General features: G+C 35.8%; 44 protein-coding genes (2 of these 44 running past the window's edge). 11 read left to right on the top strand and 33 right to left on the bottom strand.

The features are described 5' to 3' along the window. Positions 1-2,244 carry the 3' portion of a glycoside hydrolase family 31 protein gene (locus D612_RS0104055; protein ID WP_017754209.1) on the top strand. Its footprint begins 138 nt before the window's first position, so the window shows 2,244 of its 2,382 coding nt (coding positions 139-2,382); the start codon falls outside the window, past its left edge; its stop codon occupies positions 2,242-2,244. A 248-nt stretch (positions 2,245-2,492) separates the two neighbouring features. Continuing rightward, a complete protein-coding gene (locus D612_RS0104045) occupies positions 2,493-3,512 on the top strand; it encodes a 4Fe-4S binding protein (RefSeq protein WP_017754207.1) in 1,020 nt (339 codons plus the stop codon). Between the two features lie 106 nt (positions 3,513-3,618). Here the strand turns inward: D612_RS0104045 and D612_RS17835 are convergent, their stop codons facing one another. The 7 genes from D612_RS17835 to D612_RS0104010 all read right to left on the bottom strand — a co-directional run bounded on the left by D612_RS17835 (position 3,619) and on the right by D612_RS0104010 (position 13,631). Next, positions 3,619-4,827: a GAF domain-containing SpoIIE family protein phosphatase gene (locus D612_RS17835; protein ID WP_017754206.1), complete on the bottom strand. Its 1,209-nt coding sequence runs from the start codon at positions 4,825-4,827 to the stop codon at positions 3,619-3,621. Between the two features lie 379 nt (positions 4,828-5,206). Then, positions 5,207-7,408 (bottom strand): sensor domain-containing protein, encoded by a 2,202-nt coding sequence (locus tag D612_RS17830; RefSeq protein ID WP_017754205.1) that lies wholly within the window; start codon positions 7,406-7,408, stop codon positions 5,207-5,209. A gap of 119 nt (positions 7,409-7,527) precedes the next feature. After that, positions 7,528-8,793 carry a GntP family permease gene (locus D612_RS0104030; RefSeq protein ID WP_017754204.1) on the bottom strand — a complete coding sequence of 422 codons (1,266 nt, stop codon included), beginning with the start codon at positions 8,791-8,793 and terminating at the stop codon, positions 7,528-7,530. 212 nt (positions 8,794-9,005) lie between these two features. Further along, complete coding sequence (locus D612_RS0104025; protein WP_017754203.1) at positions 9,006-10,178, bottom strand: tetracycline resistance MFS efflux pump; 1,173 nt, start codon at positions 10,176-10,178, stop codon at positions 9,006-9,008. Between the two features lie 218 nt (positions 10,179-10,396). Beyond that, complete coding sequence (locus D612_RS0104020) at positions 10,397-11,140, bottom strand: sensor histidine kinase (protein ID WP_017754202.1); 744 nt, start codon at positions 11,138-11,140, stop codon at positions 10,397-10,399. A gap of 321 nt (positions 11,141-11,461) precedes the next feature. Next, complete coding sequence (locus tag D612_RS0104015) at positions 11,462-12,964, bottom strand: sensor histidine kinase (RefSeq protein WP_017754201.1); 1,503 nt, start codon at positions 12,962-12,964, stop codon at positions 11,462-11,464. 10 nt (positions 12,965-12,974) lie between these two features. Next, positions 12,975-13,631 (bottom strand): response regulator transcription factor, encoded by a 657-nt coding sequence (locus tag D612_RS0104010; RefSeq protein ID WP_017754200.1) that lies wholly within the window; start codon positions 13,629-13,631, stop codon positions 12,975-12,977. A 508-nt stretch (positions 13,632-14,139) separates the two neighbouring features. On the opposite strand from D612_RS0104010, the gene D612_RS0104005 reads away from it, so the two are divergent. Further along, on the top strand, positions 14,140-14,508 hold the full coding sequence (locus D612_RS0104005; protein ID WP_017754199.1) for a DUF485 domain-containing protein: 369 nt from the start codon (positions 14,140-14,142) through the stop codon (positions 14,506-14,508). Next, complete coding sequence (locus tag D612_RS0104000) at positions 14,508-16,070, top strand: sodium/solute symporter (RefSeq protein WP_017754198.1); 1,563 nt, start codon at positions 14,508-14,510, stop codon at positions 16,068-16,070. The genes D612_RS0104005 and D612_RS0104000 overlap by 1 nt, the downstream gene beginning before the upstream one ends. Positions 16,071-16,191: 121 nt before the next feature. Here D612_RS0104000 and D612_RS0103995 read toward each other — a convergent pair whose 3' ends face one another. From D612_RS0103995 to D612_RS17825, 7 genes are all read right to left on the bottom strand, one after another. Further along, the gene (locus D612_RS0103995; protein WP_017754197.1) at positions 16,192-17,424 is read right to left on the bottom strand and encodes a PucR family transcriptional regulator; all 1,233 of its coding nucleotides are present in this window, start codon (positions 17,422-17,424) and stop codon (positions 16,192-16,194) included. A gap of 208 nt (positions 17,425-17,632) precedes the next feature. Next, positions 17,633-19,102, bottom strand: coding sequence for a sodium/proline symporter PutP (putP, locus tag D612_RS0103990; protein WP_017754196.1), 1,470 nt, complete (start codon positions 19,100-19,102; stop codon positions 17,633-17,635). A 288-nt stretch (positions 19,103-19,390) separates the two neighbouring features. Beyond that, positions 19,391-20,938, bottom strand: coding sequence for an L-glutamate gamma-semialdehyde dehydrogenase (gene pruA / locus D612_RS0103985; protein WP_017754195.1), 1,548 nt, complete (start codon positions 20,936-20,938; stop codon positions 19,391-19,393). Between the two features lie 84 nt (positions 20,939-21,022). Further along, positions 21,023-21,940 (bottom strand): proline dehydrogenase family protein, encoded by a 918-nt coding sequence (locus tag D612_RS0103980; RefSeq protein WP_017754194.1) that lies wholly within the window; start codon positions 21,938-21,940, stop codon positions 21,023-21,025. A gap of 224 nt (positions 21,941-22,164) precedes the next feature. Beyond that, on the bottom strand, positions 22,165-23,076 hold the full coding sequence (locus D612_RS0103975) for a DMT family transporter (RefSeq protein WP_017754193.1): 912 nt from the start codon (positions 23,074-23,076) through the stop codon (positions 22,165-22,167). 222 nt (positions 23,077-23,298) lie between these two features. Further along, the gene (locus tag D612_RS0103970; RefSeq protein WP_017754192.1) at positions 23,299-24,861 is read right to left on the bottom strand and encodes a sensor domain-containing diguanylate cyclase; all 1,563 of its coding nucleotides are present in this window, start codon (positions 24,859-24,861) and stop codon (positions 23,299-23,301) included. Between the two features lie 24 nt (positions 24,862-24,885). Beyond that, entirely contained in the window at positions 24,886-27,414 is a 2,529-nt protein-coding gene (locus tag D612_RS17825) for an EAL domain-containing protein (RefSeq protein WP_017754191.1), read from the bottom strand. A gap of 296 nt (positions 27,415-27,710) precedes the next feature. On the opposite strand from D612_RS17825, the gene D612_RS0103960 reads away from it, so the two are divergent. After that, complete coding sequence (locus D612_RS0103960; RefSeq protein WP_017754190.1) at positions 27,711-29,750, top strand: molybdopterin-dependent oxidoreductase; 2,040 nt, start codon at positions 27,711-27,713, stop codon at positions 29,748-29,750. A gap of 159 nt (positions 29,751-29,909) precedes the next feature. Continuing rightward, positions 29,910-30,719: an adenosylmethionine decarboxylase gene (gene speD, locus D612_RS0103955; protein ID WP_017754189.1), complete on the top strand. Its 810-nt coding sequence runs from the start codon at positions 29,910-29,912 to the stop codon at positions 30,717-30,719. A 146-nt stretch (positions 30,720-30,865) separates the two neighbouring features. Here the strand turns inward: speD and D612_RS0103950 are convergent, their stop codons facing one another. The 11 genes from D612_RS0103950 to D612_RS0103900 form a co-directional block, all read right to left on the bottom strand. After that, the gene (locus D612_RS0103950; RefSeq protein ID WP_017754188.1) at positions 30,866-32,161 is read right to left on the bottom strand and encodes an arsenic transporter; all 1,296 of its coding nucleotides are present in this window, start codon (positions 32,159-32,161) and stop codon (positions 30,866-30,868) included. Between the two features lie 89 nt (positions 32,162-32,250). After that, positions 32,251-33,567, bottom strand: a complete 1,317-nt coding sequence (locus D612_RS0103945) for a hypothetical protein (protein ID WP_017754187.1) — start codon at positions 33,565-33,567, stop codon at positions 32,251-32,253. A 235-nt stretch (positions 33,568-33,802) separates the two neighbouring features. After that, positions 33,803-34,471: an SCO family protein gene (locus tag D612_RS0103940; protein ID WP_017754186.1), complete on the bottom strand. Its 669-nt coding sequence runs from the start codon at positions 34,469-34,471 to the stop codon at positions 33,803-33,805. 93 nt (positions 34,472-34,564) lie between these two features. Continuing rightward, complete coding sequence (locus D612_RS0103935; RefSeq protein ID WP_017754185.1) at positions 34,565-35,194, bottom strand: hypothetical protein; 630 nt, start codon at positions 35,192-35,194, stop codon at positions 34,565-34,567. A 3-nt stretch (positions 35,195-35,197) separates the two neighbouring features. After that, on the bottom strand, positions 35,198-36,136 hold the full coding sequence (locus D612_RS0103930; RefSeq protein ID WP_017754184.1) for an ABC transporter ATP-binding protein: 939 nt from the start codon (positions 36,134-36,136) through the stop codon (positions 35,198-35,200). Then, positions 36,133-36,975: an ABC transporter permease gene (locus tag D612_RS0103925; RefSeq protein WP_017754183.1), complete on the bottom strand. Its 843-nt coding sequence runs from the start codon at positions 36,973-36,975 to the stop codon at positions 36,133-36,135. The genes D612_RS0103930 and D612_RS0103925 overlap by 4 nt, the downstream gene beginning before the upstream one ends. Beyond that, on the bottom strand, positions 36,965-37,435 hold the full coding sequence (locus tag D612_RS0103920; protein WP_017754182.1) for a nitrous oxide reductase accessory protein NosL: 471 nt from the start codon (positions 37,433-37,435) through the stop codon (positions 36,965-36,967). Before D612_RS0103920 ends, D612_RS0103925 begins: the two co-directional genes overlap by 11 nt. A gap of 25 nt (positions 37,436-37,460) precedes the next feature. Then, entirely contained in the window at positions 37,461-38,858 is a 1,398-nt protein-coding gene (nosD, locus tag D612_RS0103915) for a nitrous oxide reductase family maturation protein NosD (protein ID WP_017754181.1), read from the bottom strand. Beyond that, positions 38,837-39,421 carry a hypothetical protein gene (locus D612_RS0103910; protein ID WP_017754180.1) on the bottom strand — a complete coding sequence of 195 codons (585 nt, stop codon included), beginning with the start codon at positions 39,419-39,421 and terminating at the stop codon, positions 38,837-38,839. Before D612_RS0103910 ends, nosD begins: the two co-directional genes overlap by 22 nt. A gap of 62 nt (positions 39,422-39,483) precedes the next feature. Beyond that, entirely contained in the window at positions 39,484-41,343 is a 1,860-nt protein-coding gene (gene nosZ, locus D612_RS0103905; protein WP_017754179.1) for a Sec-dependent nitrous-oxide reductase, read from the bottom strand. A gap of 19 nt (positions 41,344-41,362) precedes the next feature. Next, complete coding sequence (locus tag D612_RS0103900) at positions 41,363-41,809, bottom strand: hypothetical protein (RefSeq protein WP_017754178.1); 447 nt, start codon at positions 41,807-41,809, stop codon at positions 41,363-41,365. 411 nt (positions 41,810-42,220) lie between these two features. Between D612_RS0103900 and D612_RS0103895 the strand changes: the two genes are divergently transcribed. The 5 genes from D612_RS0103895 to D612_RS0103870 all read left to right on the top strand — a co-directional run bounded on the left by D612_RS0103895 (position 42,221) and on the right by D612_RS0103870 (position 47,551). Next, the gene (locus tag D612_RS0103895) at positions 42,221-43,750 is read left to right on the top strand and encodes a sensor histidine kinase (RefSeq protein ID WP_017754177.1); all 1,530 of its coding nucleotides are present in this window, start codon (positions 42,221-42,223) and stop codon (positions 43,748-43,750) included. 7 nt (positions 43,751-43,757) lie between these two features. Continuing rightward, complete coding sequence (locus tag D612_RS0103890) at positions 43,758-44,441, top strand: response regulator transcription factor (protein ID WP_017754176.1); 684 nt, start codon at positions 43,758-43,760, stop codon at positions 44,439-44,441. A gap of 53 nt (positions 44,442-44,494) precedes the next feature. Then, complete coding sequence (locus tag D612_RS0103885) at positions 44,495-45,709, top strand: reductive dehalogenase (protein ID WP_017754175.1); 1,215 nt, start codon at positions 44,495-44,497, stop codon at positions 45,707-45,709. 701 nt (positions 45,710-46,410) lie between these two features. Then, the gene (locus tag D612_RS0103875) at positions 46,411-47,106 is read left to right on the top strand and encodes a Crp/Fnr family transcriptional regulator (RefSeq protein ID WP_017754173.1); all 696 of its coding nucleotides are present in this window, start codon (positions 46,411-46,413) and stop codon (positions 47,104-47,106) included. 196 nt (positions 47,107-47,302) lie between these two features. After that, on the top strand, positions 47,303-47,551 hold the full coding sequence (locus D612_RS0103870; protein ID WP_017754172.1) for a hypothetical protein: 249 nt from the start codon (positions 47,303-47,305) through the stop codon (positions 47,549-47,551). Positions 47,552-47,786: 235 nt separating this feature from the next. Here D612_RS0103870 and D612_RS0103865 read toward each other — a convergent pair whose 3' ends face one another. The 8 genes from D612_RS0103865 to D612_RS0103820 all read right to left on the bottom strand — a co-directional run. Continuing rightward, positions 47,787-48,125 carry a cupin domain-containing protein gene (locus D612_RS0103865; protein ID WP_017754171.1) on the bottom strand — a complete coding sequence of 113 codons (339 nt, stop codon included), beginning with the start codon at positions 48,123-48,125 and terminating at the stop codon, positions 47,787-47,789. Positions 48,126-48,490: 365 nt separating this feature from the next. Continuing rightward, positions 48,491-49,081: a CDP-alcohol phosphatidyltransferase family protein gene (locus D612_RS0103860; RefSeq protein ID WP_017754170.1), complete on the bottom strand. Its 591-nt coding sequence runs from the start codon at positions 49,079-49,081 to the stop codon at positions 48,491-48,493. Between the two features lie 1,305 nt (positions 49,082-50,386). After that, complete coding sequence (locus tag D612_RS18615) at positions 50,387-51,529, bottom strand: ABC transporter ATP-binding protein (RefSeq protein ID WP_017754169.1); 1,143 nt, start codon at positions 51,527-51,529, stop codon at positions 50,387-50,389. Positions 51,530-51,629: 100 nt separating this feature from the next. Next, positions 51,630-52,454 carry an ABC transporter permease gene (locus tag D612_RS0103850; RefSeq protein WP_017754168.1) on the bottom strand — a complete coding sequence of 275 codons (825 nt, stop codon included), beginning with the start codon at positions 52,452-52,454 and terminating at the stop codon, positions 51,630-51,632. Then, positions 52,448-53,362, bottom strand: coding sequence for an ABC transporter permease subunit (locus D612_RS0103845; protein ID WP_017754167.1), 915 nt, complete (start codon positions 53,360-53,362; stop codon positions 52,448-52,450). The genes D612_RS0103850 and D612_RS0103845 overlap by 7 nt, the downstream gene beginning before the upstream one ends. Before the next feature lie 1,291 nt (positions 53,363-54,653). Beyond that, positions 54,654-55,922: an ABC transporter substrate-binding protein gene (locus tag D612_RS0103840; RefSeq protein ID WP_017754166.1), complete on the bottom strand. Its 1,269-nt coding sequence runs from the start codon at positions 55,920-55,922 to the stop codon at positions 54,654-54,656. A gap of 733 nt (positions 55,923-56,655) precedes the next feature. Then, on the bottom strand, positions 56,656-57,399 hold the full coding sequence (locus tag D612_RS20030) for a glycine/sarcosine/betaine reductase selenoprotein B family protein (RefSeq protein ID WP_240679519.1): 744 nt from the start codon (positions 57,397-57,399) through the stop codon (positions 56,656-56,658). Between the two features lie 153 nt (positions 57,400-57,552). Further along, positions 57,553-57,671: the end of a lysylphosphatidylglycerol synthase transmembrane domain-containing protein gene (locus D612_RS0103820; RefSeq protein WP_017754162.1), read on the bottom strand. Its footprint extends 877 nt past the window's final position; the window shows 119 of its 996 coding nt (coding positions 878-996); its start codon lies beyond the right edge, outside the window; its stop codon occupies positions 57,553-57,555.

Here is a 57,671-nt window from a genome sequence, read left to right as displayed (position 1 = left end):
ATGAAGATTGTTTTCTACCAAAACGATATTGTCCGTATTGTGATGAATCCTTTAGTTGAGCCATCGTTAAAAAGTAGTGTTGCAGTAATTGAGCAACCAAAAAAAATATCCGTTAAACTGCAACAGCTAAAAGATAGGATCATTTTAACCTCAACGAAATTATCACTTGAACTATTCAAAACACCTTGTCGGCTTACAATACGCGACGAAACTGGTGAAGTATTGTTAACGGAAGGCTCGAAAGGAATAGGTACTAAAGCAACTAGTGAAGTTGTTTGTTATAAAGTAATGACTGAGGACGACCATTTCTATGGATTTGGTGAAAAAACTGGTTATTTAAATAAGCGCGGAGAAAAAATGGTGATGTGGAACACTGATGTATATGCTCCGCATAACCCTGAAACAGATCCATTATATCAATCTATCCCATTCTTTATGGCAGTTAGAAATGGCAGTGCCTACGGTATTTTTTTTGATAATACGTTTAAAACCACCTTCGATTTTAAAACTGAAACCGATTTGTATTCCTTTTCTGCAAACGGCGGACAGCTTGATTATTATGTTTTCTCAGGTCCATCACCGAAAGATGTTGTTAGGCAGTATACACACTTAACTGGAAGAATGCCGTTGCCTCCAAAGTGGGCACTAGGCTATCATCAGTCGAAATATAGCTACATGTCTGAATCTGAAGTCCGCGAGCTTATTCACAATTTTATAGAAAAGGATATCCCTGTGGACGCCATTTATCTTGATATTCATTATATGGATGAATACCGGGTATTTACATTTGATCAACATTCTTTCCCTAATCCTCAACAACTAATTGCGGACTTAAAAAGCAAAGGGATTCATTTAATTCCAATCGTTGATCCGGGTGTAAAAAAAGATCCTAGTTACAATATTTACAAGGATGGGATTCTCAAAAATCATTTTTGTAAATATTTAGAAGGTGATATATATATAGACGAGGTCTGGCCTGGCGAAAGTGCATTCCCGGATTTTTCAAAAACCGAGACTCAAAAATGGTGGGCAGATAACCATACGTTTTATACAGATTTAGGTATCGAAGGTATTTGGAATGATATGAATGAGCCGGCTGTGTTTAATAACACGAAAACAATGGATCTTGAGGTCATCCATGACAATGATGGGGATATAAGAACACATGCAGAACTCCATAATTTATATGGTTTATTAATGGGAATGTCCACCTACAATGGTTTAGTTGAGCAACTACAGGGGAAACGGCCGTTTTTATTGACACGTGCCGGATATTCTGGAATTCAAAGGTACGCTGCTGTGTGGACTGGCGATAACCGTAGCTTTTGGGAGCACCTTGAAATGTCGTTACCTATGTGTATGAACCTTGGTATATCAGGAGTTGCTTTCTGTGGGCCGGATGTTGGCGGCTTTGCCCATGATTGTAATGGCCAATTACTCACACGCTGGATTCAGGTTGGAGCCTTTACTCCTTTCTTCCGTAATCATAATGCACTTGATACGAATTCCCAAGAGCCTTGGGCGTTCGGGGCCAAATATGAAAGCATCATTAGAAAATACATACAATTGCGCTATCGTTGGCTTCCACACCTCTATACATTATTTTCGGAATGCAGTCGCACCGGAATTCCTGTCATGCGCCCACTTGTTTTAGAGTATCCAGGTGATAAACATGTTTGGAACTTATCCGATCAATTTATGATTGGTGAAAATGTCATTATTGCTCCTATTTTAAGACCAGACACGTTCCACCGAGTTGTCTATTTACCAGATGGGGAATGGATCAACTATTGGACCGACCAAGTTTTAATAGGCGATAAGCATTTACTAATAGAGGCTGACCTTGAAACTTTACCAATTTTTATTAAAAAAGGGGCGATCATTGCCCAAGGAGCGAGTAAACAATCGACAATGGTAGCTGAAACGGATATGCAAATTCATATATATCCTGATGAAAATGTGGCAAGCTCCTATACGTTGTACGACGATGATGGCACAACCTTTAACTATATGTATGGACAATATTTCGAGAAAAAAATTACTTGTATGTATAGTGGAGACACGTTAAATATTTCAGTTGAGAACATTATTTCTACCTATAAGCCTAGTTGGAAACAATGGAAATTAATTGTCCATCTTGCAAATGAAAATACAAAGCTATTCATTAATAAGAAGCAAATCCCGAATGAAAATATTATTTTCCATCACGAATCACACACAATAGAAGTAACAGTAGATCAATAATTCCCTAACCAATAAATAGAAAAGCCTCTCTTCATTCCGGAGAGGTTTTTCCATTTTCTACCGGGGTCAGGCGCCTGGGTGGCACCCTCTATGGACACCCCCCTGGCACCCACCCTGGACACGTGCCAGGCTCCACCCCGGAACGGGTCAGGAACCGTAGTGCTTTATGCCTATGATTTATATCACTTCATTGTGTGGGTGATTCCTTATAATTAATATTAGATATATTTAGATAGGTGTGGTTCGTAATGTACAATAAAGCTACTATTGTTAGAAAATTCAAAAGAAAACCCATTCAGTGGACAAGAAATACGGTCCAACTATTATTTTCGTTTTTTCTTTTGTATGTAGGTTGGAAATTTTACCAATTCTACAACCATTTTGCCTCAATGGGAGTAGAACCATTTGTTGAAAGACCTGGGGCTGTAGAGGGTTTTTTGCCGATTAGTTCACTTGTAGCTTTTAAAGTATGGGTTACGACAGGACAATTTGACATGATACACCCTGCTGGACTCGTATTATTTACGATTATTGTTTTTTCTAGCATTCTATTTCGCAAAGCGTTTTGCGGCTGGTTATGTCCCGTTGGTACTATGAGTGAGTTTCTTGGAAAAATAGGGAAGAATTTATTTAAAAAGCAGTTTGAACCACCAAAATGGTTATCTGTTATTTTGTCCTCGCTGAAATATTTATTACTCATAGCTTTTGCTAAAGTGATCATATTTGATATGCCCATTATCGCATCAATAGACTTTATTAATAGCCCATATAATAAAATTGCAGATATTAAAATGATGTTATTTTTCCTTGAAATTAGTGCGTTTTCATTAAAAGTAATTGTTATCCTTATGCTATTATCACTTTTTATCAAAAACTTTTGGTGTCGCTTTTTATGCCCATATGGTGCATTAATTGGCTTAGGATCATTATTTCAACTATCAAAAATTAAACGAAATGAACTAACTTGTATTGATTGTAATCAATGCACTCGAGCTTGCCCTCAAGGTATAAAAGTAGCACAAAAGAAAGCAGTTATGACACCGGAATGTACGGCTTGCTTCTCTTGCATCGAAGCCTGTCCAGTCAAGGATACATTAAACATGACAGTCGCAACAAAAAAAGTAAATAAGTGGGTTATACCTAGTGCGTTTTTGGCAGTATTCTTTGGCGCCATTATTGTCGCAAAATTAACAGGCCATTGGCAATCGACAATTACGTACCAAGATTTTCAGGAGCTTATTCCATTACTCGATTACATTGGTCATTAAATTAAATCGTAACAGCATACCATAACGTAAAGGAGCCATCAAAAATGCCCATCCAATTCGTAGGCACAATCTATCAACTGGATGTCACATAACTCATTGGCTCCTTTTAGTTAGCCGTTAGCGCAACAAAACATACATCATCCGTTAACACTTTCCCATTAATATACGTCGTTTGAATATCTCTTATTACCTCTATACTATTTGACTGATTTTCTAATAATGACTTTAAAATTTCAATCCCTTTCTCAATGGAGGGATCAATTAAATCAATTAAACCATCTGTATATAATAAGAGAGTAGCTGCTTCGTCATAATAAATAGTACCTTTTTTTGCGTTTAAGTCAGGAAAAATACCTAAAGGTAAGCAACCCTCATGTAACAAAGTAATGGAATTATTTCCTTCTACTAATAGACCATATGGATGACCCGCATTCACATACTCCACTGTTCGCTCTACTGTATCTACAACCAAATAAATTGCCGTTGCATATGTTGTTTGGTTATGTACATTAAACATTAAATAAATATGGCGATTTAATTCCTGCATCACCAATTCAGGTTCAATTATTGTTGTGATTAGGCTCCTCAATACAGAACGGATTGACATGCTGATCAAGGAAGCAGACACCCCATGTCCCATTACATCTATTATGATGACGCAATACTTAGATGGTGCTATTTGAAACCAGCTATACATATCCCCTGATAGCGATTCAGAAGATTGATAGAATGAATGAGCTTTAAAATTATCACAGTCAATCGATTCAGGCAAGACACTTGTTTGCACTTTTTTGGCGATCTCTAATTCTGTTTGTACTCTTTGTTCTTCCGTTAAAATCCGTTCATATGCCTGCCCTAAATCAATTGCATTCCCAATGAAATTGGCTAACGTTTGCATCAGCTCGAGATCAGCACTCGTAAATTTATAAGGAGCAGGGTCCACTGCACAAAGAGTTCCAAACATTGAATGATCTCCTAAAATTATCGGGACACCTAGATAGGAACCTATGTTGGCGGCTTTTGTTAATTGTAATTGACTTGTTATTGGATGCATCGAGGTATCGTCAATTATAACGGGAATATGGCCGTTTCTGAAGACCATATTGCAATAAGATTCCTCTATCGGAACTGATACCCCTTCCTCAACTAAACAACCATTATTATTAAACACCTTTAATACTGAATAGGTTTCTTCCGTCGTTTTACCAACAAAGAAGGTTCGTACACCAATTGAGTGACTTAATAATTTAAATGCATTTAAAGTAGCTTCATTAAACTTTTCTGATAATGAATTTACCATTATACTCTCGGGCATTTTATCCCTCCCAAAATAACTATTACTTTAGTATTATTATAACAATATTGGAATCATTTAGCATTTAATATACGGTAGATCTCGCCTACTATGGTCACTTTTTGATAATCCTTCAAGAACAAAAGCTATAGGCGCCCTGATTAGCGACGTATAAACTAAGAGCACATCGACTGAGATAAACAAAGCACGTCGAGGGACGAGTCGATGTTGACTTATCGCAAAAGAGATGAGCAAAGTTTACTAGTCGCTGGGCGCTGGAGCTGGACGACTTCTCTCTGTCCTATAGTATTTATCCACAGGATCAAATTTTTTAATTTCCTTAACCATAAAAAAAACCATTCGTTTGTTTGGAAACCGAACGAATGGTTCTTTGCAAATATTATAAACTAGCATGCGCCATAATTAGAAATTTTTCTTCAAATCTATCTGCTGGTATTGGCTTACTGTAATAATAGCCCTGTACTTGCTCACAATGATAACTTTTTAAGAAGTCAGCTACTTCTAAAGTTTCCACTCCTTCAGCAACAACCTCTAATCCAAACACATGGGCAATGTTGATCATCCCGATTACTAATTGTGCATCGCTTGGTGTTTGCATGACATCTTTAATAAAGCATTGATCAATTTTTAATGAATTGACTGGAAATTTTTTTAAATAGCTCAGAGATGAATAACCTGTTCCAAAATCATCAATTGCAACCGTCACACCAAGATCTCGTAATTTTTTTATAATCTCGATGCTTTCTTCTTGATCATTCATAATGCTATTTTCGGTGATTTCGATTTCTAAATACTTAGGGTCTAGACCCGTTCTTTCTAGAATATTTTGTAATTTTGGAATAAACATGGAATGCTGTAATTCAAGCGGTGATATATTAACCGCCACTTTTAACGGGGAATACCCCATTGAAATCCATTCCATATTTTGTCGACACGCTTCTTGTAACACCCATTCTCCTAAAGCAAAAATAAGACCTGTCTCTTCAGCAAGCGGGATAAATTTCGCCGGACTTACTGACCCTAACTGTGGTGAATTCCATCTAATTAATGCTTCAGCACCAATAATGCGATTATGTTTAATATCAACCTTCGGTTGATAATGTAACGACAACTCATGATTTTCAATCGCATGTTTAAGAGCTTGTTCAAGCAATTCATTCTCTTGATAATAGTTGTGCACTTCCATTGTATAGTACTTATAATTACAAAAAGCTTTATATCTTGAGTAATTTAATGCGATATAAGCACTTTTCACTAGCTGCTGCGGATCATTCCCACACTCTGGATAAGCGCTAGCTCCGATATTACTCGTTAAACGAATCTCGTGATTGTCAATTTGCTGAATTTTACTTATTTCCTTTTGAATGATTTCTGCAAAGTCTTTTAGCTGGTCGGGACTTTCAATTGTTTTTGTAATAATTAAAAAGCGACTTCCTTCACTGCGATATAAAACACCAAATGATTGGACAACCTTTTTTAGAGTGGTCGAAATTGAGCAAACTAATTTTTCTCCAACCTCATGCCCTAGTAATTCGTTTGTCTTTGTAAACCCATTTATTTTTAGGCATAATATTCCAAACGGCTCCGTTCGCTTTTGAACTTTCCTGAACTTTTTATCTAAGTCGTTATTAAATAACCGTTGGTTAGGAAGATCCGTAACAACATCATGATAGGCCATATCATTAATCGTTTCATGGGCCTTTTCTAATTCAGTAATATCTGACACATTTCCGACAATCTCAACAACTACATCATCAAGAACAATAGGAGATAAAGAGATAAATAGTGTTTTCCCTTTTATATGGAGCTTGAAATTTACCTTTTTATTACTAAACGCCAGATGAAATTGTTGATATAAATAGTCCGCATCTTTTTTATCGAAAACTTGCTCTGCGGTTTTATGATGAAAATCTTCGTTACTATAATCTAATTTTTCGGCAAGTTTACCAGCAAATAAAGTAAAGTACATTTTTCCATCCGTGTTTTTCTTTACTTTAAAAATGATCGTATCAAGCGCACTTACAGTTTGTCGATATTCCTCTTGTAGTGCTGAATATAATTGTTCCTGTGCCTTTTTCCCTTCAGTAATTTCTGAGCGGATGGAGATATACATAAATGGTTTTCCTTCATTATTTAAAATCGGAACGATTGTCGTTTTAACCCAATAGTGGGTACCATCCTTTGCTTTATTTTTTATTTCTCCTTCCCACTTTTCACCCGCAACAATTGTATCCCACATATTTTTAAAAAATAAGTTATCATGATAGTCAGACTTTAATATGCGATGATTTCTACCTATTAATTCTTCTCGTGTATACTTCGTTATTTGGCAAAACATATCATTTGCATATATAATTCTTCCTGCCGTATCAGTTATCCCAATAATAACAGATTGATCGACAGCTCCCATTAATTCGAGTATTTGGGTGAGCTGTTTTTTACAGTCATCAAATGTTATATCTGAAAAACTAACTATACTTGTAAGTTGGTCTAACACTTCGGTTAGTGGTGCAATTTGATATTGTTTTCGCTTAGGCTTGTTAAGATTACTATTAGTACGACTGATGTTGTAATCGTTCATGAATACTCCACTCCAAAAACAACCTTTTTTACAAATATAGCATGGAATTCTACAAATTTCCGCAAAGTTTTTATTTATTAACGGAAACTTAATAATTTCCAGGCCAAATCCAGGCCAAATTAATGTAGTATTCCAAACATAATCGTTGAAGCGATTACCATAACAATGCCAATAACCGTCTCATAAGGCAAGAGTTTAAATCTTTCATGCATATTCATTTTTACACTTGAACGAGTTATATGGAAATAGGTTCCGTGTGGCATATGGTCTAATACTGTTGCTCCCGCATGTACCATTGCCGCCCCTGCTAAAGCACTAACTCCAATTTCAATAATGGTTGGAGCAAATGCACCACCAGCAACTGCTGCGGCAGCTGAAGTTGAACCCGTTGCTGCAGACATTGTAATTCCGGCAATTGGAGCGATTAAATAGGTCGGTAGACCAAGAGATTCTATCGAATTCGTAATAACAGTAGTTAATGCTGAATGAGAAATTAAGCCTGCTAATGTACCTGTCCCTAGCAACAATATTGCTATTCCTGACATTTTATCGATTCCACTAGTAATATAGAAATTTAAATCTCTAGTTTTTTTCATCACAATTGCCCCAGCGATCCCGCCAACTGGCAAAGCAATTAAAGGATCGATGGAAATTCCAAATCCCGGCTGCAATAATAATAGAAAAATAGCAACTGCTGGACCCGATAAAGCTCCGAAAAGCGATGGAAGCTTTTCCTCGTTTCCTTCCTCCATATCCACTTCCTCTACCTGACTCCCTGTTTGTTTCAGATTTTGCGCCATTAAATAAGTAATGGCAAGTCCAAGTAAAGCAGGGATAATTCCAGCCACCATCACCGATGTTAAAGGTACACTGAATGCTTCAGACACTGCAATCGTGTTCGGATTTGGCGACATAATGTTCCCTGCCTTCCCGCCACCTGAAATTGCAAGTAATACAGCAAGTTTAGACAGCTTTGCCTGCTTGGCAATTGAAAGTGCAATTGGTGCGACTGTCAACACAGCAACACCAATAAAAACACCAACGGCTGTTAAAATCATAGTCGCACCTGCTATAGCGAGCAACGCTTTCTTCACACCTAGTTTATGTAAAATGGATTCTGCAATAGTTTTTGCAGCTCCTGATTCAATTAATACTCCCGCTAACACCCCAGCAGTTAAGACCCGAAGCACGATTCCGGTCATCCCCTTTGCCCCATCAATCATTATATTGACAGAATCAGAGAATGCTAAGCCGCCCATTAGTCCGCCAACAAGTGCCCCTATCATCATTGCAACAGGCGGGGCAACCCTTTTTAAAATGAAGACGATCGCAATAATTAAACCTGCTATCGTTCCAAACGAACTTACTTGAATATCAACTCCCATTATTTAATTCCCCCTATTAACCGTGAAACCACTAAAATTCGTCACTAATGTAATGCTTACAATAGCATAAATGTCGAAATTAGTGAATTATTTTGAATGTTTTGTATAAAAATCCACCTTGTTTGACTCAACAACCCTATTAAATTTACAACTAAAAAAGGGCTCCTTTTGAGAAGCCCTTTTGAACATAGTATAGGTTTTATGTACTTAGTTTATCTACTTGTTACAATTTCATTTTTTACAACGCGCTCATATACTTGATATAACATAAAAGCACCAACAGAAATTATTGCTCCTGCGATATACGGTAACCCAATAGCTACTGAATAGAGAGCACCTGCAATCGGTGGTCCAAGAATTCTACCTAGTGAATCAAAGGAAGAAAGCATTCCTGTAACACCGCCATAGCCTTCTGCATTCGTCTTCGTTAATAACGAGGACACACTAGGACGGATCACACCATTTCCAAGACCAAAAATGGTTAGAAAGAAAGCAGCTGTTATAAAATCCTTTGTTAGTAGTAATAAACAAAAGCCGATAACAGAAACGACGATTCCTGCTTTTATGACCTTCCCTTCACCATGTTTCTTAATGAACCTGCCTACTAAGCCGCCTTGTACAGCAGCACCCGCAAAGCCCATTATCATAAAAATATACCCTAAGCTTTTTGAATCGAGACCTGCCCGTGCAGCTGCAAAATAGGCAAAAGTCGCTTCTAAGCCTGCTAACGAAAATGAAATAAAAAACGATAAGAAATATAAAAATCCTAGAGGCTGTTTCACGGTCTGCCACGGTGTATCCTTCTTTGCAATAGACTGTGCTCTTTTGTCTGTAGGAAGAGATTCCTCAAGTATAAATAATACAACAAAAAAAGTAAGTGATGATACAGCACCAGCAATCCAAAATGGCATATTTAAACTAATTTCTGAAAAAACACCACCAATTGCTGGACCAAAAATAAACCCTAAGCCAACGGCCGCCCCGATTATACCCATCCCTTTGCCACGATCCTCACTAGTTGTAATATCCGCAACATAGGCCATTGAGGTCGGCATATTAGCTGAAGATAAAAATCCCCCAATAATTCGAGCACCAAAAAGCATCCATAGCTCTGTTGACATTGCAAATAAAAAGAAGGAAAGAGCAAGTCCAGCTATACCAATTAACATGACCGGTTTACGACCAATTCGGTCAGAGATTCGTCCCCACATTGGAGCAAATAAAAACTGCATAAAAGAGTATACAGCCATCAATAGCCCTAATTGTGTCGGTGTTGCCCCAATCTCCTCCGCAAAAAAAGGAAGTACAGGGATTATAATCCCAAACCCAACCATAACAAGGAACATTATCAAAAAGAGAATAGGCAATGCTCTTTTATCTCTCAATATAAATCCTCCATTCTACAACCAAGAAAACCTTATTTCCAATTAGCATATATTATTTTCTATTTTATTTCTATTATGTTCATTGAGCAAATCATAGACTTTTCTTATTCAATTGCAAACGTAACCTGCCACTAAAAATTGCCCGTATCCTAATCCTTCCTTTTAAGCAAAAAAAAACAAAAAAGGGACTATTTTTTACGAATAGACCCTTTTCTATATTAAGGAACTCGAACCTCAATCGTCCATTTCCGAAATTCATTCGAATTATTGTAAATATTCATTTCTCCACTCCAAGTCTCAATCTTTTTGTGAATAATCGCCAAGCCTTCCTTCAGTAAGTCATTAGTTACTCCCGTTTCGCCTTCGTTAAATTGAAACTGAAATTTCAAAATTCCTCTACTCAACTCATCAAAAGTAATTGTTAATATTAGGTTAGCTGCATAAAGTACTTCTACAAGTAACGATAATGTTTGTTGACATATACGATAGAATAGCATTTCTTTCTCTAATTCATATCTGATCCTCGTTCCTCTAACAATTAATTGGATAGGCGTGTTATCATTATCGATTGTCCTAATATACGATTTCAGCGCTTCGATAAAACCGATATCCTCAACAGCTAACGGAAATAGCTCAAATGAAAGTTTTCTCACCTGATGAAGAACATCGTTTGTTGTTTCTATAACACCAGTCAAATATTCTTTTAAACTATCATCAATATTTGCTTTAAGTGCCATTTTTAAACCAATAAGCGAGCCATATAATGTCTGACCGATAACATTATATAATTCGTCCGATACTTGTTTCTTATGCTTTTCTTGTTCATCGAAGACTCGTAAGAGCATTTTTTCCGTGTTAAAATATTGTTCCTTGATGCTCTCATATTTGTCAATTAACTCAATCCTATCCTCAACCTCGGTAGTTCGCTCTGTACTATTTGTAATAGGATTAATTTTATCCACTTTTTCCCTCCTAAAATAATTATTCCCCCTTTATTTAAACTACCATTAGTAGCCGATATAATGGCAGTTTGTTAACCCCTTTTGAATTCGCCCTATTTTGAATCATTACGCAGCCGTTCACTTGTCTCTTTATTAAACGCTTCCATACTGTAACAATAAATAGAGCTCGCATTATTTCTCCATAATAATGCTTACTTAATATTATTTCTAATTTTCAAAAAACATTCAATCAGGGGATTCCCTAGTTTCGTTTAAAAAAACTGCCTATATCAAAGAAAAAAAGAAGATCAGCTCGTGACCTTCTTCCTACTAATCACTTTTTTATAAAGGAACCACTACTTTTACTTTTGTACCTAATCCTTCGATTGACTCTATATCGACAGACCCATTTACTAAAAGTGCGCGTTCCTTCATACTAAATAAACCAATTCCTTTATTTTTTCGTGTTTTCTCATATTCTTTAACATTAAAGCCAATGCCTTCATCAATAACATATAACTCGATTCTATTTTTGCCGCTATTTATTCTTACAGTAATCTTTTCAGTTTCTGCATATTTGGCCGCATTGCTTAGTGCCTCTTGGAAAATCCGATAAAGTGCTACCTCAATTTCAGGTGAATAGCGCTGTTTTATTCCATTCACTTCAAAATCTACCTTTATTCCAAAAGTGTTTTCAAACCTTTCAATATGTGTCCGAATTGCCGAAAATAATCCTAAATCATCCAACGCACTTGGGCGTAACTGAAAGGCAAGTGACTTCACTTCTTCCATTGAACTGCTAGTTAATTTCTCTACATTTTCAATTTGTTCCAAAATTTTCTGATCTGCGCCAACCTGCTTTAATAATTTTAATGACATTAAAATACTATATAATGATTGGCCGATACTATCATGTAATTCGCGCGATACTCTCTTCCGCTCTTCTTCTTGTGCATCGATGATACGTGACGTTACCTTTTTTTCATGCTCAATTAAGCGCTCTTCTGCAAGAATCCATTTATTTTCAGCTTTTTCCCGCTCTATGAATACTCTTTTAAACTGAGGATAAAAAATACCATAATACAGAAAAATATAACCGGTTGCTTTATATAAGTGACCTAGTAAATTATCCATATCATACACATTTCGATAAAGGGTAAAAACTAATTCACCTATTAAAAGAAAAACTACGGCAAGAGAAATAGTCAATTTCCTCGGAACACGCTCAGTAACATATTGGGTTGCAATGATCAACAACGTTATAAAATGAATGATACTTATTGCATATTCCATATTTGCTTTAAAATTTGAAACTCCAACACCCTCTATGACAAGAACAGGTAAAAATTGAGCATAAGATAAAATGCCATATACTCCAATAAACAAAAAGAAAAAAGTCAAAAAGATTTTAATATTTTTCTCTATCGCTTCAACCTTGCTATCATTATTTCTTATAATAAACCATAATAAACCGATGCTCTCAATAAATCTTGCTACAATCCAAAACCACGTTGCGATTTGGATTGAATATTCAGATTGAAAAAATGGCATCCCTTTGTAAGATAAGGTATGAAATAAATCAATGGTGCCGATCGCAAAAAATAATAATCCAAAATTCAAGCTGTTCCTAGACTGAAAATACGATGCTGTTAACAACCCATGGATAAATATTACATAGGAAACAAATACGCTAGATAGCTCTAGCAGCGTATGAGAAATTAAATAATAGGACGGATCATAAAAAAAAGAAATCGTTGTATGTAATAATCTTGTAATAAAAAAGATTAAAATTGCAGCACCTGCAATTAAAATTGTTCTTATTTCATTTTTGTTAAAAGCGTGCATAACGTCACCACTATACGAAGTCTAGTAACCCTTGTTTTAAAGCGTAACGAACTAGTTCAGGTCTCGTTCTTAATTGCAACTTTTCCATTATCTTTGATTTATGCGATTCAATCGTTTTAACCGATAAGTAGAGCATATCAGCAATCTCTTTATTCGTATAACCTTTGGCTATATATTCAAGTACTTCCTGCTCCCTAGTCGATAACAGGTTAAACACATCATCACTACCATCTTGAGAGATACGGTTCATATAGTCTTCTATTAAAAGCTTTTGTGCTTTTGGATACAAATAAGCCTCGCCTCTTTGCACTGTCCGAATAGCATTGATTAAATCCATATCTTCTGCACTTTTCAAGATATATCCAGACGCACCAGCCTGCAACACTCGGAAAATATATTCTTTATCATCGTGCATCGTTAATACAAGAACTTTAATTTCGGGGGCTGCTTCCTTCAACCTCCTAGTTGCAGATAAACCATTTTCACCAGGTGGCATGTTTAAATCCATAATGACTATATCCGGCTTTAACTGAACAGCCTTTTGAAAAACTTCTTCACCATCACATGCAGTTTCTATTACTTCCATACCATCCTGCATATTTACTAACATTTCTAATCCTGAACGCACAATGGCATGATCATCAGCGATAATGATTCGGATTGGCATTGAGTCCCCTCCTAATGGAAAACTATCAAATTATATTTTATTATAAAAACCATTTACTCCCAATAACTACCTATACGATTTTACCTTATAATTCGACATATTTCAATTTGTTATAGAACATATTTGTTACAAATATCCTACTTACTGTTCATATAAAATGACCTAATAGTCCTATAACGATAAGAAATAACTCGATAAATACAGACTGCATATTCTGGTATGTATTTTGGATAATTTTATGGGAAGGCAGTAACTTCGCTATAAAGTTTTTAAAAACTGAACTAAGAAGGCTGAATTATGAAGGCTTTTATCCGAATATTTCAGTCTTTTTTAATCTTTCAAAACATTTAAAATATTATCCACTTTAAAAAGAGCAAGAAATTGTAAGGTATTTCTAAAAAATTATCATTACAATGGTTGATGTATAACAGTGTTACCTTTTCGGGAGGTGTTATTACTAGAGGGTAACGAATTTCTACAATTTTCTACAATAAGGGGGATAAGGAAAATGGCAGCTGAATATAAAGAAAGACATTACGTACCAGCAGGAAGTGTAGATATTTCTGAATTGGAGCCACTTGATCCAGCAACTGATAAAATCATGAAAGGTGAATTTCGCACAGGTTTTGGCTTAAGTTTAGTTTATTTCGCATTTATATTTTCTATTCCAGTTTTAAATTGGTATGCAAGTGAATTGATGTTAACAAAATTTTGGGGTGGCATGACTATCAGTTGGTTTATGACAGCTATTGGTTCATTAGCTGTCGCAGTAATTATTGCCTATATTCATGTTAATTTATATGAAAAACGTTTGAAAAATTACGAAAGTCTTACTACTACCGATGAAACAACTTCGGTCGAAAGGGGGATTAGCTAGTGGAATTTTTAGAACCAAAATATTTATTTACCTTTATTCTACTTGGAACGATCGTATATATAACCTATGCAACTAAGCGAAACGCAACAGCATCTGACTATTTTGTTGGTGGACGGCAGTTTGGATGGTTCATGAACGGTTCAGCGATTGCGGGAGATTATTTAAGTGCTGCAACATTTTTAGGGATAGCCGGTCTCACATTCACACTTGGCTATGATGGCGCTTACTATGCATTCTGTTTCTCAATTGGACTTGTTCTTCTTTCTATTTTTGTTGCCGGTCCATTGCGTCGCTTCGGTGCGTACACTGTAGCTGATTTCTTAGGACACCGCTTCCATAGTAAGCGTGCCCGTGTTGTCGCTGTTGCAGTTGTATTTTCAATTTCAGGTTTTTATGCTGCACCTCAGCTATTAGGAGCTGCACAAATTTTGAGTATGTTTTTTGGTACAACCTATGAATTTGGAATTATTTTTACATGTCTCGTTATGATTTTCTATGTTGGTGTCGGTGGAATGAAGGGAACAACAATTAACCAAGCACTTGAGCTTTGGATTCGTCTTGGCGCTTTTATTTTGATGGTAGCTGCAGCGGTTTGGGGCGGTCTACATTACGATAAAATTTTAGCTACAATTGGTAGCTTTTCGGGTTCATTAGCTGGTACAGGTCAATTTACAACAGACGGGAAAGATCTTGTTGTAGACGGCCCAAGCTGGTTAGGCACAGGATTTTACTTCCCATCATTTTGGCAAACTGTCTCAATGACAATTGGTTTAGCATTTGGTACAATTGGCCTTCCGCACATCTTACTTCGATTCTATACGAATCCAAGTGCGAAAGCAGCACGTAGCTCTGCTTTAATGGCAATTGTGCTTGCAAGTGTGTTCTTCTTCTTTGCAGTATATTTAGGTACTGTTGGTCGTGCAATGTTCCTTGATCCTTCAACTGATCCAAGAATTATTGGTGATATGGTGAAAGGTGGACAAAACATGATCATTCCATCAACTGCGGAAGCTCTTGGTGGTAAGTGGTTACTTGGACTAGTTATTGCTGGTGCGTTCGCGGCCATTTTCTCGAACGTTTCAGGATTATTTATCGCAAGCTCTGGAGCACTAGCACATGACTTATATGCAACTTTCACAAAGAAAAAACTTACTGAAAAAGACCGAGTTTGGGCTGGTAAAATTGCAATTGTATTCCTTGGTTTCTTCTACGGCGCACTTGGCTTGTTAGTTAAAGAAGCATCCATCGGCCACCTAGTAGGATTAGCCTTCAACGTTGCAGCAAGTACATTTGCACCAATCTTCATTCTTGGTATATGGTGGAGAGGTATGACTGAAAAAGGCGCCATTGCCGGAATGCTTGTTGGATTACTAAGTTCAATGTATTGCATATTCTTTGTAGAAACATTACCAGTAGCATTACAATTCAAAATCCCAGGCCTTATTACAGTACCTGCAGGCTTCTTGGCTGTATATATTGTTTCAAAGCTAGACCGCAAGGTTCCAGCAGACGTTAACGAATTTATGAAAACTGTACATTCAAAAGAAAACGAAGCAGCGTAATAAACTTCGCATAACACGGAAAATGACTTGTCCCATTACGGACAAGTCATTTTCCATTTTTTGCCGGGGTCAGGAACCTCTATGGACACCGCCCTGGCACCCACTGTGTCCCTCCAGTTATTTACTTTTGTTGTTTTAATAGTAGCAAGTCGATAAACAACTGGCAGTTCATACTAAAATCTGAAAAGTCTATCCCAGTGTGCTCAATTATTTGTTTAATTCGGTAATTCAAGGTATTGGGATGAATAAAAAGATATTCTGCAGTCTGCTTTGCCTTACAATTATTTAATAAGTAAGCTTCTACTGTTTTCAGCAGCTCTGTTTGATTTTCTTGGTCCTTTTGCTGTAATTGTAATAACAATGGATTAACATATTGAGAATCGCGATTATGATCCGCTAATACTTGTAAATACCTATAAACTCCTAGTTTTTGATACTCATATGCCATATGATCTTGTTGCCCTAAAAATTCTGCAGCCTTTATGACTTCGATCGCCTCTTGGTAGCTACTACTCAATAAAGAGATCAAATATTCATCGCCAATACCGGCAAATATTTTGATAGAGTAGTTGGTTTCAAAGCTCTTAATAACTCTAATTACCAATTCATTTGCTTGTACTTGTAACGAACTATTTTTGAAGCTATCCCCCAGAATCACAATGACTTTTCGAGAATCAACAATTAATTCAACAGCACAAAGCGTTACATTTAAATACGACTGCACTGTCTCCTTTAGTTGGTCAAACAAATCATCCTCTTCGGCAGCAACTGTAAACACTACTACTCTTACAACTGGCGGTAGTACTATGTTTAACGTTTCAGCTTGTTGTTTAAGTTCCTTTTCATTTTTATATCCATTGCTTAGTAGCTGACGGTAAAAATGTCCCTTTTTTTCATCTTTTTCACGCTTTGCCACGTTATTTCTATATAATAGCTTTCCTATATGAATTGCAACCTGCTCAAGAAACTTAAGCTCTTGTTCTGAAAGCAGCTTTTCAATTTCCTGAACCCATAAATAGCCTAGAATCAATTGTTTATGTTGTGTACTTACAACAACTCTTTGATTAAGACCTATTTCTTCAATTTTACGGACTCGAAAAGGACCAGTAATCGATTGCAACTGATCGATAATACCCTCTTCTATAAATTTTTCCAGAATCGATATTGGGCATTTTTTTGAAAGAATGGTTTGTTGGTTTGCTTGATCAAAATCTTTAATATAGTAGGAACTATAAGACAAAAGATTAAACCCGTCATCTTCCAATATAATAGGTTTTTTCAAAGTATGGCTAATATATTCAACTACTTTGTGAAAGTCAGATATTGTTAAGGCCTTAGCTAACTGTTGCTTCATTAATTACAGCCTCCTTGCAATCCAAATGAATAACAATATCATAACATGTATGCAAAATATTAGCATCTGCCGTAATAGGAATCTCGTAATCAAAAAACAACTCCTCTACCCAAATAAGATAGAAGGAGTTGCATTTTCATTTCTATTAAATTAATGAGAAAACAAATATGTTTCACTATAATTTTAAAGAGAAAAAACTATTTTTTTATTAATTTTTTACTGTCTTTTCAAACTCCTCAAATTGTTTTTCAATTTCAGAAGACGGCTTTGATGTCAGAATACTTACAACATATACTGCTAATAAGCTCGCTGCAAAGCCTGGAATCATTTCATAAAGGACATCTGATAATCCAACGTTTGACCAAATAATTACCGTAAGCGCCCCGACAACCATACCTGCAAGAGCCCCCCATTTTGTCATCCTCTTCCAGTATAGGCTGAGAAGAATAACAGGACCAAAGGATGATCCAAATCCAGCCCATGCGTAACCAACAAGATCAAGAATCGTTGCATTCTTTGTCCAGGCAAGGCTTAAAGCAACAATGGAAACTATTAAAACAGATAAACGTCCCATAAACACCAATTCTTTATCTGAAGCCTCACGACGGAAAAACGTTTTATATAAGTCCTCAGTCAACGAGCTCGAAGTAACAAGCAATTGTGATGATATCGTACTCATAACAGCTGCTAGAATGGCAGCAATTAGGAAACCTGTAATGATCGGATGGAATAATATATGTCCTAACATAATGAAAATGGTTTCCGGATCAGCTAGTGTCATTCCATTTACTGAATAATAAGCAATACCGATAAGTCCTGTAAACATTGCACCAAATACAGAAAAAATCATCCAGCTCATCCCAATACGACGAGCTTTTTTAATTTCTTTTACATTCGTAATCGCCATAAAACGAACAATAATGTGGGGTTGCCCAACATAACCTAATCCCCATGCAAAAAGTGACACAATTCCTAAGAAACTAGTACCTGTAAAAATATTTAAAAGTGCAGGATCGATTGTCCGAATTTCTGTAAAAGAAGTACCTAATCCACCAATTTCCATAATTGTAACAATCGGTACTAAAATTAAAGCTATAAACATGATCATGCCTTGAACTGCATCAGTCCAGCTTACAGCTAGGAATCCACCAAACAACGTATAGGCTACTACAACACCTGTTATAATAAACAATCCTGTGTGATAACTAATCCCAAACGTACTATTGAATAATACTCCACCTGAAACCATCCCTGAGGAAACGTAAAAAGTAAAAAAGATTAATATAACAAAACCTGATATTAAGCGAAGTATTTTTGATTTATCACCAAAACGATTTTCTAAATAACCAGGAATTGTAATTGAATTGTTCGCTAATTCCGTATATGACCTTAAACGTGGCGCAACCCAAATCCAGTTAGCCCATGCACCTAATGTTAAACCTATCGCAATCCAAGAAGCGCTTAATCCTGTTGCATACATTGCCCCTGGCAGACCCATTAATAGCCAGCCACTCATGTCAGCAGCACCAGCACTTAATGCTGTTACCATTGGACCTAGTCCGCGTCCACCTAACATATAATCTGATAAATTAGAAGTGCGTTTGTAAGCGTAATAACCAATCCAAAGCATACCAATCATGTATACGCTTACAGAAATAAGAAGTTGAATATTTTCCATAGTTTACCTCCCTTTTATTCTATGAACCGATAAATTAGTTTCATAGAATTTATTTGATAACTCTATATTACAAAAATTTTAAAGATTTGTGAACAATTTTTTACTATATTTTCTTAAGTCTTTATATTGTGAATTATCTGACATTTTTACACACAAAAACACTGATTTAATGCATAAGAAAAAGTATGACCTCACTTTAGTTGGAATCCGAATTGTCCGTTAACCAATACTAATTCAATCGAAGTCATACCTTATTTTATTATTTTAATACAGTTTTTAGATGTAGAATTATAGCATTTCGCTAATTGTTTTTGCCTGCATATGAAGAGCTAAATAATCTGGACCACCTGCTTTTGAATCTGTACCAGACATGTTAAAGCCACCGAATGGTTGGTAACCTACAATCGCACCCGTACAATTGCGGTTAAAGTATAGGTTCCCTACATGGAATTCCCGCTTTGCTCGTTCAATGTGCTCACGGTTATTCGAAATAAGCGCACCAGTTAGTCCGTATTCAGTATTATTTGCAATTTCAAGTCCCTCATCAAACGTCTTAAACTTTGAGAAACCTACTACAGGACCAAAGATTTCTTCCTGTTGTACTCTTCCGTTCGGATCAAGATCAGCAATAATCGTTGGCTCAATGAAGTAACCTTTTGAATCATCACCATTTCCGCCAGCTGCTATGCGTCCTTCCTTTTTGCCAATTTCTATATATTCCATAATCTTATTAAATGAAGCTTGATCAATAACTGGTCCCATATATGTTTCATATTTTTCTGGATCACCAGTAACCGCTGCTTTCGTAATTTCAACGACACGGTTTAAAACTTGATCATAAACATCTTCATGGACAACCGCACGCGAACCCGCTGAACATTTTTGCCCCGCAAAGCCGAATGCAGAAGTAAAAATAGATTGCGCCGCCAATTCAACGTCACAGTCTTTATCAACAACGACCGTATCTTTGCCACCCATTTCAGCAATGACACGTTTTAAATGCTTTTGACCAGGTTGAACAACAGCTGCACGTCCGAAAATACGTAAACCAACATCACGTGAACCAGTAAATGTAATTAGTGCGGTTTTCGGATGATCAACTAAATAGTCACCAACTTCAGCTCCGCTTCCCGGAATAAAGTTCACTACTCCTTTTGGAAGACCAGCTTGTTCTAAAACATCAACAAACCAAGCAGCAACTACTGGAGTAGCACTTGCAGGCTTAAGAAGTACTGTGTTACCGGTTACGATTGGAGCTACAGTAGTACCCGCCATAATTGCAAATGCGAAGTTCCAAGGCGGAATAACGACTGCTACACCTGATGGTTGGTAAACATATTGATTCCGTTCACCATCACGGCTTAATACCGGCTTCCCTTTCGCTAATTCAATCATTTGACGTGCATAATATTCCATAAAATCAATTGCTTCAGCAGTATCTGCATCTGCTTCCTTCCACGGTTTCCCCGCTTCTTTAACTAACAACGCAGAGAACTCATGCTTACGGCGGCGAGTAATTGCAGCTGCACGGAAGAGAATTCCTGCCCTTGCTTCAGCATCCCACTTTCTCCACGTTTTAAACGCCGAAGATGCTGCTTCCATTGCCTTTTCAGCTAAATCCTTATTCGCTTTAGAAACACGACCAATCACTTCAGCTTTATTAGCAGGATTAACAGAAACGATTTTTTCTTCTGTTGTAATGCGCTCACCACCAATAATAAGGTCATAATCTTTTCCCAGTAACGTGTTTACTTTTTCTAAAGCTGCCTCGAAGTCCTTGCGGTTTTTTTCTACTGAAAAATCTGTCAAAGGTTCATGTTTATACGGTGTGTACATCGAATCTCTCCTTTTATTATAAATTTAATAATGTGATATACATTTTTTCGCAATAAATGACTAACATTTTAGAGTTTATGCAACCTAGCTTTTAACCATACCTTTGAAGACAAATGCTATATTGGCTGGTCTTTCGGCTAATCGTCTCATACAATAGCCATACCAGTCCTTCCCATATGGTAAGTAGACCCGCATTTTATAGCCTTCCTTAGCTAAATCTAATTGTGTTTGACTTCTCATCCCATAAAGCATTTGAAATTCGAATTGACTAGTAGGTATTTGCTGTTCTTTAACAAACTCTTTTGTAAAATTAATCATTGCGTCGTCATGTGTTGCTACTGCAGTGTAATTTCCATTTAACAAATGCATTTTTACAATGTTTATAAAGTTATTATCTACATCTTTTTTATCTGGAAATGCAACATCTGCTGATTCTTTATAAGCACCTTTCACAATCCGGAGAGCAGGATTAAATTTATTTAAGTCTAAAACATCTTGTTCAGTACGATATAGATAAGCCTGCACAACAGTACTTACATACTCATACTTTACTTTAAATTGTTTAAATAAATCTAAGGTTGCCTGACAACGTGGAAAATCCTCCATATCAATCGTTACCAATATTTTATTATGCTCAGCCGTTTCCAAAATAGAGGTCATATTTTGATAAACGAGCTCGTGGTCGATGTCTAGTCCGAGTGATGTCATTTTTACAGAAACTTGAGAGTCTAGTCGTTCACGGCTAATAGTTTTAATTGTTTCAACACACTCAGCGGCCCGCTCGCGAGCTACATCAGCAGAATCAACAAATTCACCTAAATGGTCAACAGTTACAGCTAAGCCTTTATTATTCAAATCTCTAATTACTGGGATTGAGCATTTGAAATCTATTCCCCCTATGATTTTACCAGTAGCGAAGCTGCCGCCACGATTTTGGGCAATATGATTTAACATTTTGCTTTTTGACAAATAAAGAAAAAAGTTTCTAGTAAGCGCTTCCACGTTGATCACTCCCTTCGCTTATAAAAAGTTCATATAAATAATTTTACAGCTAGTAATTCAGTATTCACAATGTTAGTAACGTACAATATTTCGAGCGTTTATTTGTTTAAAAGCTACAAATACAACTTTAACGTTATTAATGAAAACCCTTGAACCTCTCACAACTTAAGTCACGAGTATTCCCACTAACGAAATTTAAAAACAGGAGCGAAGGTTTAAACCTCTCACTCCTGTTTATGATTTGATAATAGTATAATGGTCGCCACGATAAAAGCTGCTCCGAGCCATTCCATCACAACAAATGAAGTCTTAAGCCAAGCCACAGATACAATCGCTGCTGTTAATGGTTCAATACTAGCAAGCATACTTGTTTCAGAAGGGCTGATATAATTTAAGCTTTCCATATAGCAATAAAACGGAATTAATGTCCCAAACACTATAACAAATAAAATAAAAAACAGACTACCCACAGACAAAGAACCCTGGAATTCCCATGGAGGATGGATAAAGCTTATTGCAAGACCACCAATTAACATACCCCAGCCCGTGATTGTAATTGAATCCCATTTCTTTAACAGATTTCTCGGTTGTATTGTATAAAAAGCTAAAGCAAATGCCGAGGTAATTCCCCAAAACAGTGCTGCTTTTGTAATTGACAAACTTTCTAACGTACCTTTTGTAACTAACAAAAACGTCCCAACAATTGCAAAAATCAGTGCAAGCTGTTCTTTCCCGACTGGAAGCTTTCGATTAACAATAACATAGTAAATTGCAATTAAAGCCGGTGCTAAATATTGTAAGAATGTAGCGGTTGCGGCATTTGATGCTTCAATTGCAACAAAATACGTGTATTGAACGGTTAGCATTCCAAATAAGGCAAACAAAAGTAAAGGAAAGCGGTCACTCTTTGATTTCCATATATTCAAAAATGACCGTTTATATTTAAGTGCTGAAATAAGCAACAATAACAACCCTGAAGTAGTTAATCTGATCGTAATGAGCCAACCTGGCGAAAGACCTTTAACTTGGAACAAATATTGGGCAACTGTACCGGATAACCCCCATAATATTGCACCTGTTAAAACAAGAAAAATTCCAATTGATTTATTTTTTGACATCACTGATACAGCTTCCATGTTTTCATCCCTGTCTAAATAGTCTAATAATCTTAAAGATAATCAATATATTAACAGAAATTTCCTAGTATTAAAATGAGAAAAAAGTCAGCCTTGAACTCAGGGCTGACCCGTATCTACTCTATAAAAATCTATTATAGCTATATTATTCTCACAGTGCATTCTCACGCATTCAACTATTGCAGAACACATTGTTTTATTTTAAAGCTTAACCTTATTTATTTAAACAATCACCGTTCGGTTCTTTCCAGCTTTTTTTGCAATGTACATCGCATCATCGGTTAGACGTAAAAGCTCAGTTGAGGATTTCGCATCTTCTGGATAAGCAGATATACCAATTGATACTGTAATAGGCTCACCAATCGGGCTTGATTGTGTAGCAATCTTCAACCGAAGTCGCTCAGCAATTTGACTTGTTAAATTTTTATCTGCTTGCGGCAATAAAATTAGAAATTCTTCGCCGCCGTATCGAAAACAAATATCATTTTTCCGAACTTCGTCCATCATAATGTTGGCAATATATTGCAAAACCTTGTCTCCCATTACATGTCCATAAATATCATTAACTTGTTTAAAATGATCGATATCAAATAATACCATACTAAAAGGGATATCGTTTTGTATCCAGTCCTCAATAATCATTTTCAGAGCCCGGCGGTTAGAAAGTTTTGTAAGGGGGTCCGTATAGGCCTCTACAGATAAATGATTAATTTGATTTCGTAACGAATCTACGCCAATCATCATTGCGTTTTTCAATGTTTTCGCTTCTTTGTACCATGTTGAAATTTTAGATAATGGTTTTTCATGATTACCATGACAAAGCCTTTCAGAAAAAGTTGATAATTGATTCAACGGTTTTACGATAAGCTTTGCTATCCACGAAGATAGCGCAAACAAAAGCAAAAAGAACGGTCCTGAATATAACATCATATTTTTAACTAAATCTTTCGCCGGCATCAAGGCGAGCTCGGTAGGAGTCTGGGAGATAATTCCCCAATTACTGCTTTCCACAGGTGCATAGCCTGCCAACATATCGGCTCCTACAGTATTAACAACACGCTCTGCTCCCCTTCCACCCTGCAACACCTTGCGAACAACTTCATTCTTTGTAACATCTTCACCTAATCTTTTAGGCTGTGGATGGTAAATTAGGCTGCCTTTTTGGTCAACAACATAAAGATAAGATTCATTACGATAAAAGTGAGTCTCCAAAATTGAGCTTAAGGCATTGTTTTCATGGAGATAAATCGATCCAGCTAATAATCCCAAAAACTGATTCCCATCATAAATTGGCACTGTTATCATAACAATTAATCGGTCTGTCATTCCGATAAAAGGATCGGAAACATATGGACCTTTTAACAAATTAGCTTGGTAAAAAACAGTTTTATTAAAGGGTTTCCCTTGTAATTTTAACGTCTTCGGTGCAATATTCTTTATTTTTCCGGTCACATCGACAAATACAACTGAATTAAAAAAATTACTGCTACCTAGAATTTCATCCAACCGTCGTTGGACTTGATCATCGTTGCCAAGCTTTAATGGAAATCCTACTGCCGAAACTTGAAGCTTTTTCTTTACATCAACAAAAAATCCCTCTGCTGTGCTAGCAACTTTTTCTGCGTATCCTTGATTGGATTCAAGAGTATTATTTATTAATGTATTGTAAGTGAGTTTATAGCTGACAAAGATACTAATACATAATGTAAGTAACAATGAGAATATTAATAACGCTGTAATCCAAAATCGAATTGAATGATTTTTAATAGATAGAATCGATTTCAATTCCATACCCCCATCAGAGGAAACCTAGCTAGAATAGCTTCCTAACTGAATCTTTTTTTTCGAAAGCATTTGTTCAATTTCATCAGAAGGAACTGGTCTGCTAATTAAAAAGCCTTGAACTCCTACACAATTATATGTTCGTAAGAAATTCACCTGATCTTCAGTTTCCACACCTTCTGCTATTAATTCAAGACCTAAATTTTGTCCCATAGAAATGATCGTTCCTACTATGAGTTTATTATTCTCATCAGTAAATAAATTTGAGATGAATGATTGATCAATCTTTAATGTATCTATTGGGAACGAATAAAGATAACTTAATGAACTATAGCCTGTTCCAAAATCATCCACTGAAATTCGAACTCCTAATGCTTTAAGACTTTGAAAGATGGAAATAGCCCTCTCCATATTCATCGTCATACTTTCAGTTATTTCAATCTCTAAATGTTGCGGATTTATGTTATATTTCTTCAAGGCAGATTCTACTATTTCGACTAAGTCCTCTTGGAATAATTGACGCAGTGAAAGATTGACCGAGATTCGTATTGGACCGATCCCTTTATTTTGCCAGTCTCTTAATTGCTTACAAGCCTGTTCAATTACCCAGTTACCGATCGGGATAATTAACCCCGTTTCTTCTGCTAACGGAATAAATCTTCCTGGCGAGATCATACCTTTATCATGATGATTCCAGCGAATCAACGCTTCAACTCCAATAATATCCCCTGTTTCAATATTCACTTGTGGCTGATAATGCAGAATCATTTCATCCCTTGCGATCGCCTGCCTTAAATCATTTTCAAGGAAAATATTTTCAAATAACTCTTTATTCATGTCAGGATGATACACCATAACAGCTTGTCCATTTTTCTTTGCTTCATGCATGGCTATATGTGCTTGCTTGATTAACTGCTGCACGTCATGAATATCATCTTGATAAATAGTGATTCCAATTGAGGACGTTATATGAAATTTAAATCCTTTCGCAATCATAGGTTCCTCAAGACGTTGATGAATATTGTTAGCATAGCGAGTTAATTCAGAAATATCTTTTACATTTGGCAATACAAACATAAACTCATCTGCTACCATTCTTGCTAGAATTACTTCTTCCTTATGAAACTCTCGCAATCTCATTGCGATTGTTTTGAGGAATAAATCCCCCATTTCGTTCCCTAATGAGTCATTCACATTTTTAAAACGATTTAAATTAATAGAAACAAGAGCGAAAGTATCAGTAGTACCTTTTATATTATTAAAATATTCTTCTAAACACTTTAATAAAAAGTTACGGTTTGGCAAGCCCGTTAATTCATCATGGTAAGCTAAATAATTTATTTTTTCTTGAATTTTAATTTGGTCGGTAATATCTGTTATTGAATGAATTGTATTTAGTATTTCATCGTCATTATTTAGAATCGGTGTTGAATTTACCGATAATGTAGTTGGTTCATTATTTCCCTTAGTTAATTTGTAGATTGAATCTTTTATAGACTTATTGGTTTTTGCAATAAAGTCAACCGGACTTTGCCCCTCAATATTATTTAAGCCATCTATTGTCTTAATAGTCCAAGCTGAGTCAGCTTCCTTTTTATATACCGTCTCATCATGGGATATTCCGATCATATCCTCAGCAGTTTTATTTGCAAAAATAACTTGTCCGTCCTTGTCAGTAATAACTATTCCATTTGGGATTGTATTCACAATCGTTTCTAACCGTTTTTCACTTTCCTGTAGCTTTTGTTGAACTTGTTTTTGAACAATAAAAGGCTCTCCAATTGAAACAGCAAAAATTCCATTCATAAAGAAAAAGTAACTAATTCCTTTAAAAATGTGTCCCGCTAGATTTGCTAAATCAAATGGATATACAAAAACTGTTAAACTTAATTCACTAAAAATCGCAAAACCTAAAGCTACAATTAAAATAAGATAGGAATCCTTCTTATGTTGTCGATATTGTTTAAACAAAATAGCAATTGTAACCAAAAACAAAATAGCAATAAAATATTCTAGTAGTTTATTAATTGTTGTTGGACCTACTCCGGTAATCACTAAAACCGGAAGCAATTCTCCTTGGAGTAAAACAAATCCAGAAATGGAACCAGCCAATATAAATACAGTTGTATACACATAAAAACGCTTTATATTACTTTGTTTGTCCGCACTACTAAAAAGAATAAGTATACCAAGTGACAAAGTTAACCTTGAAATGAGCCAAAACCAAGTAGGTACCGCATCAGTAACAATACTCGAAGAAAAAGGCATTCCTTTATAAAAAAGAGTATGAAAAATATCAAACAAACCGATCGTTAAAAACAAAGCACCTAATGCTAGTCGATGCTTAGAACGTGTATGCGGAAATATAACCCAAGCTTGTATCGCAATCCCCATTGCAACTAAAATACTAAATAGCTCTAAAATTGTATGTACAGATAAGAAAATTTGTGGTTCTAAATCAATATCAACATGTAGGTTCGTTGTATGAATACCGAGAAAGATCAACAATCCCGCAATTAATGTTATGTATGTATGAATCTCAGTCTTTTTTGTCATTTATTTTAAGTCTCCTCTGAGATTTGTAATTTTTTTATAATCGACAAATTTTTACCATATATACATTATAAAATATAGTAACCAACCGTGTACATAAATTGTTGTACATTCTTCGATTTTTGTATCTTGTGGACTATGAAATTACTAGGAAAAACGTCACATATAAGAAATACTTGCCAAAAAACTTTTTAAAATATTTGCCCGTTTATCCTTTACTACTATTATAATGTTTTATAAATATATTTTTCTATTTAATTACGATAATTATCATAATAAAGGGTGGTGTGACTAATACGATGAACTCTTATGTTAATGAACAGAACGGAATATTCCCAGCAGTATGCCCGCTAGATTGCCCTGACCAATGTGGTTTGCTCCTGCACAAAGTAAACGGAACGGTAATAAAGGTTGAAGGAGACCCGAATCATCCGGTAACGAAAGGGCATATTTGTAATAAAGTTCGAAATATGCCGGCACGTATTAATGATCAAAATCGTCTTAAATATCCAATGAAACGTATAGGAGCAAAAGGTTCCGGCAAATTCGAGCAAATCAGCTGGACTGAAGCTCTAGACACAATCTCTAACAAGTGGAAAACTCTTATCGCAGAACATGGCCCAGAAACGATACTACCATATAGCTTTTATGGCAATATGGGAAACCTTACTTCTGAAGGAATGGGGCATGCATTTTTTAATGCACTGGGAGCAAGTAGACTTGACCGAACTATTTGCAACTCAGCAGGAGCAAAAGGATATAAATATACAATGGGTGCTAGTCGTGGCATCGATCCCGAAGATACGATTCACTCAAAGCTGTTCATTTTCTGGGGTATAAATGCTGTTAGCACAAATATGCATCAAATTTTACTTGCCCAAAAAGCAAGGAAGCAAGGGGCAAAAATTATTGTTATTGATGTTCATAAAAACCAAACTGGTCGTTTAGCTGATTGGTTTATTCCAATTCAACCTGGTACAGATAGCGCCCTTGCCCTTGGAATGATGCATATACTATTTAAGGAGAATATGGTTGACTATGCATTCTTAGAAAAATTTACAGTCGGGCATGATGAACTTAAGAAGCATGTTACTCAATATGATCCGAAAACCGTTTCTGAAATTACTGGTGTACCCGAGGATGACCTTTACAAGCTTTCTCGTTTATATGGGGAAATTTCCCCTTCCTATATAAGAATAGGTAATGGATTGCAGCATCACGATAACGGGGGAATGGCCGTTCGAACTATTGCGTGTTTACCTGCGTTAACTGGTCAATGGCTTGTTAAAGGAGGCGGTGCGATAAAAAGCAATTCAGGTTATTTATCCTACAATTCTGTCGTGACGCAACGACCAGATTTATTGGAAAATCCAAATACTCGAACAATCAATATGAACTTACTTGGTCAAGCATTGCTCGATCTTGAACCAAAAATTCATTCCATGTACGTCTATAATAGCAACCCTGCGATTGTTGCGCCAAATTGCAATAAGGTAAGAGCCGGATTAGCTCGCGAGGATTTATTTTTAGTAGTGCATGATTTATTTATGACAGAGACTGCTTTTTTTGCAGATATTATTTTGCCGGCAACCTCTTCGTTTGAAAACATGGATTTCTACGCATCGTATTGGCATCATTATATACAGATTCAAAAACCAGTAATAGAACCACATTTCGAAGCTAAATCCAATGTTGAAGTGTTCCAGTTGTTAGCAAAAGAAATGGGATTTACTGATCCTATTTTTAAAGAATCAGAAGAAACGTTAATTCGTAAAGCTCTAGATTATCAAGAAAATCCATATATTGAGCACATTAACTTCGAATCGTTAATTGAACAAAACTATCAGAAATGCCAAAGTTATACGTTTGATCCCGGTAATTTACCAACTCCAAGCGGAAAAATCGAATTATACTCTGGAGCAATGGCACAAGCAGGGCTACCACCGTTACCAACATACTTACCTTTAAAGGATGATGGTGACTTCCCGTTTAAGTTTATCCCTGCGCCAAATCATAATTTCATAAACTCGACGTTTGCGAATAATGAATTTCATGTTGAGCTTGAAAAAAATCCTGTTGCCTATATAAATCATGTGGATGCTCTTGACAGAGGTATTCATGATGGAGATACAGTTCGAATCTGGAACAACCGTGGTGCTTGTGAGCTAAAGGTTAAGGTTGGCGAAGATGTTTTGCCTAGTGTAATTGTGACTCAAGGTCTATGGACACATAGAGGCACTCAAAAACATTTAGTAAATGCTTTAACACCTGATCGTGTTGCCGATATGGGTGGTGGTGCTACGTTTTTCTCAGGACGCGTTAATATTGAAAAAATATGATGGTAAAATATATAGAATCCGAATCTTTTTAAAATTTAAGACACATGTGCAAGTTCAACACCTTTTACAAAATGTAAATAACATGTATAGATCCCCCCATTTTTAACAAAATTAAGAAATAGTTGAGCTTTTTTACGAACTGAAAAAGGGGATCTCAAAATGAAGCTTACACCAAAGCAAGTTGTTGAATTACATGGATTTAATAACCTGACAAAAACACTTAGCTTTAATATGTATGATATTTGTTATACAAAAACAATCGAGGAACGGAAAGCCTATTTAGAGTATATTGATGAACAATATAATGCTGAAAGATTAACAAAAATTTTATCAGATGTAACACATATTATTGGGGCAAACATTTTAAACGTTGCCAAGCAGGACTTTGATCCGCAGGGGGCAAGTGTAGCGATGTTAATTTCCGAACAACCGGTTGACAAATCTCCCGTAGAATCATTTGAAGAATCACCAGGTCCGATCCCCGGATCGGTTATTGCGCAATTAGATAAGAGCCACATCACCGTCCACACCTATCCTGAATCACATCCTGATGAAGGAATCAGTACATTTAGGGCAGATGTGGATGTCTCAACATGCGGAGAAATCTCACCTCTTAAAGCGTTAAACTACTTAATTCACTCATTTGAGACAGATGTAATGACGATTGATTATCGCGTTCGTGGATTTACGAGAGATATCACTGGGCATAAGTTATTTATTGATCATGAAATCAATTCAATTCAAAATTATATTCCGGATGAAGTTTATGACTTGTATCATATGATTGATGTCAATGTCTATCAGGAGAACATCTTTCATACAAAATGTAAACTGCGCGAATTTGATTTAGATAATTATTTATTTGGGAAAAAGAAGGACCAAATCCCAATGGATGAGCAGATATTAATAACTGAAAAATTAAAGCTTGAAATGGATGAAATTTTCTACGGGAAAAATATAGTTTTTTAAACGGGATAGTTCTACAGTGTGGTTTTAATAAGCGCTTTAATAAAGTTCATATTTTAAATTTTTTCTAATTAGCTTAACTTACTCATAAAAAATTTGAATGCACATGTCATACCCACATGTGCATTCGTATTACATATAGCTATTTTTTATAAAATTAACAACCATAAATAAAGACCAATAAGTGTAACAAATAATGTTGGAATAGTTAGTACTATACCAATTTTAAAATAATACCCCCATGTGATCTTCACACTTTTATTTGATAGAACATGAAGCCATAAAAGCGTTGCTAAGGAGCCAATTGGGGTGATTTTCGGCCCCAAATCAGAGCCAATTACATTAGCGTAAATCAACCCTTCACGGATTACATCAGTTGTATTTGTATCTGTAATTGCCAGTGCATCAATCATAACAGTAGGCAAATTGTTCATGATTGAAGATTGGATTGCAGCTAAAAAACCCATCACAAACGTCCCTACAAATAGGCCTTGATCTGCGGCAGTTTGAATAATCTCTGTAAGCACACTTGTTAAACCTACGTTTCGCAATCCATATACAACAACATACATTCCGATTGAGAAAAAAACGATGGACCAAGGTGCACTTCTTACTATTTGCTTTATTTGAACGGCATGGCTTTTCCGCGCCATAAACAAAAACAATATTGCTACAAAGACAACGATGAATGAAACTGGGATACTCATAAACTCACTGACAAAATAACCTACTAATAATATTGCTAATACAAACCACGCCAAAATAAACAATTTACGGTCTAGAATTGCATCCGCAGGTTTCTTCAATTGTCCCAATTCATACTGTTTCGGGAGCTTTTTTCTAAAATATAAGAAAAGCACAAGTATACTAGCCGTTAATGAAAACAAATTTGGTACAATCATCCGTGATGCATATTCAACAAACCCTAGCCCAAAAAAGTCGGCTGACACAATATTAACTAAGTTACTAATAATAAACGGTAAGGATGTAGTATCGGCAATAAATCCACTCGCCATTATAAACGGAATTATCATTTGTTCCTTGAAGTTCATTGCTCTTACCATTGCTAACACTATAGGTGTTAAAATTAAAGCAGCTCCATCATTTGTAAAAAACGCGGCTACAATCGCTCCTAAAATCGTTACATAAATAAACATTTTAATGCCACTGCCATTAGCAAATCGAGCCATGTGGAGAGCCGACCATTCAAAGAATCCTATATTATCTAAAATCAAAGATATAATGATGATCCCAATTAAAGCCAATGTCGCATTCCAAACTATACCTGTTACAGTTAAAACATCATTTACATTCACAACACCTGCAAGTAGCGCTATAATTGCCCCACCACAAGCCGGCCATCCAATCGAAAGATTACGCGGCTGCCAAATTACAAAAACAAGCGTAACAATAAAAATACATGCTGCTATTATTATGTCTATCATTTAAATGTAATTCTCCTAACTAATGCCCAAAATCTACTGCCCTTTTTAGAATCGAACAACAACATGTTTATTTTCGAAAACGCTCATCCTCACTTTACTGCACGCTTTAAATATAAAATAAATCGATTCATACTATGCTCAAAATCTAAATCTTTTTCACCTTTTTCCATCTTTTGTAACAGTGCTTCTAAATCAATATCACCTAATTCTTTTAAAGACTTCTTTAATTCCTTCATAATCTCATCGAATTCTTTAATAGAAAGCTTTTTGCCTTCAAGCCCAGCAGCTTTAATTCGTTTATCAAATTCCTTTTTTAAGCGCTCATCACTAAAGCTTATATAAACATCTTTACTCTTACCACCGCTACCCTCTACAACAAATTTTGTAGAGTATTTATTTGAAGTGGGTTTACTAGTAGAAATATTTATTTCATTTGTTGGTGAGCCCGTTTTATAGTCAACTTTAAACCGGTTAAATTCCTCAGCCTCAGCTGCCTGCTGCCTTCGTCTATTTGCACTTTCGATACTGCTATTCTTTTGCTGAATTGTATTACTTATACTATTCCAAATATCTGGCATAACTACTTCAAACGTATTTAGCATGTTTTCTTCCAATAACATCCTCGTATTATTAGGTGTCTGAGCTCCTTCTAACTCTGTAGAAAAGCTATTAAAAAGCCCAATCATCCATTCATTAAATCGCTTTGAAAAGTCTTCAATTTCATCATTTGTAATCACACTAACACTGTTGTTAATTTTTTGATATTCAGTTTCCAGGTAATTCGCAATTTCTTGCCCTAACGTATTTTCAAACTCACGATAAGCAATTAATGCTCCGTTAAAGGATCCGTTAACCTTTTCTCCGTTGTTATTATATTGTTGTATAGCAGCTTGCATATCTAGGTCCATATTACCTAAAATTTCTAGTGCCTGCTGGCTATAAGCTATTGCTTGTTCCTCTGTTAAAGATGAATCAGTCATTAACTGATTTACCAAATTATCATATTGTTGTTGGAACCATTCCAATTGCTCCTGATCAAGCTGCGCTATAAATTCTACATTAGTTAAATCACCTGGGGAAGCGTTATATGTATCAATAGCTGCATAACTATAATTTAGCCTTTCATCAACAAGTTCACCAATTCCCGAATACCAATTATTATAAACCTCTAACGGCGTTAAGGAAGCTGTAGAGGCTAAAAGATACGTTTCTTTTACAGAATTAATAGTATATGGCGCATACTCTTCCATGTCCATTTGTTCTGAGCCAGACAAATCTAGTATTGCTGCTTGATTAGAGGTGGTACTGGTTGTTGAACCAACAGATTTACTGCTAACTTTACTTTGGTTAGTAGATTGCTCATATTGATTAAGATTTGTAGTTTGATAACTTGAAAAAATACGCATTAGATTACAGTCCCTTCATAAAGAATAGCCGAACAACAATTCATCTATTCTTATTTTCGGTTAATCTGCAAAAACTTTAACTAACGTAACTGCCCTTCTTGCGTAGGTTTTACATTAACAATTTGCCAAAAAAACATAAATCCCTGCATTAAACAGGGATTTAAGACAATTTTTGATAAATTTTTTTAAAATTTTAATTGAAGCCTAGAAACGGTCACCTACTTCACTTCTTTTATTACTTTATGCTAGCAAGTGAACCATCCTCTTGCTTTAGCTTCAGATCAGCAATAATCTGATCGTAAGGGACCTGTAACCCGTTATAACCTTTTACAATTATGCCATTTTCATCGATCATGAATATTTTTGTACTATGAATGAATTGATCCGTTCCTTCCTCTGCTTCTGCTAACGTTTTAAATGCCTTTGCTATTTTTTTTATCTCCCCCTGTCTGTAACCCGTTAATAAGTGCCAATTAGTAAAATCCGCATCGAACTTACTTGCATACTCTTTTAACGCCTCCGGTGTATCCCTATCAGGATCTACGCTAAAGGATACGATTTGCACACTGACATTTTCATCTGCCATTGTTTGTTGGAGTTTAGCCATATTTGCAGTCATTGGAGGGCAAACCGTATAACAGTTAGTGAAGATAAAGTTTGCTAGCCATACTTGTCCCTCTAAATCTTCTTTACTTACCCTCTCGTTATCCTGATTGACGAAATTGAAATATGGCAACACCCAATCATAATCAGCCTGGAAATTCGATTGTGTTTCCTGCTGAATTTCTGACTGCGGGATTGATTGTGATTCAGATGGTGTTTCGGTCGATTGTGGGGCTAGACCACAAGCTGAAAGAAACAGCATAGCCACAACTACAAGTGAGTAAATTAATAATCCTTTCACGGTGTTTCCCCCTTCAGTGCAATGATCTTTTAATCCTTTATTACATGTACATCTGTATTTAAAACAAATTCATTGCTTCATCAACCGTACTTTTTATTCTTTGATTACCTGGACATCCATAAGCCCAACTGCTTCAACAACTAGATCATCAAATTCCTTTTTTGCCGCTAATGCCAATGCATCCTCATCTAAGTATGAGTGTTTCTCTTTTTCCTTTTCAACGATACTTTGTTTTATTTTTTCCGAGTTAATAATCGTGTAATATCGTTTCTCTTCATGTTTCCAATATTTATCCTCGCCATATGCTTTAATCTTTTCTTGAAAAATTGGTGAAGCTGCTAATTCCTTTTTTATATTTTCTAAACGTTTTTCAACTTCTTCAGCAGTTGCACTTACACCTTTTTCTACTGCTAAATAGTCTATCGCTTTTAACTGAATGATTTGTGTTATGATTGTTTCCTCTTTAGGACAAGTTTGATTCATAGTTGTATTTGCCAAAGCATTTTGCAATTCCGCCCGAAAGCATTCAAAATTTACTTCTTCCTCTGTAATTTCCTCACCTGCAATTGTTGCATATATTTTATTATTTTCAGGTAGGTCCTCCGAAATACTATTTTCATTAGAATTACCATTTTGTTTATTTTCAACTATATCATTATTTTGAGAACATCCAACACTAAGGAGAATTAGTAGGATAAACAATATATATTGGAAAGTTTTCATAATTTAATTTCCACCTTTATAATGAAACACTTTTTCATGATATCTTTTTTGTAATAGTTCCTGATAAATATCTTCTAGTGTAATCTCTTTCATTTCCATGTCCTTCAGTTCCTTAAATTTTTGGAGAGAATGGATCACAGCTAATTTTTCTTCATAATCACATGAGATAACATACCATCCTTTTTCATAGAAAAACGGCTGTTTGATCTCTTTCCTTATTGCTGCGCTGCTAACTGATTCGTCAAAAGCAGCGTAAATTTTTATTTTATTCGTTGCTCTACTTTTCAACTCTTGAATACTGCCTAATGCAACAATTTCACCATCACTCATGATACCGACACGATCCGCTAATTCTTCGACCTCACTTAATATATGTGAGGCAAAAATAACCGTTGTGCCTTCCTTGTTGAGCTGCTTTAAATTTTTTTTGAATTGAATTGCCCAATAAGGGTCTAAACCAGATGTTGGCTCATCAAGTATCAATAACTTCGACTTTGGTAAAAGTGTAATTGCAAACCCCATCCTTTGGGTCATACCTTTTGAAAAATCGCCGACCTTATCATTTTTATGGTCACCTAGTCCAACTAATTCAAGAACTTCATCTTCATTTTCCTCTGGTATTTTTTGCAGCTCCGCAAAAAAACGCAGTGTCTCCTTTGCAGTGAGATGTGGGAATAATTTCATAATTTCAGGTAAATAAGAAAATTGTTTTTTGGCTTCCTTTTGAAAAGGGGCCATTTTATTCCCATTTATCGTTATCTCACCGCTATTTGTTTGGATCAACCCTGTTAGCATTTTGATTAACGTGCTTTTCCCGGCACCATTGTGGCCAAGTAAAGCAAATATTTCACCTTCATTTATTTGTAAAGAAACATCTTTTACGACTTCTTTTTTTTCATATTTTTTACTTACATTAACAAACGTAACAATTGCCTCTGTCATTTAAGAACACTCCTCTTAAAAAAGAACACAGATAACAACAACGGAACAATGATCCATGCTACTATTCCTGTTAAAATAATGACCTCGCTAGATACATTGGTGATCATGCGTGTTAACTCAACAAGACTTGGTCCAAAGATTGTTTGACCACCCAATTTTACAATCGCTAATATTCTAATAGAATCAGCAGGATTTAATAAAATTGAGATTAATAGAAAAATTGCCATGGATGTTCCTTTAAAAAAGCTAGCAAAAGCCATGACAACTAGGTCGTAAATTAGTATGAAAAAAAACCACACTATCGTGCTCACAATAATTGCTGTAATTCTCTTACTTACTAAAACAGATATTAGGATTGATATACTTAGAAATGCTAACGAAAGAAGTGCTGATAATAACACAAAATACAGATATGCTTTTGCATCCACAACTGAAACCTTAAATGCAACAATCATACCCATTAATCCAAATCCAATCATAATTGAAAAAATTAGCGCCGTCGCAATTCCTAAATATTTCCCAATAATTAATTCCGTTGCACTAATAGGTTTTGATAACATAAGATTCATTGTACCTTGTTCTTTTTCACCAGAAATAGATGTTCCACCTAAAAGAAGTGTAATCATTGGAATTAAAAATAAAATTAAATTTAATAAACTAGCTGTTGTTTTATTAAAGCTTTCAAAGCCTAACCCACTACTTTTAAATATTCCTAAATAAATAATTGATAAAGATAGAAGCATAAAGATAGTCAAAAACGTATAAAACCAGCGATTTCGAATTGAATCTAGTATTTCTTTTTCAACGAGCACTTTAATAGTATGAAGGTTAGTTTTCATCATGGTTGCTCCGCTCTTTTTGGTTTTCCAAAATGTCCGCCCAGTTAACCTCTTCTCCATTCGACTCTGTCAAAAATTTTTCGAGATTTTCACGGCTGCCAAATGAGACATACCCGTAATTCATCGGCGTTTCTACATCAGTTGTTGCCACAAACATCGATTTATCAATTTCAATCCATTCATTCGTATAAAAATCTCTTGAAAACACAGCCCCATCCGGATTGTAATCATTTATATACATAGCCATACAACCGATATCATCAAACTTATATACTTTTCCATCACCGGTTACAATTTGCGCACCGAATTGATTATCCGGAACCATCATATAGCATACTTCACAAACATCGATTTCTTCATCTATCGCCTGCGGCATTATTTCACCTTCTTCACCACAAGCAGAAAGTAGAATAATCACTGCAAGCATTATAAAAATATGATAAATAGGGAGCTTTTGCATATTTCCTCACCTCAACCCCTAACATTTAATGGCTAAAACGTTTTGATAAATAGGTAATAAATGTAATACCTATTGCAGTAACCATAAGAGAAATAACGAATGTCATAATTCCAGCTACTTTACTAGGATAAATTTTCATATTCTTTACATAACTTGCAGAGTTGTTTTCCACTTTAAGTGGATAGGGATCAATAACTTCTGCCCGATCAATAACTGGAAACATTTTGTCAATTGCCTTCAACATCTTTGAAGTTGGGCTTTCCACAAATAACCGTAAATGTGGATACTTGTACATTAAAAATTCAAATGCGGAGCCTGAATGATATTCAGCATCGCCAATCCCATCTTTTTCAATATCAACTCCCGAATAATCACTCCAAAAGTTTCCTTCTCCATCTTTATACCATTTATCACGAATTTTCATTTCATTCACAGAAGCATGCTGAAGATTATCAATAAAACTATTTCCGTAAATTTCATCGTCCCAATTGCTTCCAAGAATTTCAATGCCGATATCATTTTGAACCACTGTATTATTTCGAATTATATTTCCTCTCGATAAATCAGAATAAATTCCAATCGAGTTTCGCATAAATAAATTATCTTCAACAATACTTTCCTCAGCTGTTTGAAAAAACATCCCAAACGCTCTGTAACCGCGATTATCCGCAAAAATATTTTTCTCTAGGCTTATAAACTTCGAAAACATGATTGCTGCACCAGATACATTGTTACTAAAATAGTTTTCCCGAAACGTATTATCGTTTGACCACATATAATGCAAGCCATAACGAACATCTGTAATTTTGTTATTCGTAACTTCAGTCTCATTTGCATGATCAAAGTACATGCCATCGCGAACATTTTTAATCACATTTCCGTTCACTTCGTTGCCGTTTGTATTAAAAAAGTGGATTCCATTTCCGCGTTCAGATAGCCTTTTGTCCTTCAAACCATATATCTCATTTCCAGTGATGATCGTATTGTTCCCGCTATCAATATAAACTCCAAACAATATATCCTCCATCACATTGTCCACTATTTGGGCATGATCAGCTTGATCAACTAAAATGGCGGCATCATTATTTAGGAAATTATGACCACTCGCTCTAATCTTAAAACCCTTTATTACAACGTCTGGGCTTTTAATTTCGATTACATGTTTCTTGTGGTCACCTTCAATAATTGCTTTATGTTTTTCAACCGATTGTAGTATGATTTGTTTATTTAACTCTAATTTTTCCTTATATAATCCTGGAAAAACTTTTATAATATCGCCATCACTTGCAGACGCAATTGCAGAAGTGATCGTTTGAAATGGTTTATTATCTCCTACCTCCAATTCCGCCGCATAACCGTAACCGTGGTATTGTAAAAAAAGAAGACATACAATACCAAAGATTAGGAAGGTTTTTTTGCCCATAATCGTTCACCCCATGTGCCCACAAAAACTGAAAAGGCACTAAGTACAAGGAAGTAAAAGCCAATTCGAAATGAACTAAAAGTTGTAAAGTTTGCAAGTTGATTTTGACCTATCACTGGTGGAACGAATGGATCTACATATATGGGTGCATCAGGGTCAAGCTCTGTCCCAAATGTGTGTAACCAATGATACATATCATAGACTCCTAATGCTCCACCTACCAAAAATAACAAACAAATTACATAGGCTAGCTTTCGACAACCTAAAATAGCGTCCAAAACAAGGAATGCTACTAAACCCCAAATAACATACGGGATATACTGTAGCTCAGGAAATCCTTCTTCACTTATTTCTTTCATTCCAATATAGTGGTTTAACGTATTTAATATATCGATTTCCCCACTTAGTTTATCGGGGTGAACAATGATAGATAAACCTTCGGGATACATCGTTGCCTTAAGGTCTAAACCCCACCACGGAAAAAAGGCTGAAATTCCTAATAAAATAGCTCCAGCCAATAATAATAGTCTACTTATGACTGATAATTTTTTTGCTGTTTTCATTATGGCGCCCCCGTTCAAAACTTCCTTATGGATAAAAGGGAGGAAAAATCCTCCCTTGTTCCTTATTGTTTTGGTTTAACTAATAGATAACCTTGCATTTCTTGGTGAAGCGCTGAGCAGAAGTTTGTACAGTAGTATGGGAATACTCCTGGTTTATCTGCTGTAAATTTAATCGTATTCGTTTGACCTGGTTGAACCTCGAAGTTAATATCGTACAAGTTGATACCAAATCCGTGAGTAATATCTTGGTCTAGGTCAATATTTGTTAAGTGAATAGTAACGTTGTCACCTTCATTAACTTGAATTTCATCAGGATAGAAGCGAGATCGTAGTGCCACGCCATAAACCGTAACATTGTTGCCATCTCTTTCAACTCTCACGTCTTCTTCAGACCAAACTGCAAGTGGGTTGCTTTCATCTTTTTCATAAATCTTAACTGGACTTAGTTTATCTGCTTTAACAATTTGTGCATAGTGTGGTTCAGGATCAATTGGGGCTTCATTGATTAGCTCCATTTGTTCACCGGAAATATCAATTAACTGCATGTTCTCTGGATGTGATGGCCCAACTGGAAGATGTCGGTCTTTCGCTAGCTTGTTGAGGGCAACAAAATATTTGCCATCTGGGCTAACTGTATCACCTTCTGCTGCTGTACCATGACCAGGGCTATAATGAACGGTTTCTTTATCAAGAACAGTCCATTCACCAAGCTTCCATTTTGCAACAGCACTTTCTACGAATAATGTTGTATAAGCATCACCATCAGGTCCAAATTGTGTATGAAGTGGTCCAAGTCCAACTTCTACTTCAGCTGCAACAACTGAATCATAGTTTACTACTGGGATCCCTCTTACTTCTTCTGTAAAGTCTTCTGCCTCAATAGCTTGTATGAATTTTTCAAAATCATAAGCTGTTATATTTGGAGATAGCTTACCGTTACCAATAAAATATTTACCGTCTGGAGAAACGTCTACACCATGTGGACTTTTTGCTGCCGCAACTAAATATACTATTCCCGGAACTTTAGCAGGATCAATAACCTTTTGTCCGTTTAATTCTTCAAATTTACCTTCTTCTATTGCTTTTTCAGCTGCCTTCCAGTTAATAGCAGTAATATAGTCAGTTTCATTTTTTGAAGCATTTACTTCAAGTAAATGTGTTGCTTCTTCTGAGTTATACGTTGTTAAAAATGCCCAACCATCAGAAGGTCCTTTCCCTGCATCTGATAAGTCATAGTTCCAAGGTGGAAGCTTCAATTGCCAAGCTGGTGTCATATGGCCAGTTTCTTGATCAACACTAATTGCTTGCAGGGCACCATCGTATGCTTCGCTATATTTATCAAGCGTTTGGTATGAACCATCCATCGGTGCTGAAAATCTTGTTCCCATCATAAAATACTCTGTATTTGGAGTTACAAATACTGCAGAGTGTGGTCCCATTATATTAGGAATTGGGCCAAGAATTTGCTCTGTATGAAATGTTTTTAAATTAACCATTGCCGCGCGGTTGTTTGCATTATCATTCACAAACAAAAATCTTCCATCATATTCACCATTTGTTTCACTCAAAGATGGGTGATGAACGTCACCCCATGTAAATCCACCCATAAGTTCTTTCGTGCGCTCATCATACCCATATCCTGTTGCTGAATCTGGTGAAAATACTGGGATTGTCCGAATTCTTCTCAATGAAGGCACCCCAATAACAAAAACTTGACCAGAGTGCCCACCGGAAGAGAACATATAATATTCATCGTGTTCTCCAGGTGGTACAAACGCTTTATTTTGTGCTGCAGAAATTTGTGTACTTGTCATTGTTGACTGTGACCCTTGATTGGATATACCTGGGATGAATATATTACCAGTAACCATCCCAACGATAATCCCAATGATCATCGGAACATACCATTTTCCAAACTTCATATTCGTTCCTCCTCGTTCGTTATTTCTCACCATAATCCTTTATTAAACTTAAGACTGCTTGCTTTTCATCATCATTAAGTGGTGTTTGACTAAAAACAGCAGACATCGTTCCTTCTGGTTCAGCCAAAAATTCTTCTAAACTTTTTCCAAACCGATTTTTTACATCATCATAAGCAATTGCCAAATCTGGCCCTGTTCCGTTCCCTTTAATCCCCAACGGACTCACATCATGACATTGAATACATCCTTTTTGGACTAAAATATTATCCTCATTTCCTGACGGATTCTCTGTTTCTTCACTTGCTATTTCGCTACTTGAGGATTGACCGGGTACTGTCTCTTCAACTGCTTGAGGCTGCTGCTCCGTTGTTGCAACTTGATCAGTATTATTAAATAAAAGTGAAACCATAAATCCAAGCACTACACCAATTACTAAAAAGATAATCCATCGCAACACATTATTCACTGACTCCCCTCCTCTCTATATTTCTCTTAAACTTTTGAACTAATGGCCTGATTACTGATAACAAAGCCATTCCTATAAAAAAACGATGCTGCGTAAAAATTGCACACTTTCTGCACAATTTCTTCACACATTAAACGTACATCTAAATTTATTCACGGAAACGTAACCACGGTTACGGTTTTTGTCGTAATTTGTTAATAAAGTGTGAAAAAAATGTTAAAAAAACATAAAAAAAGTGTGACTAATCTCATGGAATAAGTTAAATCACACAAGAATTCAGCTAATATATTATTTATAGAGACATAATAAAAATAGTAAATAAATTAAAATTATTGATACACACAAATCGAGGTGAATTCTTTGATTTAAAACGTAGGGGCCTTAAATGAGAGGATAATAGGAGTGAGTTCATTGGCCAAATTTGACCTTCAAGCGATTAAACAACTTTCTGAAATGTTAACATTATCGCATAATTGTACATGCGTCCTTCAAGAACTATTAATTTCAATTGTAGAGAAAGCTGATATTGATTTAGCAGTCATTTTTTTAAAAGACGAAAATGGTGAAACATTTGTCTTATCATGTAGTCATAAGGACCGCTTCCAACAGTACAAAAACTTTTTTAAGTCAGAACAATTTTCAACCTTTTTTTCTAGTAATCCTAAGGACCTAACAATTAAATTCAATTTGCAACAAGCACAAAAATATCAAGACTATTATATTTACGGTATTCCTTTACCACCGTTATATGATTTAAACACAAAATGTACACTTGTACTAATCGATAAAAATGATGAATTATTTTCGGAAGAGGATTTTTACTGGTTACAAATTATTACGAATCAAATCGGTTTATCAATAGAAAACGAATTAATAAAAGAAAACACAAAAAAGTTATCCTATAGTTCTTTTATGATTCTTGACAGCCTAACCGAAGGTGTCATGATTGTAAATAATCAAGATATTATTTTTTGGAATCAAAAACTTAATAGTTTAATTGATTCCAAACAGTCGTGGAAAAATCATAATGTAAATCAATTTCTTAATTATATTAAGGCTCATTCTAAGGACATGTTAAACATTCAACTTGCAATCGATACATTACAAAATAATTTTATTAAACATTATCACTTTTTCGTTGAAACAAAGTCGAATAAAATTTTGCGAATTAAAAAATATCCTTTAGAAAAAACACAAACTTCATTAAAAACGTGGGGCATTATCGTTAGTGATTTCACCCAGTATAAAGAATCCGATAAACTTAAGGATGATTTAATAGCTACTGTAAGCCATGAGCTTCGCACCCCTTTAACAAGTATTAAAGGAAATGCTAGCGCATTATTAAGAAAGGATATCATTTGGCCAGAAGAAGATAAAATTTTATTTTTGCAAGATATTTATGAAGAATCAGACCATTTAAATGATTTAATAGGTAAACTATTAGATTTTTCAAAGATCAATGCCGGGGCTTTACGTATTGACCCAACAGTCCAGACCGTTCAAAACTTTGTCCGGAATCTTAAAGAGCAACTTTTTAAGCGATATAAAGAAAAGTTTCAGCAAATTTCTATTCATATGTTTGCAAAAGAAGAGCGTTTTGAAATCGACGAACAGAGAATTATTCAAGTATTTTTTAATTTAATTGACAATGCTTTAAAGCATAATTCCTCAAATATATTAATTGAAATTTCTATTCAAAATGCAAATCATCATATCCAATTTACGGTAAAAGATAACGGTATTGGTATTCCTAAGGAAAATTTAGGTAAAATCTTTGAAAAATTTTACCAAAAGGATCAAAACGATAAAACAGTTGGTTTTGGACTAGGATTAGCAATCTGCAAAGGTTTTATTTCCGTTCACAATGGTGAAATTTGGGTTGAAAGCTACGAAGGACGAGGAAGTAGCTTTCATTTTACTATACCGATAGTAGGAAGGTGAAAGGGAAATGCCAGAATCGATATTAGTTGTTGAGGATGATCATAAAATCATGAGGTTTATTCGAGCAAATTTGATTGCTAGTAATTATACCGTGTTTTCGGCACATGACGGTGTAGAAGCTTTAAATTTGTATGAAAAACATCTTCCTGACTTAATATTAATGGATTTAATGCTTCCGAAATTGACTGGTCTTCAATGTGTTGAAAAGATCAGACAATATTCAAATGTTCCAATTATTATCCTTACAGCAAAAGGATCATCTCAGGATGTTATTCAAGGTCTCGAATTAGGAGCAGATGACTATATTGTAAAGCCCTTTGATATTAACGAGCTGATTGCAAGAATAAAAGCTGTGCTAAGAAGAAGTAATAGTGAAGTTACAGTTGTAGAACCAACGATTAACATTGGTTCCTTATATATTCACTTAAATAATTATAAAGTACTTTTTAATAATGAAAAAATTTCACTAACTCCGACAGAGTTTAATTTATTAGTAGAACTCGCGAAGAACCCAGAATGTGTTTTAACCCACGAGCATTTATTAAGTCATATTTGGGGCCAGGATTATATTAATGAAACTCACTATTTAAGAGTTTGTATTGCGAGATTACGAAAAAAAATACCAATTAATGAAGATGAAAAAGGATTTATCCAAACGATTCCAACAGTAGGCTATAAGATGATCGGGTAAGAAATTTTCCAACTAAATAAAAAAAGAGTACGAAACTAAGGGGGGCGAAACTAATGACGAATAAAACTAATCTATCATTATCGGAAATATACAAAGTGGATGATGAATATGAACGCTTTGACCAGAAAAAGAGTTTATTAATTCAAGCCTTATGGAATGATGAAATGATACATAATGATAAGAAAATTATTTCATCGTTGAAAGATCATATTCAAAACAATAAATCAGGTTATTCATTATTCGATTTCGCTTACTATCAAGGAATTATGAACCAATTAAACAATCTTAACTTTGGGCTTAATCTATGTGACCAGCCGGCAAATTCTTGGTCTAACACCGCGGCAACAGAGCCGAAAGCTGAGTTACCTCCCAAAAGTGAAATGGCTGCGATTATTAAAAAAGCTGCAATGAAATTTGGAGCAAATGCAGTGGGCATAACAGAGCTTGATCGAAGATGGGTGTATTCCCATTGGTATGATGATGAAAAAAAGGAAAGCTTTCCACTTCGTTTCTCGGACGAAATGCCCGAATATGAGAACATTGTTTCACCTACAAAATTGGATGATGGTACAAGAGTTATTCCTGCAAGCATGAAATATGCGATTGTAGTCCTTGTAGATATGGACAATGAATCACTTCAATATGCTCCAACAATGCTAGCCCGAGCAGCAAGTGTAAAAGCATATGCAGATTTAACAAACCTTACATTAAATATTGCCGGGTTTATTAAAACGTTAGGATATAACGCCATTCCAAGTATAAATTGTACAGCGTTAAGCATCCCACTAGCAATTGATGCTGGTCTTGGAGAAATGGGGCGAAGCGGTAAGCTTATTCACCCTGAATTAGGAGCAAAGACAAGAATTGCCAAAGTCATAACAGATTTACCACTTAGCTGCGATCAACCGCAAAACTATGGAATAATTGAATTTTGCCAATCATGTAAAAAATGTGCACGCCAATGTCCTGTTGGAGCTCTATCTAAAGGTGGACCTGATAATAAAGCAATTGATGACTCAGGGGCTGATCACTATTTACGCTGGGTAATTGATCAAAAAAAATGTTATAAATATTGGAGTGAATGTGGCACTGATTGCTGTGTTTGCATATATGTGTGTCCTTTTAATAGAGGACAACGTTGGACTTCAAGTGTTGCCCAGTTAACATTAGGGAAAGATGAAAGTTTAATTCATCAACTTTATGAAAAAATTGATAATATTGATGATTATGGAATTGCCGAAAACAACTCAAATAAGTTTTGGGAATAATTAAAGAAATCTGCCTATTCAGGTGGATTTTTTCTTTATTTTATACAATTACAATTAAGTCACAATTTTATCACGCAATTTTTATATAAATTTTATGTTTCTAGTTTTTCTTTAACCTTTTTTTAATGGGTAATAAGGTAAGTTAAATTAAGAGTAATAGGTAGATCATTCCTTGTTTTGATCCAACATTAGTATGAGTGTTTTGGCCAATATTTGCATTTTGATCAAACATCAGTATTATGTTTTGGTCCAACTTCTGTATTGTGTTTTGGTCCAACTTCTGTATTGTGTTTTGGTCCAACTTCTGTATTGTGTTTTGATCAAACATCAGTAGTATGTTTTGGTCCAACTTCTGTATTGTGTTTTGATCAAACATCAGTATTATGTTTTGATCAAACATCAGTATTATGTTTTGATCAAACATCAGTATTATGTTTTGGTCCAACTTCTGTATTGTGTTTTGGTCTAGCTTCAGTATTCGCTTTTTAAATATCCTGGAAATTTTATAGAAAAAATCATTGTGAATCCGTGACATAAATCACAAGTGTGATCTATGTCACTATTTCGGACAATTTAACTTGCTAAAATTAACCAAAAAGTAAATATACTATATTTATTGTTTTAAAGTAATTAACGAATCATCATCGAATTGATAGTACTTAGTTTATGAAATTAGATCCAAAATTATAAGGGGTGATATTATGGAAAACTTACATGTCAATCACTTTAATTTTTTCTCGGGTCTACCTGAATCTTCACTAATACTCATAGATGAAAAAATCAAAATGGAAAAAGTTCCAAAAGGTAATTACATCTATCATGATTCTGAAAAAGCAAAAGCAGTTTTTTTCATAAAAGAAGGTATCGTTAAAATCATTAAATTAAACTCTCGGGGCAGAGAGGTCATTGTAAATATTAAAAGAAGTGGGGATACATTTGCTGAAGCAATTCTTTTTCAATCGGATGACTTTTTATATCCTGCAACAGCACAAGCGTTGACTAATATTGAGGTGGGTTATATTCAAAAAGCAGATTTAGAAGAAATCATCTTATGCAACCCTGAATTATCAAAAAGAATCATTCAAACGATGGGGTTTACAGTAAAAAGTTATTCAACAATTATTAAGGACTATACCTTAAATGATGTGTACGGTAAAACTGTAAAAACAATCCAACGACTAGGTATTGAATATGGAATTTTAAATTCATGTGGAACAAGTATTTCAATCGATCTTCCCTTATCGGTTCAAGAATTAGCTAATATTGTTGGTTCATCACGAGAAACATTGAGTAAAATTGTCTCAAAACTAAAAGAAGAAAACTTAATTAGTATCGAAAATCGTACATTTATAATCAATAACTGGGATCATTTTTGCTCCGTTTCCGCCAATGTATGATTAGAGTTTACTTTTCCTATACTAACATTGTAAAAATCATCGGCTAACAATGTATTTTTTATCTTTTTTTGTGCTTAATGTGACTTAAATCAACACATTGTTTTTAAAAGAATAGTAACATTGTTTCATGGCCGTTGTATTTCATACAGATCTCTCATAAGAAAAGTTTACGACAATCAACAAGGTGGTGCGAAAAATGCTAGATGTTAAACATGAAGGAAATAAGGCGATCATCGACGTACGTGCAAAAATTTTAGCTGGTGAACATCCGCGTGGTGAAATCTTGGATTATGTTCAAACAGCTCAAGAAGGTACAATCTTTGAAATACATTTACCCAAACGTGCAGAGCCATTAGTCAACGCTCTCAATTCGTTAGGAATGAATGCAACTATTGATGAAGTTGAACTAGGTCATTTTCGAATTCTTGCCGTGAAATTAAAGTGATGACGTGAATTTAAAATGATCGTAATAATTCCGTGAAGGAAAAGGTGAGCGTGTTTTTATCTTGGAGCTCACCTTTTGTGTTGTGTGCTATGTGTTACAGCGCATTGTGTTACGGTGCATTGTGTTACGGTGCATTGTGTTACGGTGCATTGTGTTACGGTGCATTGTTTGTTTTGCTGTATTGTGTTTTTAAGTTTACAAAATATAACCGAATTCATACTTTTTCTAGAGAATCTTATATGTTTTGAGCATATCTATCATCTGGGATCTTATTAAGCATTACATATAGACTAGTATTACTAGATCCATTTGCAAACGCGAATTCCTCTTCGCCACCACAAAGGACAACATCATCCTTTACAATTGGAACTTCATTCCCATCAATCGTTAGTGTCCCTTCACCTTGTAATACTAACAAATAGACATTAGTTCCAGGATGTTTATGAGCTGGCAGTTTTTGTCCAGGTTCAAAGTTAAGGACGAAGACTGTACTTTCCCCTTCTTTGAAAATGATGCGCTTTGTAAATTTTTCATTATTAAATTCTTGGTAATCGAGCAGTGCCTGTTTTTGCATGTTTTGTTACCCCCTTTAGTTTTTTAATACTTCTCGAAAATAGACTTACAATGGTGATTTATTTTTTAACTCAATATTATATTGGACAAAATACAAAATATTACTCCACAGTCGTAAATAGATTTGAGGAAATCAACTCGACGATAAGGTTTTCCGTTATCAATGTTTAGAAGTTTATACTACACTGTAAATAAACTTGTTTTGATGAAAGTCATGCTAGATTTGAGTCCTATAACAGAATCTGAAAGAACTACACTGTAAATAAGCTTGTTTTGATGAAAGTCATGCTAGTCCAACATTCTTTGCTACTCCAATAACTTATGCAACCATAAAATTATAATTCCTCACCTAATCCAATATTTTCCCTAATCCAATATTTTTCGTGCTTCCAACAATCGTTGTATACCTGTAATAATTTCTACTGCTAAAAATATCGCTGTCCAAAACAACAAGTGGTTTTGAAACAATACAAGAAGAGAAAATAATATAAACCCTTCTGTCCTCTCCGCGAGTCCTGGCTGATAATAAAATGATTTAATACTTTTCTTTTCAGACACGGCTCCTACTGTTAAAAATACTGTCATTGTGAATATTATTGATATTGCCAATAGCAAAAACATAAATAGTATTTGTGGTTCCGGATGCAGCAATGCTAACGCAATTAAAATTGAGGTTTCAACTACTCGGTCTAATGTTACATCCAATACTGTTCCCCATGAAGAGCTTGTATTACTTTGTCTAGCCATGCTTCCGTCAACTGCATCTAAAAAACCCGAAATCCATAAAACAACTACACCTGCTATCGGTTGTCCAATATAAACCAAAACACTTGCCCCGATTCCAATTAAAAAAGCTATCAGCGTAACTTGAGTTGCAGACAAACCTAGCTTTAATAAATATTGGGCTGTCTTCCCAATAATAGGTTGGACAAAAGAACGGCCATACGTATCTAACAATTGAATTCTCTCCTTTTAATACAGTATGAATCAAATAGTTGGAAGTTGCTCGTGGTTCGGACTCTCATAATGCTTGCCTAGGTTTTCCTGTCCGAACTCACCCCTAGTTCGGACTCGATGTCTAACTCTTCTACCTTTTCTGTCCGAACTTCCGCCTAGTTCGGACTCGATTTCGCTTTCTTCTACCTTTTCTGTCCGAACTCACCCCTAGTTCGGACACGATTTCGCTTTCTTCTACCTTTTCTGTCCGAACTTCCGCCTAGTTCGGACTCGATTTCGCTTTCTTCTACCTTTTCTGTCCGAACTCACCCCTAGTTCGGACTCGATTTCGCTTTCTTCTACCATTTCTGTCCGAACTCACCCCTAGTTCGGACACGATTTCGCTTTCTTCTACCATTTCTGTCCGAACTCACCCCTAGTTCGGACACGATTTCGCTTTCTTCTACCTTTTCTGTCCGAACTTCCGCCTAGTTCGGACTCGATTTCGCTTTCTTCTACCTTTTCTGTCCGAACTCACCCCTAGTTCGGACTCGATTTCGCTTTCTTCTACCTTTTCTGTCCTAACTCACCCCTAGTTCGGACTCGATTTCGCTTTCTTCTACCATTTCTGTCCGAACTCACCCCTAGTTCGGACACGATTTCGCTTTCTTCTACCATTTCTGTCCGAACTCACCCCTAGTTCGGACACGATTTCGCTTTCTTCTACCTTTTCTGTCCGAACCTGCGCCTAGTTCGGACTCGATTTCGCTTTCTTCTACCTTTTCTGTCCGAACCTGCGCCTAGTTCGGACTCGATTTCTATTTCTTCTACCTTTTCTGTCCGAACCTGCGCCTAGTTCGGACACGATTTCGCTTTCTTCTACCTTTTCTGTCCGAACTCACCCCTAGTTCGGACTCGATTTCGCTTTCTTCTACCTTTTCTGTCCTAACTCACCCCTAGTTCGGACTCGATTTCGCTTTCTTCTACCATTTCTGTCCGAACTCACCCCTAGTTCGGACACGATTTCGCTTTCTTCTACCTTTTCTGTCCGAACCTGCGCCTAGTTCGGACTCGATTTCGCTTTCTTCTACCTTTTCTGTCCGAACCTGCGCCTAGTTCGGACTCGATTTCTATTTCTTCTACCTTTTCTGTCCGAACCTGCGCCTAGTTCGGACTCGATTTCGCTTTCTTCTACCTTTTCTGTCCGAACCTGCGCCTAGTTCGGACTCGATTTCTATTTCTTCTACCTTTTCTGTCCGAACCATACCAAATAAGGACAGAACCAAGCAGTTTATTGTGAATCCTGTCCAAATTAGCAAGAAAAAATTATTTATAGTACCAATTTATTTTATTAAACGGAACAACTACTTTCACAACGTCATTTATTTCGGGGCACTTGCAGCAAGTATCAACAAATACATTCCATTTCCCATATTTGCTGTTTACCACAACTGTATGCCCATTAGTTACATGCTTAACACGGTAAATTTCACCTTCAAACCATGCTACTATACTATTGTGAAATATTCGACCATTTGCTTGTTTTTGATGTAAATAACCAGTAGAACTAGCCCGCTGAATCGCAATTTCCGTTTCATGCTCTTTATTAATTCCATGCTTTTCTCCAATTCCATCATTTACTAGCAAGTTGCTTTCAACTTTAAACTCCTCAAATGATTCTCCTCTATTGACTAGCCATAATGCATCAGCTGGAATCCAACCCATTTCACTCTCCGCCGGAATTGATAACTTTGGAAATAACTCACTCCAAGTATCCCGCAGAAACCGATTTGGTAATGAGAAAAACGCAGCTACTTCCTCTGAACTAGGAGAATGATATACTTCCAAAGGCTCTCCAACTTGCCTCAATCTCCCATCAATTAAAACTCCAATTCGATCTGCAACTGAAAAGGCCTCATCTAAATAATGCGTCACCCATAGAATAGAAAAACCTTGATCCCTTTGAATTTGGTAAAGCCAATCCGTTAAGTCATAACGTAATGAAGTATCTAACGACGAGAATGGTTCATCAAGTAATAGAACAGTTGGATTTAGTACAATTGCTCTACCAAGCGAGACCCTTTGCTTTTGGCCGCCAGAAAGCTCATGTGGAAATCTTGTCTCTAAACCGCGCAATTGTAAAATGTCCAAATAATGATCAACCACTTTATATCTTTCAGTTTTTGAATATCCACTTGCACGTAGCCCAAACGCTAAATTATCAATAACATTCATATGGGGAAACAGTCGTGGCTCTTGAAAAACGATGCCTACATTCCCTTTTTCACCCGACCAATTGATCGCTCCAGCCGTTATTGGTGTTAAACCGATGATCCCTCTTAATAATGTGGTTTTCCCGCTTCCAGATGGCCCCATTAATACAAAAATTTCACAGTCGTTTATTTCAAGATTTATTGAATTGATTATTTGTTGCGTGCCATAGCGAATTGTCAAATTTTCTAGTTTCATCTTAATACTCCTCGTATATCGCATAATTGTAAAAATTAATACGATCTAGTTCGCCTTGAAAACTCAATTCCGTTAACTCAATATCCTTTTCAATCGCCTCTTAATCTAATGCATTTCTTTCTCTACTCATTTTTATTAAATAAAAATGAGTCAACACCATACAAATTACAGGTACAAAAAACAAAAGGCTATATGCAGCAACAATCGAAGCATTCCCGCTACTAGCAAATGGAAACATAATAACCGGAAGTGTCAAAAGTGTGCCACCGCTCATAATCCAGGTCGGCAAATACTGACTCAACGAAATAATAAATACAAAAACACTTGCTAATGATAAAGCTGGTAATAATTGCGGCAATTCAATCCATAAAAAAATTTGCCAACCCTTTGCACCAAGGCTTTTTCCTGCCTCTAGTATATCAGTTCCCATAAGCCGATATTGATACCATACTGTTGCGATAAAATAAGGAATTGTAATTAAAACATGTGCAATCGTAACTCTAATATAAACATTTATAAAATCAAGCTGTATCGATAAGTTATACATACCAATCATTGATGCAATAGAAGGGATAAATAGTGGCGATAGAAAGAATATAAATAAACCTGTTTTTCCAAAGAAATGCTGGTGCGCAAATGTTCTAGCCACAGGTAACCCTAATAAAAGATTTATAGACAATGTAAAAAAAGCGATTACAACACTATTAAAAACTCCTTCAATCCCCCTTCCAGATGGAGAAAAAATATATCTCCAAGCATCCATTGAATATTCTTCCGGAAATAAGAACGGCCAAGGCCATTGCTTTGTAAAGCTCCACACAATCAGCGGAATAAAAGGAAGTAATAAAAATAGTAGTATGAACAGCAAAATGACAAAGCCAGCGATCAACATCATTCGATTTTGATTGTTTTCCTTTTTCACCATATTCTTCGCCCTTTTTCGTACCAACGTCTTTGTAAAAATAGTAATACCATTCCAACAACCATTGAAACAACCGCTAATACAACATTCATTGCAATTGCAATCTTTTGCCGTTCTAAGCCAAATTGGGTATACTCTTGCCATGCTGTAAATGGAATAAAACCGAAGGATGTTCGACCTAATAATGCTGGTATTTCATAAGCACCTAACGTAAAGGCAAATACAATCCACATTCCACCAATCCACACAGGTAGTAATAACGGAAGCACAATCCAACCAATCATTTGGCCAAAAGTTGCTCCTAAAACCTTGCTAGTTTCTGTCCATTCAGCCATTAACCTAAGGACAAAAGGGTATAGTAATAAAATTAGGAAAGGAACCTCTTTCCATAAATACGCTAACACAATTCCAATCCCGTAATTATCGTGGATTAGCACGGGAAATTGTTCAAGCGTATCAACCAGTCCTAGTTGATAAGCTAGCCTTGAATACCAACCACTTTGCGTAAAAACCTGCAAAAGCATATAGGCCGCAAGCAAATGAGGAATTCCAATTGGCAGTTGATATAGAATTTGGAGCCAACGCCATTTATCTGTTTTCAAAGCAAGAAGCAGGGCGATCATTAAACTAATGATTCCTGCAAGTAGCGCCACAACGAATGACATTCCAATCGTAACCCCTAACGATTTAAGAAACGTAATAGTGAATAGCTCCCTATATGCCCAACCTGTAACATAGCTTGGAGATAAAGCTAAATCATTTTCAAAGCTTATAAAGATTGCAGCACAGAATCCCCCGCCTAAAAATAGTAAAAAAAACAAAAGGGCTGGGAGAATTCCCAATACCCATTGATGTCTTTGCAGCACTGTATATAAGTTCTGGTCAGATTTCCGATAAGAATTTGCTTTCATTGAATAATCAATTCCTCACTACTCTTAATTACTTAATAAAAATGCTTATATTGTATTTGTACTACTTTAAGATCCTTGCGGCTGGCTACCAATTAAACTTCACCATGCCTAAACAATATCAGTCGAATGTCGTATTGATTTGAAAACGATATCATAAAAGAAGCAGTAAAAGTATGAACTCTACTTGGTCTCGTTTGCATGTCGTATTGACTTGGAAAACTATAATTATTTAAGCAGCAAAAAATAAGAACTCTAGCTGGTCTCGTTTGCATGTCGTATTGACTTGAAAAACTATATTATTTAAGCAGCAAAAATAAGAACCCTAGCTGGTATCGTTTGCATGTCGTATTGACTTGGAAAACTATATTATTTAAGCAGCAAAAATAAAACTCTACCTGGTCTCGTTTGCATGTCGTATTGACTTGGAAAACTATATTATTTAAGCAGCAAAAAATAAGAACTCTAGCTGGTCTCGTTTGCATGTCGTATTGACTTGGAAGACTATATTATTTAAACAGCAAAAATAAAACTCTACCTGGTCTCAGTCGCATGTTGGAAACGATATGATATAGTACATGATCCCCAGCATAAACTACTGAACTATATATATTTTGGCTCTGTTAACGCACAATGTTGACTTTAGTCGAAAGTCATCTTCATTCCATGCACGTAGACTCCTGCGAGAAAACGAAATAGTCCAAGACCCCACAGAGGACGAATTGAGTTAGGTGGCTTGGCTCGAGCCCACGTAAAGCAAATTACGTATAACGAAATTAAACATCCAAGTTTAACAAAGTCTATATTTAACGGACACATGATCTCTTATTTAGAAATAATCTGTTTTTATATTAAAGTTTGCGGACACAGGATTCGTTATTTCGCAAAATTTACAAGAAAAAATCTCTTTTACAATTGAATAACGGATTGTATGTCCGTTAAAACCTCAAGAGGGAGCTTTTTAACAAAATAACGGAACCACTGTCCTCTTACTTTATCGATTGGAATGAAATTACCAAGTTTTCATATTTGTTTTGTCCAACATTAACATCATTTGAATTACCCTTCAACAGTTACAATCTATTCACGCTCTAACCAACAGTAATATTGTTCAAGAATTACATTCAACCTTTTCGAGCCAGTCCTGTACTAGCCCATTCAATCAATTTCGAATGAATTACTTTGCAACATTTTCAATCCAGCCCCGCTCGAGCCACTCGACATAATGAATGAATAACCTTTCAACCTTTTCGAGCCAGTCCTATACTAGCCCATTCAATCAATTTCGAACGAATTACTTTGCAACATTTTCAATCCAGCCCCGCTCGAGCCACTCGACATAATGAGCATTCATTTCTGGTAAACGATGACTCTCAAGCTCATTCTGTGAAAGTGTAGCTGGGCCTCTATCTATATTTTCAAGCTGCTCAATATATTCATCTGGAAGCCAATCTACATTTAGAGCAATATTTTCTCCCCAATATTCAAGATCCATTTTTTTCAATTGTGCCGCAGGAGAAAGTAAAAAGTCAATTGTAACAAGAGCACCATAAGGGTTGACTGTATTGAAAGGAACTGTAACAAAATGAGTATTTGCTAACGTTCCATTTTTAAAAAGGAAGGTTTTCGTTGTTTCTGGAAATTCGCCACTTTTAATAAGATTGGATGCATTTGCTTCATCATATCCCATTGTCATCCATACTTCACCATTTTTATATAATTGTTCAAGCTGCGCTACCGATTGCGGGTATGAATTCCCTTCGCGCCATAAATATGGCTTCATATCATTTAATACTTCCCATACAGCGGTTGCATCCTTCGATACTACCGCTTCATCAAAGGCGCCTAAATAAGCCTCGTCATTTGTACTTGTTTCATATAATACATGACGGATAAATGCACTACCAGTAAAATCTGGTGGAGCAGGGTATGTGAATTTGCCTGGATGCGCCTTTACCCACTCTTCTAACTCTTCAAGCGATTGCGGCGGATCAGATATTTTACTCGAATCATAGGCAAATGCAAACTGGACCTTCCCCCATGGAACTTCATAGCCTTCGGTCGGATAGCCAAAATCAAACATGACATCCGGGCTAGTTCCATCTACAAATTCATTGAAATTTGGAATTTTAGAAGCAATCGGTCCAAATAATAGTCCATTTTCTTTCGCTGTTTTAAAATTTTCGCCATTTAACCAAAGTAAATCAATATCGCCCTTTTCTTTATTAGCTTTTTTTTCAGATAACAATTTATTTATAAACTCTTGAGCATCCATCGGATATCTTGTTAATTCAATATCGTATTGTTCCTTAAGACGTGGGGCAACCCATTCATCTATGTAACGATTAACTCCCTCATCGCCACCCCACAAAAAGAAATTAACCTTCGTACCTTTCGCTTTATCAACAATTTCATCCCAATTTAACGAAAGCACATCCTCTTGAGATACAATTGACTCATTTTCAACACTAGTAGTTTGTTGAACATCATCAGTTGATGAGCAGCCTGCTATCATCGCGAAGACGATTAAAATAGTTGATAATAACTTTTTATTTCGTATCATTTCTTTTAATCTCCTTTTTACACTCAACAGGGTGAGATTACAAGGAAAATGTTTATACTATTGTTGTCCACTTTCAGATCTTCAGCCTGTTGAGACCCTTTTATATAATAATTTAACCTAAAAATCCCCAATGGCCCTATCCTTTGCAACTGTTCACACTCTAAACTCCTCATGTCCCTCAAATTTTACAATTAGCTTTACAGTCGAAATACTGCTCCCACAATTTTATGAAATATAGTATCGATCCAGCAAAACCATGAACAATTAAATATGTTTTCATTTCGAAAAAATACAAAAATGCCCCAACATTATATGTGATTAACATTAATATTAATAACCACTGCAAATGCCAAAAAATTCGTTGCAAAAGCCTTGCATGATTTTTTTTCATAAAAATCTAGCCCTCTCGACGAAGAGTTATACTGTCATACTCTAAATAAAATATCGCTACGGTGAGCAAAACAATCGATTTTATCAGGAATCATATTTTCATACAAAATATTAAACAAAGCTAGCGTGATCAAGCCAATCGATTTCAATCTGAGTCAAACGTATTTCTATATTTTATACACGGCTAGCGTGATCAAGCCAATGGATCTTGTTAATAATCAGATCGTTATCCTCAATATGGAAGTACCAATTTATGCCCAAAGTATTAAAATAATCTTTTGAATAAAATAATCTTTTCAACAATTTTGCTCACAAAAAAGTTCACCTTTTCCAACGATAAAGTTCACCTTCTCCAACGATAAGGAAGCTTAATGATTGTCTCTGGTTGATTAATTTCCTTCAAATAGTGAAGTGCATCGCGCAGGATTCTGGTTTGCAACGAAATATCTCCGGCACGGCCAAAACTACGCCCCATCGGAAATGGAAGCTGCAATGCTCTAGGCACCCTTACTTTTTTCGTTAATCCCGGCAAATGGGTTATCGAAATTGTAGGAATTCCTTCATTTTCTAAATAATATTGAATCAATCCAACTGATTGATGACATATATATCAGCCGGGATTTAGAATAACAGCATCAACTTCCTCAGTTTTCAGCTGTTGAATGATGATAGGAATCGTTTCATTTATTAATTTCGTTGTCTCTGGTATATAACCCATTAATCCAAAATGAGTCGTTGCGACCCTTCCAATTATTCCTTCTTCAGCAAGCTCCCGTAAGCGCGCAAGTGGAAATACACAGTTTATATCCTTGTCAGCATCCGTACGGTCATAATGAGTATGGCTAATCATCAAATCGTCCTCATGACAATGATATGGTATTAGGCGAACACTATGATCCCCTGCTTCAACATCAAACATAGGTTGTGATTTCAAATGTACGCCTGAAGTAGTAATCAAAGCAATCGTTGTTTCTTTTGGATCTTTCTCAAAAGGGGTTAGCGGAATATCGCCTTCTATTGTTTTAACCATAGACTTTGCGGTTTGCCCAACAACCGATTCAATTAGTCTATTCCCCGCCAGCTTCATATTCCTTCCTCCCTCTTAATTATGCTTTTGAACAAGCGTTTTACCCACGAAATTGCACACTTTATCCACGAGTTTCAGCGTTTTACCCACGAAATTGCACACTTTACCCACGAGTTTCAGCGTTTTACCCATATAACTGAAACTTTATCATAACTAGCGCATATCCCTTTCATACAGCCAAAATACACCGCCTGCTAAGCTTGAAATCGTCACAAGTAAGAAAAATAATAATGATACCGATACGGCTATTTCATTTGGAATACCAAGCTGTT

It is taken from the genome of Calidifontibacillus oryziterrae (assembly GCF_000331575.1).
In the GTDB taxonomy this organism is placed as follows: domain Bacteria; phylum Bacillota; class Bacilli; order Bacillales; family Bacillaceae_J; genus Calidifontibacillus_A; species Calidifontibacillus_A oryziterrae.
The sequence above is the reverse complement of the archived record's forward strand: the minus strand, read 5'-3'. Positions and strand labels throughout refer to the sequence as shown.

Coding starts and splice junctions, on each gene's coding strand:
- D612_RS0104045 (WP_017754207.1), top strand. CDS start 2,493: ATGTACAATAAAGCTACTATTGTTAGAAAATTCAAAAGAAAACCCATT.
- D612_RS17835 (WP_017754206.1), bottom strand. CDS start 4,827: ATGCCCGAGAGTATAATGGTAAATTCATTATCAGAAAAGTTTAATGAA.
- D612_RS17830 (WP_017754205.1), bottom strand. CDS start 7,408: ATGAACGATTACAACATCAGTCGTACTAATAGTAATCTTAACAAGCCT.
- D612_RS0104030 (WP_017754204.1), bottom strand. CDS start 8,793: ATGGGAGTTGATATTCAAGTAAGTTCGTTTGGAACGATAGCAGGTTTA.
- D612_RS0104015 (WP_017754201.1), bottom strand. CDS start 12,964: ATGCACGCTTTTAACAAAAATGAAATAAGAACAATTTTAATTGCAGGT.
- D612_RS0104010 (WP_017754200.1), bottom strand. CDS start 13,631: ATGCCAATCCGAATCATTATCGCTGATGATCATGCCATTGTGCGTTCA.
- D612_RS0104005 (WP_017754199.1), top strand. CDS start 14,140: ATGGCAGCTGAATATAAAGAAAGACATTACGTACCAGCAGGAAGTGTA.
- D612_RS0103995 (WP_017754197.1), bottom strand. CDS start 17,424: ATGAAGCAACAGTTAGCTAAGGCCTTAACAATATCTGACTTTCACAAA.
- putP (WP_017754196.1), bottom strand. CDS start 19,102: ATGGAAAATATTCAACTTCTTATTTCTGTAAGCGTATACATGATTGGT.
- pruA (WP_017754195.1), bottom strand. CDS start 20,938: ATGTACACACCGTATAAACATGAACCTTTGACAGATTTTTCAGTAGAA.
- D612_RS0103975 (WP_017754193.1), bottom strand. CDS start 23,076: ATGGAAGCTGTATCAGTGATGTCAAAAAATAAATCAATTGGAATTTTT.
- D612_RS17825 (WP_017754191.1), bottom strand. CDS start 27,414: ATGACAAAAAAGACTGAGATTCATACATACATAACATTAATTGCGGGA.
- D612_RS0103960 (WP_017754190.1), top strand. CDS start 27,711: ATGAACTCTTATGTTAATGAACAGAACGGAATATTCCCAGCAGTATGC.
- speD (WP_017754189.1), top strand. CDS start 29,910: ATGAAGCTTACACCAAAGCAAGTTGTTGAATTACATGGATTTAATAAC.
- D612_RS0103950 (WP_017754188.1), bottom strand. CDS start 32,161: ATGATAGACATAATAATAGCAGCATGTATTTTTATTGTTACGCTTGTT.
- D612_RS0103945 (WP_017754187.1), bottom strand. CDS start 33,567: ATGCGTATTTTTTCAAGTTATCAAACTACAAATCTTAATCAATATGAG.
- D612_RS0103935 (WP_017754185.1), bottom strand. CDS start 35,194: ATGAAAACTTTCCAATATATATTGTTTATCCTACTAATTCTCCTTAGT.
- D612_RS0103930 (WP_017754184.1), bottom strand. CDS start 36,136: ATGACAGAGGCAATTGTTACGTTTGTTAATGTAAGTAAAAAATATGAA.
- D612_RS0103925 (WP_017754183.1), bottom strand. CDS start 36,975: ATGAAAACTAACCTTCATACTATTAAAGTGCTCGTTGAAAAAGAAATA.
- D612_RS0103920 (WP_017754182.1), bottom strand. CDS start 37,435: ATGCAAAAGCTCCCTATTTATCATATTTTTATAATGCTTGCAGTGATT.
- nosD (WP_017754181.1), bottom strand. CDS start 38,858: ATGGGCAAAAAAACCTTCCTAATCTTTGGTATTGTATGTCTTCTTTTT.
- D612_RS0103910 (WP_017754180.1), bottom strand. CDS start 39,421: ATGAAAACAGCAAAAAAATTATCAGTCATAAGTAGACTATTATTATTG.
- nosZ (WP_017754179.1), bottom strand. CDS start 41,343: ATGAAGTTTGGAAAATGGTATGTTCCGATGATCATTGGGATTATCGTT.
- D612_RS0103890 (WP_017754176.1), top strand. CDS start 43,758: ATGCCAGAATCGATATTAGTTGTTGAGGATGATCATAAAATCATGAGG.
- D612_RS0103885 (WP_017754175.1), top strand. CDS start 44,495: ATGACGAATAAAACTAATCTATCATTATCGGAAATATACAAAGTGGAT.
- D612_RS0103875 (WP_017754173.1), top strand. CDS start 46,411: ATGGAAAACTTACATGTCAATCACTTTAATTTTTTCTCGGGTCTACCT.
- D612_RS0103870 (WP_017754172.1), top strand. CDS start 47,303: ATGCTAGATGTTAAACATGAAGGAAATAAGGCGATCATCGACGTACGT.
- D612_RS0103865 (WP_017754171.1), bottom strand. CDS start 48,125: ATGCAAAAACAGGCACTGCTCGATTACCAAGAATTTAATAATGAAAAA.
- D612_RS18615 (WP_017754169.1), bottom strand. CDS start 51,529: ATGAAACTAGAAAATTTGACAATTCGCTATGGCACGCAACAAATAATC.
- D612_RS0103850 (WP_017754168.1), bottom strand. CDS start 52,454: ATGGTGAAAAAGGAAAACAATCAAAATCGAATGATGTTGATCGCTGGC.
- D612_RS0103845 (WP_017754167.1), bottom strand. CDS start 53,362: ATGAAAGCAAATTCTTATCGGAAATCTGACCAGAACTTATATACAGTG.
- D612_RS0103840 (WP_017754166.1), bottom strand. CDS start 55,922: ATGATACGAAATAAAAAGTTATTATCAACTATTTTAATCGTCTTCGCG.